This window comes from Streptomyces marokkonensis, from assembly GCF_039539045.1.
Classification (GTDB): Bacteria; Actinomycetota; Actinomycetes; order Streptomycetales; family Streptomycetaceae; genus Streptomyces; species Streptomyces marokkonensis.
Genome location: NZ_BAABCQ010000041.1, coordinates 1 through 49,539, shown reverse-complemented (window position 1 = coordinate 49,539; position 49,539 = coordinate 1). Strand labels below are relative to the sequence as shown.

41 protein-coding genes and 2 tRNA genes are annotated in these 49,539 nt (G+C 71.5%); 27 read left to right on the top strand and 16 right to left on the bottom strand.

Going from position 1 to position 49,539, the window contains the following annotated elements; all coding sequences use genetic code 11:
• Positions 1-253: 253 nt before the first annotated feature.
• Genes ABEA26_RS13240 through ABEA26_RS13230 form a run of 3 tightly spaced genes read right to left on the bottom strand, consistent with a single transcriptional unit; the run spans position 254 to position 2,849 of the window.
• Positions 254-1,615, bottom strand: coding sequence for an FtsX-like permease family protein (locus ABEA26_RS13240; protein ID WP_345592183.1), 1,362 nt, complete (start codon positions 1,613-1,615; stop codon positions 254-256).
• Positions 1,612-2,319: an ABC transporter ATP-binding protein gene (locus ABEA26_RS13235; protein WP_345592181.1), complete on the bottom strand. Its 708-nt coding sequence runs from the start codon at positions 2,317-2,319 to the stop codon at positions 1,612-1,614. The genes ABEA26_RS13240 and ABEA26_RS13235 overlap by 4 nt, the downstream gene beginning before the upstream one ends.
• Positions 2,316-2,849: a PadR family transcriptional regulator gene (locus ABEA26_RS13230; RefSeq protein ID WP_345592179.1), complete on the bottom strand. Its 534-nt coding sequence runs from the start codon at positions 2,847-2,849 to the stop codon at positions 2,316-2,318. The genes ABEA26_RS13235 and ABEA26_RS13230 overlap by 4 nt, the downstream gene beginning before the upstream one ends.
• A gap of 336 nt (positions 2,850-3,185) precedes the next feature.
• Here ABEA26_RS13230 and ABEA26_RS13225 point away from each other — a divergent pair, with 336 nt between their 5' ends.
• From ABEA26_RS13225 to ABEA26_RS13215, 3 genes are all read left to right on the top strand, one after another.
• On the top strand, positions 3,186-3,491 hold the full coding sequence (locus ABEA26_RS13225) for a hypothetical protein (protein WP_345592177.1): 306 nt from the start codon (positions 3,186-3,188) through the stop codon (positions 3,489-3,491).
• Positions 3,492-3,500: 9 nt separating this feature from the next.
• Positions 3,501-5,603, top strand: coding sequence for a 4-alpha-glucanotransferase (gene malQ / locus ABEA26_RS13220; RefSeq protein ID WP_345592175.1), 2,103 nt, complete (start codon positions 3,501-3,503; stop codon positions 5,601-5,603).
• Positions 5,604-5,718: 115 nt separating this feature from the next.
• Positions 5,719-6,000 carry a hypothetical protein gene (locus ABEA26_RS13215; RefSeq protein ID WP_345592173.1) on the top strand — a complete coding sequence of 94 codons (282 nt, stop codon included), beginning with the start codon at positions 5,719-5,721 and terminating at the stop codon, positions 5,998-6,000.
• A gap of 99 nt (positions 6,001-6,099) precedes the next feature.
• Here the strand turns inward: ABEA26_RS13215 and ABEA26_RS13210 are convergent, their stop codons facing one another.
• A complete protein-coding gene (locus ABEA26_RS13210; RefSeq protein WP_345592172.1) occupies positions 6,100-6,621 on the bottom strand; it encodes a MarR family winged helix-turn-helix transcriptional regulator in 522 nt (173 codons plus the stop codon).
• A gap of 128 nt (positions 6,622-6,749) precedes the next feature.
• On the opposite strand from ABEA26_RS13210, the gene ABEA26_RS13205 reads away from it, so the two are divergent.
• From ABEA26_RS13205 to ABEA26_RS13195, 3 genes are read left to right on the top strand one after another with little or no spacing between them, the layout of a single operon-like run.
• Positions 6,750-7,700 (top strand): EamA family transporter, encoded by a 951-nt coding sequence (locus tag ABEA26_RS13205; protein ID WP_345592170.1) that lies wholly within the window; start codon positions 6,750-6,752, stop codon positions 7,698-7,700.
• A 44-nt stretch (positions 7,701-7,744) separates the two neighbouring features.
• Positions 7,745-8,695 carry a DMT family transporter gene (locus ABEA26_RS13200; protein WP_425587829.1) on the top strand — a complete coding sequence of 317 codons (951 nt, stop codon included), beginning with the start codon at positions 7,745-7,747 and terminating at the stop codon, positions 8,693-8,695.
• 29 nt (positions 8,696-8,724) lie between these two features.
• Complete coding sequence (locus tag ABEA26_RS13195) at positions 8,725-9,681, top strand: LysR family transcriptional regulator (protein ID WP_345592169.1); 957 nt, start codon at positions 8,725-8,727, stop codon at positions 9,679-9,681.
• 207 nt (positions 9,682-9,888) lie between these two features.
• Here ABEA26_RS13195 and pepN (ABEA26_RS13190) read toward each other — a convergent pair whose 3' ends face one another.
• A complete protein-coding gene (pepN, locus tag ABEA26_RS13190) occupies positions 9,889-12,474 on the bottom strand; it encodes an aminopeptidase N (RefSeq protein WP_345592168.1) in 2,586 nt (861 codons plus the stop codon).
• A 112-nt stretch (positions 12,475-12,586) separates the two neighbouring features.
• Here pepN (ABEA26_RS13190) and ABEA26_RS13185 point away from each other — a divergent pair, with 112 nt between their 5' ends.
• A complete protein-coding gene (locus ABEA26_RS13185; protein ID WP_345592166.1) occupies positions 12,587-13,063 on the top strand; it encodes a DUF1203 domain-containing protein in 477 nt (158 codons plus the stop codon).
• A gap of 7 nt (positions 13,064-13,070) precedes the next feature.
• Here ABEA26_RS13185 and ABEA26_RS13180 read toward each other — a convergent pair whose 3' ends face one another.
• Entirely contained in the window at positions 13,071-14,087 is a 1,017-nt protein-coding gene (locus ABEA26_RS13180) for an aspartate-semialdehyde dehydrogenase (protein ID WP_345592164.1), read from the bottom strand.
• 351 nt (positions 14,088-14,438) lie between these two features.
• Here ABEA26_RS13180 and ABEA26_RS13175 point away from each other — a divergent pair, with 351 nt between their 5' ends.
• Complete coding sequence (locus ABEA26_RS13175; RefSeq protein WP_345592193.1) at positions 14,439-14,975, top strand: RNA polymerase sigma factor; 537 nt, start codon at positions 14,439-14,441, stop codon at positions 14,973-14,975.
• A gap of 1 nt (position 14,976) precedes the next feature.
• Positions 14,977-15,753 carry a hypothetical protein gene (locus ABEA26_RS13170; RefSeq protein WP_345592163.1) on the top strand — a complete coding sequence of 259 codons (777 nt, stop codon included), beginning with the start codon at positions 14,977-14,979 and terminating at the stop codon, positions 15,751-15,753.
• Positions 15,754-15,818: 65 nt separating this feature from the next.
• On the opposite strand, the gene ABEA26_RS13165 is transcribed toward ABEA26_RS13170, so the two are convergent.
• Entirely contained in the window at positions 15,819-19,127 is a 3,309-nt protein-coding gene (locus ABEA26_RS13165; protein ID WP_345592162.1) for a S8 family serine peptidase, read from the bottom strand.
• A gap of 425 nt (positions 19,128-19,552) precedes the next feature.
• Here ABEA26_RS13165 and ABEA26_RS13160 point away from each other — a divergent pair, with 425 nt between their 5' ends.
• Positions 19,553-20,698 carry a serine hydrolase domain-containing protein gene (locus ABEA26_RS13160; protein WP_345592160.1) on the top strand — a complete coding sequence of 382 codons (1,146 nt, stop codon included), beginning with the start codon at positions 19,553-19,555 and terminating at the stop codon, positions 20,696-20,698.
• Between the two features lie 87 nt (positions 20,699-20,785).
• Here the strand turns inward: ABEA26_RS13160 and ABEA26_RS13155 are convergent, their stop codons facing one another.
• Positions 20,786-21,910 carry a hypothetical protein gene (locus tag ABEA26_RS13155; protein WP_345592158.1) on the bottom strand — a complete coding sequence of 375 codons (1,125 nt, stop codon included), beginning with the start codon at positions 21,908-21,910 and terminating at the stop codon, positions 20,786-20,788.
• Between the two features lie 215 nt (positions 21,911-22,125).
• Complete coding sequence (gene pepN / locus ABEA26_RS13150; protein ID WP_345592156.1) at positions 22,126-24,711, bottom strand: aminopeptidase N; 2,586 nt, start codon at positions 24,709-24,711, stop codon at positions 22,126-22,128.
• Positions 24,712-24,897: 186 nt separating this feature from the next.
• Here pepN (ABEA26_RS13150) and ABEA26_RS13145 point away from each other — a divergent pair, with 186 nt between their 5' ends.
• On the top strand, positions 24,898-25,536 hold the full coding sequence (locus ABEA26_RS13145; protein WP_345592154.1) for a mycothiol-dependent nitroreductase Rv2466c family protein: 639 nt from the start codon (positions 24,898-24,900) through the stop codon (positions 25,534-25,536).
• A 72-nt stretch (positions 25,537-25,608) separates the two neighbouring features.
• Here ABEA26_RS13145 and ABEA26_RS13140 read toward each other — a convergent pair whose 3' ends face one another.
• The 3 genes from ABEA26_RS13140 to ABEA26_RS13130 all read right to left on the bottom strand — a co-directional run bounded on the left by ABEA26_RS13140 (position 25,609) and on the right by ABEA26_RS13130 (position 28,320).
• The gene (locus ABEA26_RS13140; RefSeq protein WP_345592152.1) at positions 25,609-25,836 is read right to left on the bottom strand and encodes a hypothetical protein; all 228 of its coding nucleotides are present in this window, start codon (positions 25,834-25,836) and stop codon (positions 25,609-25,611) included.
• A gap of 261 nt (positions 25,837-26,097) precedes the next feature.
• The gene (locus ABEA26_RS13135) at positions 26,098-26,739 is read right to left on the bottom strand and encodes a superoxide dismutase (protein WP_345592150.1); all 642 of its coding nucleotides are present in this window, start codon (positions 26,737-26,739) and stop codon (positions 26,098-26,100) included.
• A 198-nt stretch (positions 26,740-26,937) separates the two neighbouring features.
• Positions 26,938-28,320: an amino acid permease gene (locus ABEA26_RS13130; RefSeq protein WP_345592149.1), complete on the bottom strand. Its 1,383-nt coding sequence runs from the start codon at positions 28,318-28,320 to the stop codon at positions 26,938-26,940.
• A 332-nt stretch (positions 28,321-28,652) separates the two neighbouring features.
• Here ABEA26_RS13130 and ABEA26_RS13125 point away from each other — a divergent pair, with 332 nt between their 5' ends.
• The 3 genes from ABEA26_RS13125 (at position 28,653) to ABEA26_RS13115 (ending at position 30,899) form a co-directional block, all read left to right on the top strand.
• Positions 28,653-29,237: a biotin transporter BioY gene (locus ABEA26_RS13125; RefSeq protein WP_345592147.1), complete on the top strand. Its 585-nt coding sequence runs from the start codon at positions 28,653-28,655 to the stop codon at positions 29,235-29,237.
• 136 nt (positions 29,238-29,373) lie between these two features.
• A complete protein-coding gene (locus tag ABEA26_RS13120; protein WP_345592145.1) occupies positions 29,374-29,859 on the top strand; it encodes a ribose-5-phosphate isomerase in 486 nt (161 codons plus the stop codon).
• A gap of 140 nt (positions 29,860-29,999) precedes the next feature.
• Complete coding sequence (locus ABEA26_RS13115; RefSeq protein ID WP_345592143.1) at positions 30,000-30,899, top strand: Fpg/Nei family DNA glycosylase; 900 nt, start codon at positions 30,000-30,002, stop codon at positions 30,897-30,899.
• Positions 30,900-30,909: 10 nt separating this feature from the next.
• Here the strand turns inward: ABEA26_RS13115 and ABEA26_RS13110 are convergent, their stop codons facing one another.
• On the bottom strand, positions 30,910-32,139 hold the full coding sequence (locus ABEA26_RS13110; RefSeq protein ID WP_345592191.1) for a GNAT family N-acetyltransferase: 1,230 nt from the start codon (positions 32,137-32,139) through the stop codon (positions 30,910-30,912).
• A gap of 212 nt (positions 32,140-32,351) precedes the next feature.
• On the opposite strand from ABEA26_RS13110, the gene ABEA26_RS13105 reads away from it, so the two are divergent.
• Positions 32,352-33,539 carry a SpoIIE family protein phosphatase gene (locus tag ABEA26_RS13105; RefSeq protein ID WP_345592141.1) on the top strand — a complete coding sequence of 396 codons (1,188 nt, stop codon included), beginning with the start codon at positions 32,352-32,354 and terminating at the stop codon, positions 33,537-33,539.
• Between the two features lie 94 nt (positions 33,540-33,633).
• Positions 33,634-34,071, top strand: a complete 438-nt coding sequence (locus ABEA26_RS13100; protein WP_345592189.1) for an HD domain-containing protein — start codon at positions 33,634-33,636, stop codon at positions 34,069-34,071.
• Between the two features lie 48 nt (positions 34,072-34,119).
• Here the strand turns inward: ABEA26_RS13100 and ABEA26_RS13095 are convergent, their stop codons facing one another.
• On the bottom strand, positions 34,120-35,331 hold the full coding sequence (locus ABEA26_RS13095; protein ID WP_345592139.1) for an acyltransferase family protein: 1,212 nt from the start codon (positions 35,329-35,331) through the stop codon (positions 34,120-34,122).
• A gap of 663 nt (positions 35,332-35,994) precedes the next feature.
• On the opposite strand from ABEA26_RS13095, the gene ABEA26_RS13090 reads away from it, so the two are divergent.
• The gene (locus ABEA26_RS13090; protein ID WP_217169938.1) at positions 35,995-36,189 is read left to right on the top strand and encodes a hypothetical protein; all 195 of its coding nucleotides are present in this window, start codon (positions 35,995-35,997) and stop codon (positions 36,187-36,189) included.
• Positions 36,190-36,260: 71 nt separating this feature from the next.
• Here the strand turns inward: ABEA26_RS13090 and ABEA26_RS13085 are convergent.
• A tRNA-Gly gene (locus ABEA26_RS13085) sits at positions 36,261-36,331 on the bottom strand.
• A gap of 162 nt (positions 36,332-36,493) precedes the next feature.
• Between ABEA26_RS13085 and ABEA26_RS13080 the strand changes: the two genes are divergently transcribed.
• The 5 genes from ABEA26_RS13080 to clpX all read left to right on the top strand — a co-directional run bounded on the left by ABEA26_RS13080 (position 36,494) and on the right by clpX (position 41,623).
• Positions 36,494-36,570: transfer RNA gene (locus tag ABEA26_RS13080), tRNA-Pro, on the top strand.
• Between the two features lie 281 nt (positions 36,571-36,851).
• Positions 36,852-38,288: a trigger factor gene (gene tig, locus ABEA26_RS13075; RefSeq protein ID WP_345592136.1), complete on the top strand. Its 1,437-nt coding sequence runs from the start codon at positions 36,852-36,854 to the stop codon at positions 38,286-38,288.
• Positions 38,289-38,745: 457 nt separating this feature from the next.
• Positions 38,746-39,351 (top strand): ATP-dependent Clp protease proteolytic subunit, encoded by a 606-nt coding sequence (locus tag ABEA26_RS13070; protein ID WP_031040345.1) that lies wholly within the window; start codon positions 38,746-38,748, stop codon positions 39,349-39,351.
• Between the two features lie 123 nt (positions 39,352-39,474).
• Positions 39,475-40,155: an ATP-dependent Clp protease proteolytic subunit gene (locus ABEA26_RS13065; protein ID WP_345592135.1), complete on the top strand. Its 681-nt coding sequence runs from the start codon at positions 39,475-39,477 to the stop codon at positions 40,153-40,155.
• A 181-nt stretch (positions 40,156-40,336) separates the two neighbouring features.
• Positions 40,337-41,623 (top strand): ATP-dependent Clp protease ATP-binding subunit ClpX, encoded by a 1,287-nt coding sequence (gene clpX / locus ABEA26_RS13060; protein WP_345592133.1) that lies wholly within the window; start codon positions 40,337-40,339, stop codon positions 41,621-41,623.
• Between the two features lie 78 nt (positions 41,624-41,701).
• Here clpX and ABEA26_RS13055 read toward each other — a convergent pair whose 3' ends face one another.
• Complete coding sequence (locus ABEA26_RS13055) at positions 41,702-42,691, bottom strand: hypothetical protein (protein ID WP_345592131.1); 990 nt, start codon at positions 42,689-42,691, stop codon at positions 41,702-41,704.
• 136 nt (positions 42,692-42,827) lie between these two features.
• Between ABEA26_RS13055 and ABEA26_RS13050 the strand changes: the two genes are divergently transcribed.
• The 5 genes from ABEA26_RS13050 (at position 42,828) to ABEA26_RS13030 (ending at position 49,474) form a co-directional block, all read left to right on the top strand.
• Positions 42,828-45,452: a valine--tRNA ligase gene (locus tag ABEA26_RS13050; RefSeq protein ID WP_345592130.1), complete on the top strand. Its 2,625-nt coding sequence runs from the start codon at positions 42,828-42,830 to the stop codon at positions 45,450-45,452.
• A gap of 217 nt (positions 45,453-45,669) precedes the next feature.
• Positions 45,670-47,190, top strand: coding sequence for a bifunctional tetrahydrofolate synthase/dihydrofolate synthase (folC, locus tag ABEA26_RS13045; protein WP_345592128.1), 1,521 nt, complete (start codon positions 45,670-45,672; stop codon positions 47,188-47,190).
• Positions 47,191-47,195: 5 nt separating this feature from the next.
• Complete coding sequence (locus ABEA26_RS13040; protein WP_345592126.1) at positions 47,196-47,552, top strand: DUF4233 domain-containing protein; 357 nt, start codon at positions 47,196-47,198, stop codon at positions 47,550-47,552.
• A gap of 169 nt (positions 47,553-47,721) precedes the next feature.
• Positions 47,722-48,135: a nucleoside-diphosphate kinase gene (gene ndk / locus ABEA26_RS13035; protein WP_164251073.1), complete on the top strand. Its 414-nt coding sequence runs from the start codon at positions 47,722-47,724 to the stop codon at positions 48,133-48,135.
• A 319-nt stretch (positions 48,136-48,454) separates the two neighbouring features.
• Entirely contained in the window at positions 48,455-49,474 is a 1,020-nt protein-coding gene (locus tag ABEA26_RS13030; RefSeq protein ID WP_087809356.1) for a rod shape-determining protein, read from the top strand.
• The last annotated feature ends 65 nt before the right edge of the window (positions 49,475-49,539 follow it).

The window sequence follows — 49,539 nt, the reverse complement described above, 5'->3', positions numbered from 1 at the left end:
AAAGAACCGCAGATCAGCAGGTCGTGTGACCTGCGAGGTTAAACGCCAAGCTCAGAGCCGGGTCGAGTTGACCGAGGTACCCACCTCCCCAGAGACTCGCCGCATCGAGTCGTTGGCCGGCCGGTTGCACGACGCGGGGCAGGCACGTCCTCCGCCCCGCGTGGATCCGGGCCGGGGCGGTGGCGCAGAGGGCGGTGCGGCTGCCGGTACCCGGTCGGGAGTGGTCAGCCGGGCAGGTCAGCCACAGCCACCGTTACGCGTACCGGAGCTCCCCAGGCCGGACCGAGCGTCCCAGCAGCGGCAGTGACGTCGCCGCCGCCAGCAGGCAGGACGCGTACACGGTGGGCGCTACCAGGAGGGCGGTCCAGGGGAGCGAACCGTCGCCGGCGAGGGTTGAGTACCAGGTGCCGATCGCCAGGCCCCCGATGCCGGCCAGCAGCAGGGCGGGTGCGAGCGGGACGGCGGTCTCCAGCAGCAGCGCCCGGTTCAGGACCGTACGCGGGACACCCGCGGCGACCTGGGCGGCCAGGGCCCGACGGCGGGTGGTCAGGGACTCGGCGGTGCCCACGGCGAGGCCGGAGAGCGTGATGGCGAGGGCGACGAGGACGGCGGCGCCGGTCAGATCGAGGCCGGTGGTGTAGTACTCCATGTCGGCGGCGAGCCGGTCCCGCCCAGTGGCGCGCAGGTCGATGAGCATCGCGTGCCGGACGCACAGGAACGCCGTGCCGGCGACCGTCACCAGCAGCACCGCGGCGTGCGTGCGGGCCGGGGCCCACGGGTCGTCGCGCAGCCGCTCCGCCGCGATGAGCGGCGCGGCCGTCCGGGCTCGGGGGGCGAGCAGCCGCCCGGTGGTGCGGGCCGTGGCCCCGGACAGCCACACCACACCGGCGGCAAGGGCGACGACGAGGCAGAAGACGGTCAGCGGCGTCCGCCAGTCGAACCGGTTGCCCGAGACGTGGCCGCCGCCCATCGCGAGCGGTGCCGCCCCGGCCAGGATGACCAGCGCACCCAGGAACAACAGCCCCGGCCCCCGGCCCGTCGCCGGCCGTACCCGGCGCACCCGGCCCAGCGGCGAGGCCACCACCCGGCGCAGCGCCAGTGCGCCCGCCACCGCGCCCAGCCCCGGTACGCCGACGGCGACCAGAGCGAAGCCGGTCCAGGTCAGTGCGGTCGGCCCGCTCCACAGGCGCAGCAGGAACAGGCCGGAGAAGACGGTCACCACCGCCGAGCCCGCCAGACACGCCAACCCGGTCTCCAGCGCGGCGATCCGCCGCACCTGCCAGGGCGTCGCCCCGGCCAGCCGCAGTCCGGCCAGCCGCCGGTCGCGGTGCACGGCACCGATCCGGGCGCACTGGCCGAGGAAGGCCAGCACCGGCACCAGCAACAGCAGCAGACCGCTGATCACGCCGCCGCGGGTGCCGGCTCCGCTCAGCAGGCCGTGGAAGACGGACACGCTGTAACCGTCCGGGACCGACACGAGGGTGACGGCCGCCAGCGCGAGACCCGTCGCCAGCCCCGCGCCCACCGCCGTGAGCATGATCCGCCACCACTCCCGCCGGTCCGACCCGCGCACCAGCTGCCGGGCCAGCCGAACGTCCGAAACCACCGTTCTCACGCCGTCACCCCCAGCGGTGCCACGGCGCCGTCCCGCAGTCGCACCTCGCGGTCCGCGTACGCCGCCACCTGGGCGTCGTGCGTGACCAGCAGCACCGCGGTGCCCGACTCCCGGGCGGTGTGCGCCAGCGCCGTCATCACCTGCTCGCTCGCCAGCGCGTCCAGCGCCCCGGTCGGCTCGTCCGCGAAGACCGCCTTCGGCCCGGTGACCAGCGCCCGGGCGAGTGCCGCCCGTTGTGCCTGCCCGCCGCTCATCTCGCCCGGCCGCAACTCCTCCTGCCCGCGCACCCCGAACCGCTCCAGCCACTCCCCGGCCCGCACCCGCGCCTCGATGCGGCCGGTTCCGGCGAGCATCAGCGGCAGCGCCACGTTGTCCGTCGCCGTCAGCTCCGGGATCAGCTGCCCGAACTGGAAGACCACACCGAAGTCGGTGCGGCGCAGCTCGCTCAGCCGCTTCTCCGGCAGTTCCTCCAGCCGCTGACCGGCGTACGTCACCGAACCGGCGTCCGGCCGGACGATCCCGGCCAGGCAGTGCAGCAGCGTCGACTTCCCGCTGCCGCTGGCCCCGGTGACGGCGAGGATCTCGCCGGCCCGCAGTTCGACACACGCGCCGCGCAGGGCCTTCGTCCTGCCGTGCGCCTTCACCAGGTCGCGGGCCGCGAGCAGCGGCCCGGTCGTGGTCCCGGACGTGTCCCCGTTTCTCATGCTGTGCGGACCTCCGCGGTCAGGGTGGTGAGCCGGGCCGCCGTGGTGGTCATCCAACGGAGGTCGGCGTCGAGGTGATTGAGGGCGTAGTCGGCCGACAGCACGGTCGTCAGGTCCGTGCCCGGGGCCGTCTTGACCGCCGTGAGCTCCCGCATCCGTCCCATGTGGGCGGCGCGCTGGGCCAGCAGGTAGGCGCCCGCGTCGCCGCCGGTGAGGATCGAGACGACGACCTTGGCGAAGATCTCGTTCGTCACGAACGGCGCGGGCGGTGCGATCTCGGCCGCCCACCGGGCCAGTTCACGCGTGCCCTCGTTCGTCGCGCGGTACGCGGTCCGTTCCGGGCCGCCGTCCGACGCGGTGCCGTCGACCTCCGCGAGACCGTCCCGGACCAGACGCTGCAGCGTCGTGTAGACCTGCCCGTAGGCCAGTGGACGGGCCTCGGGGAAGCGTGCGTCATGGCGTCGCTTCAGGTCGTAGCCATGGCTCGGCCCCGAGGCGAGCAGTCCCAACAGGATGTGACGGGTGCTCATGGCGAGCAGTATTCACCGAGTGCATGTACTGAGTGAATAGTCGGCCGGGAAGTTGTCGGGAAACCGCCGGTGCCGTCGTCCACCTGATTCTCGCGAGGAGGCCCCGGCGTCGACGAAGCTCGCCCGCGTGACCGGTTTGCGTGATCTCCGAATGGGTTAGGTGACTGTTCTGTCCGCATTCGAAGCGAGTTCACCGGGATGGAGTGTGACCAGCGGCACGTTGTCGGTGCTGAGGCGTCTGACCTTGCGCGGACTGGGTAGGGGCTGCCGTAACCCGCCAAAAGCGTGCTCGACAGAAGTCGACGAATCTCGACGAAGTTCTATGAAGGAGACCCCGTGGTTGCACTGGCACCGCTTCTGCTCCCGGCCCCGTCCAAACCCGTGGCGGAGCCGTCCAGCCCATGGGCGGAGCCCTCCGCCGCCTCCGACACCCCGCACTACTGCGTCTTCGGCGCCACCGGCAGCTGCGCCGAGACCCCGCTCACCAGCGAACCGCCGCTGCCCGACGCCGAGCCCCTCACCAGCGAGTCGCCGTTCGCCGACGCCGTACCGCTGACCAGCGAGTCCTCGCCCGAACTCACGGCGGACGTGCCGGAGCAGGGCGGCCCCTCCTTCGCCGTCCCGGAATCCCCGATGTCGTAGAGGTCACAGATGCCAGCAGCCAGGCCGGACGAGCCCCCCACCGAGGACCTTCCCGAGGATCTGACCCGGCTCGCCGCCCTGCACGGCGTCGCCACCTCCTACAGCCCGTCCCCGGACCGCACCGTCGCGGCCTCGGCCACCGCCGTCACCCTGGCCCTGGCCGCCCTCGGCGTGGACACGAGCACGCCGCAGGCCGTACGCGCCGCGCTCGCCGCCCGTGAGAGCGAGCTGCGCGAACGCCTGCTGCCGCCCACCGTGGTCGCCCGGCCCGACGGCGGGCCGCCGGCCGCCCTGGCCGCGCTCCCCGAGGGCACCCGGGTGCGCGTCGACACGGAGCGGGGCGAGACCTGTGACGGCACCGGACCGCTGCCGCCCGGCGTCCACCGTCTGACCGCCACGGCGCCCGACGGCCGGACCGCCCGCGCCCACCTGATCGTCGCGCCCGCCGGGCTGCCCGTCCCGGCCGCACGCTCCTACGGACTCCTCGTCCAGCTCTACTCCCTCCTCTCCCGCCGCTCCTGGGGCATGGGCGACCTCGGCGACCTCGGTGAACTGGCAGCCTGGGCGGGGCGCGCCCTCGGCGCCGGTTTCCTCCAGGTCAACCCGCTGCACGCGGCCGTGCCAGGCGCACCCACCGATCCCTCCCCGTACCGGCCCTCCTCCCGCCGCTTCCCCGACCCCGTGCACCTGCGGATCGAGGACGTGCCCGAGTTCGCGTACGTCACCGACCAGGCGCGCGCCCGGTCCCTCGAGGAGCGGGCCGGGCGGCTGCGCGAGGGCGTACTGGAGAAGGACGCCCTGATCGACCGGGACGCCGTGTGGGAGCTCAAGCGCGAGGCCCTCGAACTGCTCGCCGAGGTCCCCCTCGGACCCGGCCGCCGCGCCGCCTACTGCGACTACCTCGCCGAACAGGGCACCGCGCTGGAGGACCACGCCACCTGGTGCGCACTCGCCGAGGTCCACGGCTCCGACTGGCACCAGTGGCCCGAGGGTCTGCGTGACCCCCGTTCGGCCGACACCGAACGCGCCCGCACCGAGCTGATGGACCGCGTCGACTTCCACTCCCGCCTGACCTGGCTCACCGACACCCAGCTCACCGCCGCACAGCGCGCCGCCCGTGAGGCCGGCATGCCGGTCGGCATCGTCCACGACCTCGCCGTGGGCGTGCATCCGCGAGGCGCCGACTCCTGGGCGCAGCAGGAGTACTTCGCCGCCGGTATGTCGGTGGGCGCGCCACCCGACGCCTTCAACGCCCGCGGCCAGGACTGGGGCCTGCCGCCCTGGCGCCCCGACCGCCTGGCCGCCTTCGGCTACGCGCCCTTCCGAAGTCTGCTGCGGGGCCTGTTCCGCTACGCCGGAGCCCTGCGCATCGACCACGTCATGGGCCTGTTCCGCCTGTGGTGGGTCCCGGAGGGCCACCCGCCCACCGAGGGCACCTACGTCCGCTACGACGCCGAGGCCATGCTCGCCGTACTCGTCCTGGAAGCGACCCGGGCCGGCGCCGTGGTCATCGGTGAGGACCTGGGTACCGTGGAGCCCGGCGTGCGCGAGGCGCTGCGCGAACGCGGGGTGCTCGGCACCTCGGTGCTCTGGTTCGAGCGCGACTGGACGGGCGACGGCCGCCCCCTGCCGCCCGAGCGGTGGCGCGCCGACTGCCTGGCCACCGCCACCACCCACGACCTGCCGTCCACCGCGGCACGCCTCACCGGCGAACACGTCGAACTCCGCGACCGCCTCGGCCTGCTCGCCCGCCCGCTGGAGGAGGAGCGGGCCGAGGCGTCGGCGGACACGGCCGAGTGGCTGGACGTACTGGCCCGCCTCGGCCTGCTGCACGGCACCGGCGGCGACACCGGCGTCCCCTCAGAGGAGGCCGGCATCCAGGCCGTCCACCGCTTCCTGCTGCGCACCCCCGCCCGCATGGCCGGCATCTGGCTGCCGGACGCCGTCGGCGACCGCCGCCCGCAGAACATCCCCGGCACCTGGGACCAGTACCCGAACTGGCGCCTGCCCGTCGCCGACGCCGAAGGCCGCCCGGTGACCTTGGAGGACCTGGCCCTCTCGCCCCGGCTGCACGCCCTGATCGATGCCGTACGCAACCGCGCCGACGGCTGAGCGGCACGCTCCGGGGCCGCCCGAAACAGCCCGGAGGCCGCCCGCGGGCCGCGTCCGGGCCCCCGTACGGCACCCCGGGCGCGCGCCCGTTCCGGCCGTTCGCTAACTTTGCACCGTGGACAAGAAGAACGCCCTGCGCGCCGGCGCCCTGGCAGCCGGTACGACGCTGATGATGCTGCTCATGTCGTCCCCCGCGCTCGCGCTGACCCGCGACGACGGCGACGACCCCGGTACCGGTCTCAGCGTCATCGAGACGGTGGGCCTCTACGTCGTGGCCCCGATCGCGTTGTTCGTGGTCATCACGGCCCTGGTCATGGTCCTGGACAAGTCCAAGGAGGAGCACCGCGTGACCTCCCGCAACGTCAGGACCAAGGCGAAGGCCGACGCCAAGGCCTGACGGCCCGCCTCAGCTTCACCGAGGGCGCCGGTCCCACCGCACGTACGCGCGTCAGCGCGTGTACATGCGGGGGACCGGCGCCCTCGGCGCGTCTCCCGCCTACTTCTCGGTGCCGGCGAGGAGATCCCGCAGCAGGACGGCCAGTTGGCCCGCCCGTTCGTCGTCGAGGACGGACAGGGCCTCCGTCTGGACGGCCAGTCCCGCGCCGACCGCCTCGTCGATCAGCTCCAGCCCCCGGTCGGTGAGCGTGACCTGAAGTCCCCGCCGGTCGTGCGGGTCCGGGGAACGGCGCAGTAGCCCGGCCCGTTCGAGCTTGTCCAGCCGGCCGGTCATGCCGCCCGTGGTGAGCATCAGCGTGGCCGAGAGCTGCCGGGGGGAGAGCGTGTAGGGCTCGCCGGAGCGGCGCAGGGTGGCCAGGGCGTCGAACTCCCCGCGGGAGATCCCGAAGCGCGTGTACGCCTTCTCCATCCGGTCGCCCATCGCGCGCGCGAGCCGGAAGACGCGGCCGAACACCTCCATTGCGGCCGTATCCAGGTCGGGCCGCACCTCCGCCCACTGGTCGATGATCGCGTCGACGGGGTCGTTGCGCGGCTCGGGGCGCCGTCCGGGGCGTTCAGTCATGGCACGAGTATCGAGGCCGATCAGGCTCGGTCGCAAGAAAGTAGCTTGACGGAAACTTGCTTAGAGCTAAGCTACTGGCTGCCGAGCTTCCCGACTTCGCTTCTCCGACTCCCGGAAGAGAGCCCGCCATGGCCGTCGGCCGCCCCGCCCTCATCGCGCTCACCGCCCTGGCGCCCATCTCCTGGGGCACCACCTACGCCGTGACGACCGGGTTCCTGCCGCCCGACCGGCCTCTGTTCACCGGGCTGACGCGCGCCCTGCCCGCCGGTCTGCTGCTGCTCGCCCTCGCCCGGGTGCTGCCGCGCGGCGCCTGGTGGTGCAAGGCGGCGGTGCTGGGCGCGCTCAACATCGGGGCCTTCTTTCCGCTGCTGTTCCTCTCGGCCTACCGGCTGCCGGGCGGGACGGCGGCCGCGGTCGGCTCGGCCGGTCCGCTGTTCGTCGTCGGGCTCTCGGCGCTGCTGCTCGGACAGCGGCCCACCGTCCGGTCCGTGCTCGCCGGCGTCGTCGCCGCGTTCGGTGTCAGCCTGGTGGTGCTGAAGGCGGCCGGGGCGCTGGACGCGCTCGGTGTGGCGGCGGCCCTCGCGTCCACCGCCTCCATGTCGGCGGGCACCGTGCTCACCAAGCGGTGGGGCCGCCCCGACGGCGTCGGCCCGCTCGCGCTCACCGGCTGGCAGCTGACCGCCGGCGGCCTGCTCATCGCGCCCCTCGCCCTCCTGGTGGAGGGCGCCCCGCCCGCCCTGGACGCCCCGGCGGTCGGCGGCTACCTCTACCTCGCCCTGGCCAACACGGCGTTGGCGTACTGGCTCTGGTTCCGCGGCATCGGCCGGCTCTCCGCCACCCAGGTCACCTTCCTCGGCCCGCTCTCCCCGCTGACCGCCGCCGTCGTCGGCTGGGCGATGCTCGGCGAGACGCTGACACCGGTGCAGCTGGTTGGCATGGCGCTGGCGTTCGGGGCGACGGCCGCGGGGCAGCTCGTGTCACGGGCTCGGATGGCCGAGCCTTCCGGATCTTTCAGTTCTCCTTCAAGGAACGGTCGAAAAGATTCGATGGACCTGACGGGTCCGGCACTGCGACGGTAGGTCGGTAGGCACATCGTGATCGTCGCCCCGCCGAGAGGACCTCCGTGGCCGTAGCCGACCGCCGGACCACCACCCCCGCACCCACTCCCGCCGTCGGCCCGGCCACCACCGGCGGCCCCGCTGCCCCCGTCGCCCTCGGGATCGGGCTCGCCGTACTGGCCACCCTCGTCTGGTCCGGCAGCTTCGTCACCTCCCGCGCCCTCGGTGACAGCGTGCCCCCCGTCCAGCACGCCTTCTGGCGCTGGGTGGTGGCGCTCGCCGTCGTCGCCCCCTTCGGCGCCCGGCGGGCCTGGCGGCAACGCGCGCTGATCCGGCGTCACCTCGGCTTCGTCCTCCTCGCCTCCCTGCTCGGCGTGACCGTCTACAACACCCTGGTCAACCAGGCCGGCGTCACCACCCCCGCCGCCAACATGGGCATGATCATGGCGGCCTCCCCGGTGCTGATGGCGGTCTTCGAACGGGCGGGCGGCGTACGGCTCGGCGCCCGCCGGGTCGCCGGGCTGCTCGTCGCCTGCGCGGGTGTGCTGCTGCTGATCGGCGGCGGGGCGTCGTTCGCGGCCGGTGACCTGTGGATGGTCGCCGCCGCCTGCTGCTTCGGGTCGTACAGCGCGCTGCTGCGCCGCAGGCCCGCCGGCCTGGACGGAGCGGGGTTCCTCTTCACCACGTTCCTGTTCGGCACCGTCCTGCTGCTGCCCGCCCAGGGCGTCAGCCTCGCCGTCCAGGGCGGTTTCAGCCCGGACCCGGGCAATGTCCTGCCGCTCCTCTACGTCGGCGTCGCCTCCTCCGCGGTCGCCTTCTTCGCCTGGAACAAGGCGATCTCCCTGATCGGCCCCTCCCGCGCCGGGGTCGTCTACTACCTCCAGCCGGTGTGCGTGGCCCTGCTCTCCTGGGCCCTGCTGTCCGAGCCGACCGGCTGGGCGCAGGCCGGGTGCATGGCGCTGATCCTCGGCGGCGTCGTCCTCGGCGCCGCCTCGGGGGCCGGGCCGCGTCGGTGAGGAGGGCGACCCGCGGATAGGTTGCCGCCATGGCCGACTGGGACATCCGCAAGCTGCAGATCCTGCGGACGCTGCGGGAACGGGGCACGGTGACCGCGACGGCCGAGGCGCTGCGCATGACGCCGTCCGCCGTGTCGCAACAGCTGACGAACCTCTCCAGGCAGCTCGGGGTGGAGCTGCTCCAAGCCCAGGGCAGACGGGTCCGGCTGACGGACGCGGCCCGCCTGGTGCTGCGGCACGCCGAGGCGGTGTTCGAGCAACTGGAACGGGCCGACGCCGAACTGGCGGCCTACGTCCACGGGGACGCCGGCGAGGTGCGGGTCGGCGCCTTCTCCACCGCCGTGCCCGCCCTCGTCGTACCGGCCGTGACCGCGTTGCGGGTGACGCACCCCAGGGTCGCGGTGCGGGTACGGGAGGCCGAGGCGCAGGAGGCGTACGAGCTGCTGGCCGCCGGGGAGGTGGACCTCGCCCTGTCGCTGGCCGCGCAGGCGCCGAGCGCCGTCGACCCGCGCTTCACCCGCGTCCCGCTCCTCGCCGACCCGCTGGACGTCGCCCTGCCCGGCGACCATCCGCTGGCCCGCGCGGACGGGCTGCGGCTGGCCGACCTCGCCGCCGAACCGTGGATCTTCGGGGGCAGCGGGCCCTGGTCCGACATCACGCGCGGTGCCTGCGAGACGGCCGGGTTCCGGCCCCACCAGGGTCACGCGGCGGCCGGCTGGACCGCGATCCTCGCGATGGTCGAGGCGGGCATGGGCGTGGCCCTGGTGCCGCGCATGGCGGCCGTGCCGAGGGACGGAGTGGTGATGCGCGAGCTGTGCGCGGACCGTCCCGTGCGGCACGTGGTCGCGGCGGTGCGCAAGGGGGCACAGGAGAGCGCGGCGGTGGGGCGGGTACTGGACGCCCTGCGAACGGCCGCGACCACCCCCACCTCCGGCGGCCGCCAGGCGTCCTCCGGTGGTCCCCGGGTGGCCTCGGAGGCCCTGTAGGCGGCTTGCCGGCGGCCCGTAGGTGGTCTCCGGTGGTCCTCGGGCGGCCTGCCGGCGGCCCGTAGCCGCCCCCGACGCCCCGCGGGCAGCCCCCGACGCCCCGCAGGCCGCCCCGCCCGCCGGACAGGCCCGGCCTGACCCCCTGCCGGAGAAACGGGAAGGGGCGCCCGGTGCGACGAGCACCGGACGCCCCCAGAGACGTAGCGCCTACTCGCCGGAGGCCGCCGCGTCCGCCGCCTGCGCCCTCAGCGCCCGCTCGACGCCCGAGCGGGACTCCGAGACCAGCCGCCGCAGGGCCGCGTTCGGCTCGGCGGAGGACAGCCAGGCGTCCGTGCGGTCCAGGGTCTCCTGGGACACCTGCACCGCCGGGTACAGGCCGACCGCGATCTGCTGGGCCATCTCGTGCGAACGGGACTCCCAGGCGCCCTTGAGCGCCTCGAAGTACCGCTCCGTGTACGGCGCGAGCAGCTCGCGCTGGTCGGTCTGGACGAAGCCGGCGATGACCGCCTCCTGCACGGCGTTCGGCAGCTTGTCGGACTCCACGACCGACTCCCACGCCTCCGCCTTGGCCGCCTCGGTCGGACGGGCGGCCCGCGCGGTGGCGGCGTGCCGCTCACCGGCGGCGGTCCTGTCCCGCTCGTACTCGCCCGCGATCTCCGACCCGCCGAACCGGCCCACGGCCGCGAGCCGCTGCACGAACGTCCAGCGCAGCTCGGTGTCGACGGCCAGGCCCTCGATCGTCGTCGTGCCGTCCAGCAGCGCGTCCAGCAGGTCCAGCTGCTCCGGCGTCCTGGCCGTCGCCGCGAACGCCCGCGCCCACGCCAGCTGGTGGTCGCTGCCCGCCTCGGCGGCCCGCAGATGGGCCAGCGTGGCCTCCGTCCAGCGGGTGAGCAGCGCCTCGCGGGCGGTCGGGGCGGAGTACTGGTCGATGGCCAGCTTCACCTGGCGGTGCAGCGACTGCACCACGCCGATGTCGGACTCCTTGCCGATGCCGGACAGCACCAGGGCGAGGTAGTCGCGGGTCGCGAGCTCCGCGTCCCGGGTCATGTCCCAGGCCGACGCCCAGCACAGGGCGCGCGGCAGCGACTCGGTGAAGTCGCCCAGGTGCTCGGTGACGACGGCCAGGGACCGCTCGTCCAGGCGGACCTTGGCGTACGACAGGTCGTCGTCGTTGAGCAGTACGACCGCCGGGCGGCGCTTGCCGACCAGCTGCGGTACGGCCGTCAGCTCGCCGTCGACGTCCAGCTCGACGCGCTCGCCGCGCACCAGCTTGCCGCCGGCGTCGAGGTCGTAGGCGCCGATCGCGATGCGGTGCGGGCGCAGGGTGGGCTCACCCTTGGCGCCGACGGGCAGGACGGGGGCCTCCTGGCGGATCGCGAAGGCCGTGATGACCCCGTCCGCGTCCGTCTCGATCTCCGGGCGCAGCACGTTGATGCCGGCCGTCTCCAGCCACGCCTTCGACCAGGTCCTCAGGTCGCGGCCGGAGGTCTCCTCCAGGGCGCCCAGCAGGTCGGACAGGCGCGTGTTGCCGAACGCGTGCCGCTTGAAGTAGGCCTGCACGCCCTTGAAGAACGCGTCCTCACCGACGTACGCCACGAGCTGCTTGAGCACCGATGCGCCCTTGGCGTACGTGATGCCGTCGAAGTTGACGAGCACGTCGTCCAGGTCGCTGATGTCCGCCATGATCGGGTGCGTGGACGGCAGCTGGTCCTGCCGGTACGCCCAGGTCTTCATCTGGTTGGCGAACGTCGTCCACGAGTGCGGCCACTTCGAGCCGGGCGCGTCGGCCTGGCAGGCGGCCTCGGCGTAGGTGGCGAACGACTCGTTCAGCCACAGGTCGTTCCACCACTCCATGGTGACCAGGTCGCCGAACCACATGTGCGCCAGCTCGTGCAGGATCGTGGCGGCCCGCACCTCGTACGCGGCGTCCGTCACCTTCGAACGGAACACGTACTGGTCACGGATGGTCACCGCGCCCGCGTTCTCCATCGCGCCCGCGTTGAACTCGGGCACGAAGAGCTGGTCGTACTTCGCGAAGGGGTACTGGTAGTCGAACTTCTCCTGGAACCACTCGAAGCCCTGCCGGGTCACCTCGAAGATGGCGTCCGAGTCGAGGTGCTCGGCCAGCGAGGGCCGGCAGTAGATGCCGAGCGGGACGGACTGGCCGTCCTTCTCGTACACGCTGTGCACGGAGTGGTACGGGCCGACGATCAGCGCCGTGATGTACGACGAGATGCGCGGGGTCGGCTCGAAGACCCAGACGTTGTCCTGGGGCTCCGGGGTGGGCGAGTTGGAGATGACCGTCCAGCCCTCGGGCGCCTTCACGGTGAACTGGAAGGTCGCCTTCAGGTCCGGCTGCTCGAAGGACGCGAAGACGCGGCGCGCGTCCGGCACCTCGAACTGCGTGTACAGGTAGGCCTGGTCGTCGACCGGGTCGACGAACCGGTGCAGGCCCTCGCCGGTGTTGGTGTACGCGCAGTCGGCGACCACGCGCAGGATGTTGCGCCCCGGCAGCAACCCCGGCAGGGCGATGCGGGAGTCCTGGAACACCTCGGCGGCGTCGAGGGAGTCGCCGTTCAGCGTCACCTCGTGGACCGTCGGCGCGACCAGGTCGATGAAGGACTCGCCGCGCTCGTCGCCGGTCTCCGCGACGTCGAAGCGCACCGTGGTCACGGACCGGTAGGTGCCGCCCTCCTGCGCGCCGGTGAGGTCGAGATCGATCTCGTACGAGTCAACGGTCAGCAGCGTCGCCCGCTGCCGCGCTTCTTCGCGGGTCAGGTTTGTGCCAGGCACGCGGTCATCTCCTCGTTATGTGTGGGTTGCGCCATCCTTCCACGTGGCCCGTACCCAACGCGATGTCCATTTCCCGCCGGTGCGCGGGCCGGGCGGGCGCGAGCCTGGATCCATGCAGCACTACACCGCACGGCCGATCCCGCCGGCCGCCCTGAGGGAACTGCGCACCACCGACGACGCGGGCCGCGTGCCCGCCCCGTTCACCGACGACGAGGGTGGCGCGCCCCTGCGCTGCTGCCTGCGCCGCAGCCGCCCGGGGGAGAGGATCACCCTCGTCTCCTACGCCCCGCTGCGGCGCCGGGCCGCCCGGGCGGGTACCGACCCGGGCGCGTACGACGAGCGGGGGCCGGTCTTCGTCCACGCCGAACAGTGCGCGGGACCGGAGGCGGACGGCCTCGCCTTCACGAACGCGCACCGCGTCCTGCGCCGCTACTCGGCCGACGGGCGCATCCTGGGCGGGCGACTGGTCGAGGGCGCCGACGCCTTCGCACCCGCCCTTCGGAAAGCGTTCGACGACCCGGCCGTGGCGTTCGTCCACGTCCGGGCCGTCGAGTACGGCTGCTTCCTCTACGAGGTCCGCAGAGGCTAGCTCCTGGTTAGCCCTTCAGCTCCGCCGCCACCAGCTCCGCGATCTGCACCGCGTTCAGGGCCGCGCCCTTGCGCAGGTTGTCGTTGGAGACGAACAGGGCGAGGCCGTTGTCCACGGTCTCGTCCTGGCGGATACGGCCCACGTACGACGGGTCCTGGCCGGCCGCCTCCAGCGGGGTCGGCACCTCGGTGAGCGCGACGCCGGGTGCGCCGGCCAGCAGCTCCTTGGCGCGCTCCACACTGATCGGGCGGGCGAAGCGGGCGTTGATCTGGAGGGAGTGGCCGCTGAAGACGGGCACGCGCACGCAGGTGCCGGACACCTTCAGCTCCGGGACCTCCAGGATCTTGCGGGACTCGTGGCGGAGCTTCTGCTCCTCGTCCGTCTCGTGCAGCCCGTCGTCCACGATGGAACCGGCCAGCGGGAGCACGTTGTACGCGATCGGCGCCACGTACTTCTCCGGCTTCGGGAACTCTACCGCCGCACCGTCGTGGGCGAGCTTGGGCGCGTCCGCGCCGGCCTTCTGGACCTGCTCGAACAGCTCGTCCACGCCGGCCACGCCGGAACCGGACACGGCCTGGTAGGTGGCGACGACCAGCGCTTCGAGACCCGCCTCGGCGTGCAGCGGACGCAGGACCGGCATCGCGGCCATCGTCGTGCAGTTCGGGTTGGCGATGATGCCCTTGGGGCGGTCGGCGATCGCGTGCGGGTTCACCTCGGAGACGACCAGCGGGACCTCGGGGTCGCGGCGCCAGGCGGAGGAGTTGTCGATCACGACCGGGCCCTGGGAGGCGACCTTCTCGGCCAGCGCCTTCGAGGTGGCACCGCCCGCGGAGAACAGCACGATGTCCAGGCCCGAGTAGTCGGCGGTGGCCGCGTCCTCCACCGTCACGCCGTCCAGCTCCTTGCCGGCGCTGCGGGCCGAGGCGAACAGACGCAGCTCGGTGACCGGGAAGTCGCGTTCCGTGAGGATCCCGCGCATGACCGTGCCGACCTGACCGGTGGCTCCGACGATTCCGACCCTCACGGGGACTCCTTCTCCGTTTGTGCGCGTGTCTTCACGCGCGCTTTGCTCGGCCGAGACTTTTCCATCATGGGGCGAAGTCCGGCCCGCCTGTCCAGTTCTTTGCGCGGGGTGGCCGCACCGTGGGACGCGGCGACTCGGACAGCAGACGCGGTCCTTCGGCAAAAATCCCTGCTGAGCTGCAGAAATTCACCTCCGGCGGGCCCCGCGCCGCAAGCTGTGCTGTTCCGGCCCCTGCCCATCCCCGCCCGCCCCACACGACGATGTGACGTACGCCTCGCACCGCGGGGCCGCCGGCCGGGCGAACGTTTCGGGCCCCGCCGGCGTCGTAGGGGAAACGTGGCTGGGGGAGGGGTGGCCGTGCTGCGCAGAAGGGCCCGCCGCGGGCAGGGGGACGGCGTACTCGACGACCCTCTGGACGCGGCCCAGGAACGCCGGGTGCGGGCGGTGCTCGCGCTGGGCGGGGTGCCGCAGGCGGACCTGCCGGACGGGGTGCAGCAGGTCCGCCTGCGGCTGCTGGAGCGGACGGCGAGCGGCCGGGAGGCGCCGCGCGACGTGTCCGCGTGGGCGGCGGTCGTCGCCTCCAACCTGGCCATGGACTGGCACCGGGCCAGGCGCCGCCAGGACCGGCTCGGCGAGCGCCTGGCCGCGCTGCGCCAGTCCGAGCAGCCCTCCGGCGAGGAGACCAGCCTGCTCTCCCTCGCCGTGGCCCAGGGCCTGGACGAGCTGCCCGACGCCCAGCGCCAGGTCCTCGTCCTGCGCTTTTTCGCCGACCTGCCGGTGCGCGGCATCGCCGAGGAACTCGGCGTTCCCGAGGGCACGGTCAAGAGCAGGCTGCACACGGCGGTACGGGCACTGCGGGCCCGCCTGCACGAGGACGAGGTGGTGTGAGATGGCCGCCGAACAGCAGCCCGGTGCGCACGACGCGCTGATGGCCGCGATCACGGGCGAGCCGCTGCCCCCCGGGGCGGGCGCGGGCAGGGACACCGATGCCCATGCCCATGCCCATGCCCATGCCGATGCCGATGCCGAGTACCGGTCGGCGGTGGCCGACGTGGCGCTGCTGCGGGAGCAGCTGGGGATCATCGGGCGGTCGCTGGGCGAGCCGCTTCCCGGCCCTGAGGTCTTCCCGGCCGGGGAGACCCCGCGCCGCCCCCGGCGCCGTCCGCTCGCCGTCGCCTTCGGCGTCCTCGCGGTGGCGTGCGCCGGCGTGGTGGCGACGGGGCTCGGCTGGCTGGTGGTGCAGGGAGGGAACGGAGCCGAGGACGCGGCGGGCGGCAAGGCCGCGGCGAGCGACGGGCAGGCGGACTCCGCCGATTCCGGTGGTGTCGCCTTCGGCAGCCCCCGCTACCTCGCCTGCGCCCGTCTGGTGGCCGAGGGCACGGTGGCCGGCGCGGAACCGGTGCCGGGGACCGGGCGGCACCGGATCACCCTGGACGTGACCCGCTCCTACAAGCCGCGGGAACGGCCGGGGAGGACGGGCGAGCGGATCACGTTCGTCCTGGACGACACCACCGCCCGGCTCGTCGAGGGCGACCGCGCGCTGATCGGCATCCCCCGGCACGGCGACAGCCCGGACGCCGTGATCACCGGCGCGGAGGCCGTCGCCGCCGAACGCGCCTGGATCACCGCGTCCCTGCCCGAGTCCCGCACCCTCACCTGCGATTGACCCCCGGCATGCGGAAGGGGCGGGAGCCCCGCGGAGCGCCCGCCCCTCCCGAGTGCCGCACCGGACTACGGCACGACCGTGCCGATCCGTACGCTGCCGAGGCCCGCGGCCGTGCCGTGGGCGTTGACCAGCTGGACCTGCCCGAAGAACTCCCGGCCCTCCGGAGCGGCGGCCAGCGCCGTGACGCTGCCCGAGACCGTCGCGGAGTCGCCCGTGCCGAGCTCGATGGGAGCCGAGCCGTCCACGGTGACCGAGCCGAGGGACGCGGCGAAGTACACGTCCCGGTAGTCGTACTCCGTGGTGCCCGACGGCACCGAGTAGCCCACGACCTCGACGGTGTAGGTACCGGCGGCCGGCTTCGGCACGGAGACCGACTCCTCCGAGTCGCCGTCGGCGGACTGGCCGACGATGTTGCCGTCCTTGTCGTAGACCGTCAGGTCCAGGTCGGAGGCCGCGTCGGAGACGCCCCCGATGGCCACGTCGAGCGACGTGGCGCCCTCGGGCACCTCGACCGTGGACGTGGCCGTCGCGCCCTGCTCGATCGACGGGCGGGACGTCTCGGCCGAGCCGAGCGGGCCGCCGACCAGCTTGCCCTCGATCGGGCCGTACTGGTTCGTCACCTTCCAGGAGGCGGAGGCCGGGGTTCCCACCTCGGCCTCGGGCACCGTCACGACCTCCGGGTCGAAGGCGGCGCCGAGCACGGTGACGTCCAGCTTGTACGGGTTGTCCAGCAGCGGTGAGGTGCGCCGCGACTCGACCTCGATCTCCCAGACGCCGGGCTGCGGGTCGGCGTACGCGCGCACGTCGGGCCGGCAGCCGTTGCCGTCGAGGTAGTTGTTGTAGCAGTACGGCGTGGACGTGTTGTCGACCGGGACCCCGTACGGGTGGATGGCGATGAACCGGGTCTGGCTCCCGTCCTTCAGCCCGCTCATCGCCACCTCGAGCGCCTTCGCGCCCTCGGGGACGGTCACGAAGTACGACTCGGTGTCGTTGCGCTGCACGGAGTTCTTCGCGGAGAAGTCGTACTCCAGCGGGGCCGAGGCCACGACCGTGGTCAGGACCAGCTTGTCGGTGCCCTCGGTGCGCGGGTCGTCGACCTCGAGGACCGCGCTCTTGATGCCCTCGGAACGCGGCTTCGCCTGCACCTTGACGGTCACCGGCTCGTTCAGCGGCAGCCTCACCTCGTCGGAGCCGACGATCCGGAAGGTGCGCCCGGCGTTGTTCTCGAAGTGCAGCTCGTGCCGGATCGCGCGGTCCTCGCCGGAGGTGCGGGTGAGCGTGATCTCGTACGTCTTCTTCTCCCCGGCCTTCAGTCCGCCCTCGCGGTCGTAGAGGCCGGTGCCCTGGCCCGGAGTCTCCAGGAACTGGTCGATCGCGGTGTCGACCGGCGCCTTCACCGTGTACTCGTGGGCCGTGGCGCCCTTGCGGATCGACCGCCAGGCGTCGGGGATGTTGATCAGGCCGGCGCCCTCCTCGTACGCCTGCACGCCCTTGATGTGGTCGGCGGTCGAGGTCAGCGCCGTCCGCAGCTTCGCCGGGGTCAGGTCGATGTCCGCCTGCTTCGCCGCGGACAGCAGCAGCGCGGAGGCGCCGGCGGCCTGGGGGGAGGCCATCGAGGTGCCCTGGAGCATGCCGTAGCCGGCCGGGAGGTCGTAGCCCGCCTCCGGGACCGGGGCGCCGGGCGCCCAGGTCTGGATGGTGTTGACCGCCGCGCCGGGCGCGGTCAGCGTCGGCGTGAAGCCGCCGTCCTCACGCGGGCCGCGCGAGGAGAACGGCATCATCTGGTACTTCTTCTTCACCGCGGAGCCGTAGTTGGCGGCCCAGGTCTCGCGGGAGACGGACGCACCGACCGAGATCACCTTGTCCGCGAGGGACGGGTCGCCGATGGTGTTGGCGCCGGGGCCGGAGTTGCCCGCCGAGATCACCAGCTGGACGCCGTAGGTGTCGATGAGCCGCGTGTACAGCTCGGCGCGCGCGTTGTTGCCGTCGTTGAGGGCGGGCAGGCCGCCGATCGACATGTTGACGATGTCGACGCCGCGGTTGACGACGAGGTCGATCATGCCCTCGGTGAGCGCGATGTTGGTGCAGCCGCCGCTCCAGGTGCAGGCGCGGGACGAGACGATCTTCGCGCCGGGCGCCGCGCCGTCCATCCGGCCGCCGAACAGGCCGTTGGCGGCGGCGAGTCCGGCCACGTGCGAGCCGTGCGAGCCCTCGATGACGCCGATGTTGACGAAGTCGGCCTTCGCGCCGGCCGCGTTGTACACGACGTCCTCGCGGATCTCGACGACGAACGGCTGGCGCTCGGCCACGTCCGTCTTCGGGTCGTCCGTGCCGAAGTACCCGATCTGGAAGCCGTCCTTGTAGGGCTTCATCGGGGTGTCGTCGGCGAAGTCGTGGTTGTCGTTCAGGTCGACGCGGACCGTGCCGGCCTTCGCGTCGTAGAGGACGCCCCAGGAGTCGGTGGTGTCGCCGTCCCGGTTGGCGTCGCCGCCGGCGTCGCCGCCGGTGGTGTACGACTCCAGGAAGGTGCTGACCTGGTACGAGCCGGCGGGCGCCGTCCACGTCTCGCCGCCGTAGGTGAAGGTGGGCCCCGAGACGGAGGTGGTCATCGGGCGCCAGGTCCGGTCGCCGTCGACGACCGGGTCGGTGGCGGTGACCCAGTCGACGATCTTGCGCTCGCCGGTGGTGGTCTTCTGCAGCGCCGGGTGGGCGAGGTCGACGCCCGAGTCGAGGACGCCGATGGTGACGCCGCGGCCGTCCGCCTTCGGGTACTTCTTCACGAAGTCGACGGCGCCCGTCTCGAAGGACGGGTTGTACGGGTTCTCGGCCGGGGTGCGGCGGTCCGGCGCGGGGTAGGCGCGGCCCTTGTGGTGCGTGGCGCCCTTCGCCCGGTCCGCGCCCGGCGTCGGGTCGTCCAGCGGGATCTCGTCGCGCAGGTCGATGCCGTGCACGGAGGAGAGCTTCGCGGCGGCGGCGATGGCCGAGTCGGCCTCGTCGGTGGGGACGGTGGCGCGGACGTAGCCGAGCTCGTCGTAGATCCGGCCGACGGAGCCGCCGCCGACCGCGTCCAGCTTCTTCGCCACCTGCTCGGTCTCGCCCGGCGCGGTGGCGACCATCATCGTGACGTTCTTCGTGCCGTCGGCCTTCGCCTCGGCGAGCAGGTCGGCGTCGTGTGAACCGAGCTTGTCGTCGGCGGACTTGACGGAGGCGTCGGCCGGGGCGTCGACGGGGGGATTCGTTCCCGGGCCGTCGGCGGCGAGGGCCACGGGTATCGGCCCGACCGCGCAGAGCGCGGCGGCGAGGCCCGTGGCCACGGCGATGCGGGCCGCGCGTCTCGCGCCCGGTATCGGTTCACGCTGGGGGCTGTGGGTCATCGGCATCCCTTGTAGGTGAGGGAACGTGCGAGAACGACCGGGTCCGATCGGTCCCGGCCGGAGCAGTCCGGAATCCGATCCCGGACGACCGCTCAGCTTTACGCAAGGGTTCACTGTTTGGGGAGAGTTGTCCGGGACGGGATGGAGCCATGGCGTACTTCCGCCATACGCCATCGGGGACACAAGGTGCGGGCTGTGACAATCCTGTGAGACGCGCCCCGCGCCCAGCGCCCCCGCCCCCGCGCCCCGCGCCCCCGCCCCCGCGCCCCCGCGCCCAGCGCCCGCGCCCCGCACCACGGGACGCCTCCGGGCCGAGGAGGGCCGAATCGCGCCCAACCATCCCAGGACGGCTCAACCTTCACGCCACCGGCCCGGTCCCTCTCCGCGACCGAGCAGGACGCAGCACACACACGATGGGGGAAGACATGACCGCACGCGTACGAACCACGCTGGTGGCGGCCACCGCCGTGGCCCTTTCGGTGGCGCTGGCCGCCCCGGCCGTCGCGGCACCCGGCACCGGCGGCCACGACGCCACCCGCCGCGCCATGGAAGCCGCGGTGGCGGACGGCGTGCCCGGCGTGACCGCGGCCGCCCGGGACGGCCACCGACCCTGGTCGGAGGCGGTCGGAGCGGGCGACCTCAGGACCGGCGAGCCGCGTTCGGAGCGGGACCGCTACCGCGTCGGCAGCATCACCAAGACCTTCGTGGCCACCGTCCTGCTCCAGCTGGAGGCCGAGGGCCGGCTCTCGCTGGACGACACGGTGGACACGTGGCTGCCCGGAGTGGTCGAGGGCAACGGCAACGACGGCGGCCGTATCACCTTGCGTCAACTCCTCAACCACACCAGCGGCCTCTACGACTACACGGCCGACGAGGAGTTCGGCCGCGCCCACTTCACCGAGGACGGCTTCTTCGAGCACCGCTACGACACGGTGACGCCGCGGGAACTGGTGGAGATCGCCACGGCCCACGAACCGGACTTCGCACCGGGCACCGACTGGAACTACTCCAACACCAACTACATCCTGGCCGGCATGGTGATCGAGGAGGTCACCGGGCGCCCGTACGGCGACGAGGTGCGCAGCCGCGTCATCGAGCCGCTGAAGCTGCGCGCCACGTCGGTGCCGGGCACCAGGGTTTCCATGCCGCGGCCCAGCAGCCGTGCCTACTCCAAGCTGGCCGGGACGGAGGCGGGCCCGACGTACGACGTCACGCGGCTCAACCCGTCCATCGCCGGTTCGGCGGGCGAGATGATCTCCAGCTCCGCCGATCTGAACCGCTTCTACACCGCCCTGCTCCGCGGCAGGCTGCTGCCCGCCGAGCAGATGGCCGAGATGACGACCACGGTCCCGGCGGAGAAGGTGGAGAAGGGGGCCGGCTACGGCCTCGGCCTGATCAAGCGGGAACTCGACTGCGGAGTGACCGTCTGGGGCCACGGTGGCGGCATCCACGGCTCCTCGTCGGAGGCGGTGGTGACGAAGGACGGCCGGCACGCGCTCGCCCTCAACTTCAACGGCGACTGGTCGGGCGACGGTAAAGCGGTGATCGAGGCGGAGTTCTGCCCCGAGTAGACCTGCCGTGCACGAGGAGGGGGCCGCCCGGCGGTCCTGCCCGGCGGCCCTCTCCGCTCCCCTCCTGTCGGCCGCCCCGGCCGGTCACTACCGGGGCAGCACCACGACGTACGCGGCGGGTTCCCGGTCCCCGGCCGCCATCAACGCCGTACGGACGACGGTCGCCTGGTGTTCCGGACAGTCCCGCAGCTTGCGCGGGGTGAGGTGCACGACCGTGATGCCCAGCCGTTCCAGGTGCTCGCGCTTGCGGGCGTACTCCGCCCAGAGCGCGTCGTCCTCACGCTGCCGGTGGGCGCGGGTGTCCAGCTCCAGCGCCACCGAGTGCTCGGGCCAGAAGGCGTCGACACCACCGAGGCAGGGTCCGCCGGGCAGGCGCAGATCGACGTTCCAGACCGGTTCCGGCAGGCCGTGCTCGCGCACCATCCGGTACAGGCGCTGCTCGGCCAGCGCCCGCCCCTCGGCGACCAGCGAGTCCACGGCGTCCACCACGTGCGGGCGGCTGAGCAGCCGGGCCCGGTTCAGCTCCCGTACCACGGAGGCCGGTTCGCAGTGCCCGCCGCGCACCGCCTCCGTCAGCAGCCGGCGGACGACGCCCGCGTCCGCCAACGCCGCCACCGCGTCGGCCAGGGCCCGCGCCACCGGAGCCACCGGAACGCCGGCGACCTGCACGGCGGTGGGCAGCGCGGTCGTGCGGACGATCCGCGCGCAGCCCGTCGTACGCAGCCGGCGCAGTCCGGGGACCAGGACGTCGATGACGTCCAGGGACGGCAGCGGGGGAGCGGCGGCGAAGCCGTGCAGCGTCAGCGCGGCCAGGCCCGTGATCACCGCCTCCGCGTAGGCGGGGACGGGCGGCGTCTCCTCGGGGCCCGGCTGGGCCGGTACCGAGGCGACACCGACCGGGACACCGGCGGCCGCACCGTCGTTCGCACCACCGATACCGCCGCCGTTCCCGCCGCCGTTCCCGCCGCCGTTCCGCGCCCGCGCCGCGTACAGCAGCACCGCGTGCAGGCGCTCGTCACTGGTCGGCGGGCCCGGGTGGAGCAGGACGACGTTCGGGAGGAGCTGCTGCCAGGGCCCCCCGGGTCGGCACCGCTCGCCGGTCTCGGCGGCGGAGACACCGTGCGCCCGCAACTGGGCGGCCGTCATCAGCCGGCGCCGGCCGACGGCCGGGTGGGGAAGCTGGCGGGGGGAGAGCGGCGTGTTGTGCGTCATGAACGGGGACTTTCCCGCATCCGATCCGCCCTTTAACCCCTGTTACAAGTCCATCGCCAAACCCGGACAAGGCCGCCCTAAAGGACGGGTGTTCGGATGCCGAAAACCCCTGGTCCGCCGCGTGCGGGCCAGGGGTTGCGGCTGTTATTGACTGAATTCCGTAACGGTGACGGAACGCCCAATCATTGGCCAGAGGCTGGGGTGTGGGGGAGGGGCTAGCGTCCGGCGGCCGCCGCCGCGTCGCACGCCTGACCGCGCAGCGCCCGCGCCAGGTCGTCCCGTGCCTCCAGTACCAGCCGGCGCAGCGCGGGCGCGGCGTCCTCGTGCGCGGACAGCCACGCGTCCGTCGCGTCGAGCGTGTCCTGGGAGTCCCGCAGGGACGGGAACAGCCCCCGGACCACCTCCATCCCGATCTGGATCGACCGCTCGGACCACACCCGCTCGATCGCCGCGAAGTACTTCTGGGCGTAAGGGGCGATCAGCTCCCGCTGCGAGGCCTGCTCGAAGCCCGCGATCGTCGCCTCCACCAGGGCGTTCGACAGCGCGTCCGACTCCACTACCTGCGCCCAGGCCTGCGCCTTCACCGCCGCCGACGGGCGGGCCGCCAGGCAGCGCACCTGGTGGCGCTTGCCGGAGGCCGTGTCGTCGCGGGCCAGCTCGGCGGCCAGCATGCCCTCGTCGGCCGCGCCGTGCGCGGTGAGCGGCTCCAGGAACGCCCAGCGCAGCTCCTGGTCCACGTCCAGGCCGTCGATCTTCTCGGTGCCCTCCAGCAGCCCGCGCAGCAGCCGCAGGCCGGCCCCTTCGGAGGCCACCGCCGCGAAGAACCTCGCCCACGCCAGCTGCTGCTCGCTGCCCGGCACCGCGTCGCGTAGCTCCCGCAGCGCGCCCTCACCGAGCAGCCGGCCGCCGGCCTGGCGCCAGTCCGGGGCCGCGTAGTGGGTGAGCGCCGAGTTCGCCCAGGCGTGCAGCATCTGGAGCACGCCGATGTCCGACTCGCGCCCCGCGAACCGCAGCACCAGGCCGACGAAGTCCCGCGCCGGGAGCAGCGCGTCCCTGGTCATGTTCCACAGCGCCGACCAGCACAGCGCACGGGCCAGCGGGTCGGTCAGCGCACCCAGGTGGTCGCGCAGCGTCGCCAGCGACGTCTCGTCGAAGCGGGTCTTGCAGTACGTCAGGTCGTCGTCGTTGACGAGGACCAGCTCGGGTGCCTCGGCGCCGGCCAGCTCCGCCACCACCGTGCGCGGCCCGTCGACGTCCACCTCGGCGCGCGCGTACCGCTCCAGGGAGCCCTCGCCCGTACGCCGGTACAGGCCGATCGCGACCCGGTGCGGACGCAGCTCCGGATGAGACTCCGCGGCCTCCTGCACCACCGCGAGCTCGTCGACGCGGCCCTCGGCGCTCAGGAGCACCTGCGGGGTGAGCGAGTTGACGCCCGCCGTCTGGAGCCAGGACCGCGCCCAGGCCGCCATGTCCCGCCCGCTGGTCTCCTCCAGGACCGACAGCAGGTCACCTAGGCGCGTGTTGCCGTACGCGTGCCGCTTGAAGTAGCGCCGCGCGCCCTCCAGGAACGCGTCCTGGCCGACGTACGCCACCAGCTGCTTCAGTACGGAGGCGCCCTTGGCGTACGTGATGCCGTCGAAGTTGAGCTTCGCGTCCTGGAGGTCGCGGATGTCGGCCGTGACCGGGTGCGTGGAGGGCAGCTGGTCCGCGCGGTAGGCCCACGCCTTGCGGCGGTTGGCGAAGGTGATCCAGCCGTCGGTGAAGCGGGTCGCGCCGACCAGCGAGAAGGCACCCATGAAGTCGGCGAACGACTCCTTCAGCCACAGGTCGTCCCACCACTCCATGGTGACCAGGTCGCCGAACCACATGTGCGCCATCTCGTGCAGGATGACGTTGGCGCGGCCCTCGTAGGACGCCCGCGTCACCTTGCCCCGGAAGATGAACTCCTCCCGGAAGGTCACCAGTCCCGGGTTCTCCATCGCGCCGAGGTTGTACTCGGGCACGAACGCCTGGTCGTACTTCCCGAAGGGGTACGGATGGTCGAAGTGGTCGTGGAAGAAGTCCAGGCCCTGCTTGGTGACCAGGAAGACGTCGTCGGCGTCGAAGTGCGGGGCCAGCCCCTTGCGGCACATCGCGCCGAGCGGGATCTCCAGCCGCGTACCGTCCTCGAACACGCGCTCGTAGGAGTCCGTCACGTAGTGGTACGGACCGGCGACGACACACGTGATGTACGTCGAGATCGGCTTCGTCTCCGCGAACCGCCACACCCCGTCGGCGCGTTCGCCGGCGCCGTTGCTCCACACCGTCCAGTCCTCGGGCGCCCGCACCTCGAAGCGGAAGGGCGCCTTGAGGTCCGGCTGCTCGAAGCCCGCGAAGACCCGGCGGGAGTCGGCCGGCTCGTACTGCGTGTACAGGTACACCTCGCCGTCCTCGGGGTCGACGAAGCGGTGCAGGCCCTCGCCGGTGCGGGAGTAGGCGCACTGGGCGTCGACGACCAGCTCGTTGTCGCCGGCCAGGTCCTCCAGGGCGATCCGGGAGCCGTCGAAGACCTCGCTCGGATCGAGGTCGCGGCCGTTGAGGGAGACGGCGGTGACGCTCGGTGCGATCAGGTCGGCGAAGCTGCTCGCGCCGGGTTCGTTGCAGCGGAAGCGGATCGTGGTGACGGATCGGAAGGTACGCGGGCCGTCGCCCTGGGCGTCACCGGTGGCCGAGCGCACGTCGAGGGACACGTCGTACCCGTCGACGGACAGCAGGGCGGCCCGCTCCCGGGCCTCGTCGCGGGACAGATTCTCACCGGGCACGGGCGGCACTCCCTCGGGTGGTGTTCAGTATGCGGACAGCACCGATCCTGCCACGTGCCCCTGACGTGCGGCAGCCGGGAAGGGCCGGGAAGAAGCGGCAAGAGCCGGGGCGGGTCGGGAATGGCCGAAGGGACCGGCCGGTTGGCTGGAGAAACGCTCGGTTGCGCCGCCTCATCGAGGAGAGACATGTCGGAGAAGACCCCCGTCGACTTCTGGTTCGACCCGCTGTGCCCCTGGGCATGGATGACGTCCCGCTGGGTCCTGGAAGTGGAGAAGGTCCGGGACATCGAGGTCCGCTGGCACGTGATGAGCCTCGCCGTCCTCAACGAGGACAAGCTCGACGAGCTGCCCGAGGAGTACCGCGAGCTGCTCGAGACCAAGGCCTGGGGTCCGGTCCGGGTGGTCATCGCGGCCCGGGAGGAGCATGGCGCCGAGGTCCTCGGCGACCTCTACACGGCGCTCGGCACCCGCTTCCACAACCAGGGCGAGGGCTCGGAGAAGGAGACGGTCGCCGCCGCTCTGAAGGACGTCGGCCTGCCCGAGTCGCTCATGGACCACTGGGACTCCACCCCGTACGAGCCGCAGCTGCGCGCCTCCCACAAGGAGGGCATCGACAAGGTCGGCCAGGAGGTCGGCACCCCGGTCATCGCCGTCCCCGGCGCCGACGGCGAGCAGCTCGCCTTCTTCGGCCCGGTCGTCACCCCGGCCCCCAAGGGCGAGGACGCCGCCAGGCTCTGGGACGGCACCCTCGCGGTCGCCTCGGTCCCCGGCTTCTACGAGATCAAGCGCACCCGTACCAAGGGCCCGGACTTCAGCAACCTGTAGCGGCCACTGAGGGTCGGCGAGGGGCGCCGGGGATCAGCGAGGGCCGACGAGATCAGCGAGAGCCGGCGAGGGTCACGTCTCCCCGTCGGCGGCCGGCCTCCGAAACCTCTCCGGAAGCAGGCCGCCGTCGCGCTGCTTGTCCCAACGCTGGAACCGCAGGCAGCCGGCGACGTCGCAGCGCCAGTAGTCGTGCACGTACGGGATCTCCAGCTGTTCCTTCACAACCGCCCGCTCGGCGTCGTCGAGCGGGCGGAAGTCCTGCATCCCGCCACAGGTGGGGCAGGCCAGACTCTTCCTCATCGCATCCTCCGCAGTGCCCGTGGGACCGGGACGGCAGTACAGCGGGTGGCCCGCGCGCAGCGCCAGAGGCGCGACAGGGGGGAACGGGGGGAACCGGAGCCCGTACGGCGCGCGCGGCGGGCCCGCGCGCCGGTGAACAGGCCGGTGTACACGGAAAAGCCCCCGCGAGTCACGTCCTCGCGGGGGCTTCCCTTCTTCCGCCTGCCGCCGTGAAGGGTGAGAAGACGATCACGAGGCAGGACGACCGGGGTGCTCAGTCGGTCACGGCGCCAGCAGCAGCGTGTTGGTACGGGACTTCGCCGCCTCGTAACGCCTCGCCACGTCCTGCCAGTTGACGACGGCCCACATGGCGTCGATGAAATCGACCTTCTGGTTCCTGTACTGGAGGTAGAAGGCGTGCTCCCAGGCGTCGAAGACCAGGATCGGGGTGGCGCCCTGACCGACATTGCCCTGGTGGTCGTAGACCTGCTCGACGATCAGCCGCCCGCTCAGGGGCTCGTACGCCAGCACACCCCAGCCGGAGCCCTGCGTGGTCGCGGCGGCCTTGGTGAGCTGCGCCCTGAAGCCGGCGAAGGAGCCGAAGGACTCCGCGATCGCGTCGGCGAGGTCACCCACACCGTCGGCGGCCAGCGGCTCGCCGCCGCCGTCGCCGGTCATGTTGTGCCAGTAGATCGAGTGCAGGATGTGCCCGGAGAGGTGGAAGGCCAGGTTCTTCTCCAGGCCGTTGATCGAGCCCCACGTCTCCTTGTCCCGCGCCTCGGCGAGCTGCTCCAGCGTGTCGTTGGCGCCCTTCACGTACGCGGCGTGGTGCTTGTCGTGGTGCAGCTCGATGATTTCGGGGCTGATCACGGGGGCCAGCGCGGAGTAGTCGTACGGCAGTTCAGGAAGCGTGTAGACGGACATGGCGGATCCCCTCCGGCCTCTTATTGCAACAGGCTTGCAAGTGCACGCTAGCAGCAGTAAGCGGCCGGGGGTGCGAGGAGGGACGGACGGGCGTGCCGGGTCGCGAGGGCATGCGAAAGGGCCCCCGTACGGATCCGGATCCGATCCGGATCCGATCCGGCTCCGTACGAGGGCCCTCGGGGTGTTCGTGGCTGGTGGTCAGCCGCGCGCCCGTCGCCGCTGCCGGGCGTAGCCGACGGCCGCCAGGGCCAGCGTCATCCCGCCCGTCGAGTACAGCTGCACCCGGGTGTCCGGCTCGCGGGCCATCAGCACGAAGACCGTGGCCATGGCCGCCAGCGCGACCCACGTCAGCCACGGGAAGCCCCACATGCGCACGACCAGCTTCTCGGGCGCCTCCCGCTCCAGCCGACGCCGCAGCCGCAGCTGGGAGACGGCGATGAAGATCCAGACGACCAGGATGACCGCGCCGATCATGTTCAGCAGCCAGGAGAAGACGTCGTCCGGCCGCCAGTAGCTGAGCAGCACGCAGCCGAAGCCGAAGAGGGAGGAGACGAGCACCGCGATCCGCGGCACCCCGCCCGACACCCGGCCCAGCGCCTTCGGACCCTGGCCGCGCTCGACCAGCGAGTAGCCGATGCGCGAGGCGCCGTAGATGTTGGCGTTCATCGCGCTCAGCAGTGCGACCAGCACGACGACGTTCATCAGCTCGCCGGCGCCCGGGATGCCGAGTTCGTCGAGGGCGGCGACGTACGGGCCCTTCTCCACGACCTCCGGGGAGTCCCAGGGCACCAGGGTGACGATGACCGCCATCGAGCCGATGTAGAACAGCGCGATCCGCCACATCGCCGTCCGCACGGCGCTCGCCACGCCCTTGACCGGGTTCTCCGACTCGGCCGCCGCGATGGTCACCGTCTCCAGGCCGCCGTAGGCGAACACCGAGGCGAGCAGGCCGATGATCAGACCGTTGCCGCCGTTCGGCAGGAAGTCACTCAGGTGCGAGGTGCCGGGGGAGTCGGTGCCCGGCAGGACGCCGGTGATCGCCAGCACGCCGAGCACCAGGAACAGCGAGATCGCGCCGACCTTGAGGGCGGCGAACCAGAACTCGAACTCGCCGAAGTTCTTCACGGCGGCCAGGTTCGTCCCGCAGAACACCACCATGAACAGCGCCACCCACGCCCACTCCGGCGTACCCGGCAGCCAGCCGCTGACGATCTGCGCGGCACCGATGCCCTCCAGGCCGACGGCCGTGCACAGCAGCACCCAGAAGGCCCAGCCCGCGGTGAAACCGGCCCAGGGGCCGATCGCCCGCTCGGCGTGCGCGGAGAAGGAACCCGACGACGGATACGCGGCCGACATCTCGCCCAGCATCCGCATCACCAGCATCACGAGGAGACCGGAGAGGGTGTAGGCGACGACGATCGACGGCCCGGCGGCGGCGATACCGGCCCCGGAACCGACGAACAGCCCGGCGCCGATCACACCGCCGAGGGCGATCATCGACAGGTGGCGCTGCTTGAGACCGTGGGAGAGGGAGGCGTCGTCCGACTGCGGCGGCTTACCGGTGGTGGTGCTGTTGGACATGGAGCGACTCGTCCGATACGTGGGGGGCGGGGGGCAGGGCAAAAACGCCCACAGTCTCCGGCGTCGCGCGGGTCGGCGACAGCGGCTGCCCACGATACGGACGACGCCGATACGGAACGTGATCGTCCGAATGCGCGATTCCGCTTCCGGGTGACGCCCGCCTCCCCACCTCGGTGACCGGTGTCACGCGCGATCACGTGTATCCGGTGCCCTTTGACGGGGGCCCACCAAGCCGCCGATCGCCCCTTTGTCGAGCGCTGCTGGTGATCGGGGCCGACCCGCTGGGATAGCGTCGCGGTGTCCCGACATGTCCATACCACCGCGGAGTCCCCATGAGCACCGCTGCCGTCCCCGCCCGCCGCTCCGGGCAGGTCCTCGCCGACCTCATCCCCTCCTCCCGAGTCCGGGACGTCGCGCTGGTGGCCGGCGGTGCCGTACTCACCGGCGTCGCGGCCCAGATCGCGCTGCCCGTGCCCGGCTCCCCGGTGCCGGTCACCGGCCAGACCTTCGCGGCACTGCTCGTCGGCACCTCGCTCGGCGCCCGCCGCGGCCTGCTCTCGCTCGCGCTCTACGCGCTGGTCGGCATGGCGGGCGTGCCGTGGTTCGCGGAGGGCGGCTCCGGCACCGGCGCCCCGTCGCTGGGCTACGTCTTCGGCATGCTGCTCGCCGTCACCGTCGTGGGCGCCCTGGCCCGCCGCGGCGCCGACCGCTCGATGCTGCGCACGGCCGGCACGATCCTGCTGGGCGAGGCGGTCATCTACGCCGTCGGCGTCCCGTACCTGGCCCTCGCCGCCGACATGTCCCTCACCGCAGCGATCGCGGCCGGCCTCACCCCGTTCCTGATCGGCGACGCGCTGAAGGCCGCCCTGGCGATGGGCGTACTGCCCACGGCCTGGAAGCTGGCCGACAAGCGGTAGCACCGCGCTGGTGTCACCGAAAGAGGCCCGCCGGGCCGCAGCGGCGTCCCGGCGGGCCTCTTTCGCGTCCCGGCGGCAGCCGTACGAGGACAGGGCCGACGCTGCCGCCCCGTGACCCGCGTGTCACACTCGACCCATGCGCGTGTATCTCGGCTCCGACCATGCGGGCTACGAACTCAAGAACCACCTCGTCGAGTGGCTCAAGACGGCGGGCCACGAGCCCGTCGACTGCGGCCCGCACCTCTACGACGCCCAGGACGACTACCCGCCCTTCTGCCTCCGCGCCGCCGAGCGCACGGCCGCGGACCCCGACGCCCTCGGCATCGTGATCGGCGGCTCGGGCAACGGCGAGCAGATCGCGGCGAACAAGGTGAAGGGCGTGCGCGCGGCGCTGGCCTGGAGCGAGGAGACGGCGTCCCTCGGCCGGCAGCACAACGACGCCAACGTCGTCGCCGTAGGCGCCCGCATGCACACGCAGGAGGAGGCGACGAAGTTCGTCGAGACCTTCCTCGCCACCCCGTTCTCCGGCGACGAACGCCACATCCGCCGCATCGACATGCTCACGTCCTACGAGACGACGGGCGACCTCCCCCCCATTCCGCCGCACCACCCGCAGCAGTAGGCCTGCCACCTGGCGCTTCCCTCCCCTCCCCGGTGCGCGAGCGCTGGGGAGGGCGAGAGACGACACCCGGGGGCGCGGCGTTGTGGCCTCGGAGGGCCGGCCGGGCCGGGCGGGTGCCAGAACGCAGGAAGGACGACCCCGTGCCAGAAGGGCACACGATCCACAGACTGGCCAAGGACTACGCCGCCGCCTTCGCCGGCGGGCCGACGCTCGCGTCCAGTCCCCAGGGCAAGTTCTCCGACGCCGCCGCCCTCCTCACCGGCACCTCCCTCATCCGCACCGAGGCGCACGGCAAACACCTCTTCCTCGGCTTCGGCGCCGCCGAGCCCGAGCCGGACGTGACCGCCGAGCCCGCCGAGTCCGAGCCGGCCGCACCGGACGTGACCGCCGGTCCCCCCGAGCCCGCCGACTGGATCCACATCCACCTCGGCCTCTTCGGCAAGGTCACCTTCGGAGACACCCCCGCACCGCCCCCCACGGACACCGTCCGCCTCCGCCTCGTCAACGAGACGGCCTACGTCGACCTTCGCGGCCCCACCACCTGCACTCTGATCACGGACCCCGAGAAGCAGGCGGTACACGACCGCCTCGGCCCCGACCCCCTGCGCCCGGACGCCGACCCGCGGGCCGCCTACCGCCGTGTCTCCCGCAGCCGCAGCACCATCGCCGCCCTGCTCATGGACCAGAAGGTCATCGCCGGCGTCGGCAACGTCTACCGCGCCGAGGTCCTCTTCCGCCACGGCATCGACCCGTACCGCCCCGGCAGGGACGTCACCCCCGCCGAGTGGGACGCGATCTGGCGGGACCTCACAGAACTGATGCGCGAGGGCGTCCGGCACAACCGCATCGACACCGTCCGCCCCGAACACACCCCCGAGGCCATGGGCCGCCCGCCCCGCGTCGACGACCACGGCGGCGAGGTGTACGTCTACCGCCGGGCCGACCAGCCCTGCCACCTCTGCGGCGAGACCGTCCGCACCGCCGACCTCGCCGCCCGCAACCTCTTCTGGTGCCCGTCCTGCCAGCGCGGGCGGCCGTAGGCGGGGGCCGTCAGAAGCCGTGCGGCAACCACGGCGCGACGTCCGACCCGAACCCCACCGACGCCTCCGCCAGCGCCCCGTGCCGCACCTCCCGCACCCGCCCGGCCGCGCCCAGCGAAGCCAGGCTCACGCCCCCGAGATACGCCGCTCCCAACTCCCGCACGGACAGGGCGAGATCCGCCGCGTCGGTCGTACGCTCGCAGGACGCCCCCTTCGCGTCCCCGGTCAACCGCCAACGCCCCGCGTTCCAGGGGCAGAAGGCGTCCTCCACCTCGAACACCACGTCCACCGGCGCCTGGTAGGTCCGCGCCGCGAGCGCGTCCCCCACGTCCACCAGCCGTACGTACAGCCCGTCTCGCAGCCCCGGCCGGCACCGCCGGATGTCCGACACCTGGTGCTGCCACGCCTCGTCGACCGGCCGCCCGCGCACGGCCAGCGTCGTCGTCAGGTCGACGCCGAACAGGAAGCGCCACAGCGCCGCGTCGGTCGCCGGGTCCAGCCCGGCCAGATCCTCCAGCACCACCGTGCCGGACGGCCCCTCGGGCGCCCAGCCCGGCCGCACCCGGAACCGCGCGTACCCCGTGACCTCACCGTCCCGCCGGGCGACCACGCACTGCAGCGGCGAGGCCCCCTCCCGCTTGCTCTCCGGATCCAGCAGCCCCACCCGCTCCCAGCCGGGCCGCCGGGCCAGCATCCCGGGCCGGCCGGGCACCAGCCGCGCGTACACGGCCTCGCACGCGTCGAGCACGTCCGCGGGCTCCGCGTACCGCAGCCGTACGTCATCCGTGCCGTCCGGCACCGACAGACGGACCCGGTCCGTATCGATCTCCGCGTTGACCTGGAAGGTCGCGGCGCCGTACCCGAACCTGCCGTAGATCGCCGGTTCGGAGGCCGTCAGCACGGCCAACGGCTCACCCCAGGACCGTACGTCGTCCAACTGCCGCCGCATCATCGACGTCAGCACCCCCCGACGCCGGTGAGTACCGGTGACGGACACCATCGTCACGCCCGCCGCGGGCACCTCCGCACCACCCGGCACGGTCATCCGGAAACCGAACGCCCCGGCCGTACCGACGCACTCGTCGCCCTCCCAGACACCGAGTGAGCGGTCGACCTCGGTCAGAGCGTTGTACAGCTCCAACTCCTCGGCCGACTCCGGAACCCCGCTGAAGGCACGGATCAGTGTCGCGTACCACTTGCTCCACTCGTCCCGCGTCAGCACCCGCAGCTCGGTTCCCATACCGCCGTTGCCGTCTCCGTCGCCGCCGTCACCCATGCCAATACCCATGGGCCATGCGTACCAGGGCTCCGCGGAGCGGGCGAGGGAATTTCCGGCGGGTGGCGGCGCGACGGCCGTTCGTGAAGTTCACTGTGAAGTCATGGGCCTCGGACGGGGGACAAGTAGGACCTCCCGTGCCAAGCGCCCGGTCCGATGGATAGGGTCCCGAACTAATGGCAGCAGAACGACAGCGGCGCGCGGAAGCCGACACGTTCACGGCCCGGTGGAAGAAGCAATGGCACCGGGCCCGCGTCGGCGTGCGCAGATCCGCCGTCGACTACTTCCGCGGCGACGGCTCGGACTGGATCGCCCTGGCCGGACTGCTGCTGATGATCCCCGTCATCGCGGCCACCACGATGGCGAACTCCGTGTGGTGCTCACCGGCCGCACTGGTCCTCCCGATCGTCGCGGGCGGCCTGCTGCTGCGCCCCGCGAGCCTGCTCGGCCTGTACGCGGCGGCGGCCACGGCACTGATCGTGGAGTCGGTGCAACTGGGCCCCTACACGGAGGGCCCCTCCCGGGTCACCCCCGGCGTGGTCCTGGTCGTCGCGGCCTGCGGCTTCTTCGGACTGCTGGTCGCCCAGTTCCGCAGCCGGGTCGGCGTGCCCTGGCGGCGCGGCGGCACCATGCTCTTCGACCTGCGCGAACGCATCCGCGTCCAGAGCAAGCTGCCGGGCCTGCCGCCGGGCTGGCACCGGGAGATGGCGCTGCGCCCGGCCGGCGGACAGTCCTTCTCGGGGGACTTCGTCGTCGCCGCCCGTACCAACGGCGGCCGGACGCTAGAGGTGGTCCTCACCGACGTCTCCGGCAAGGGTATGGACGCGGGCTCGCGCGCCCTGCTGCTGTCGGGCGCGTTCGGTGGCCTGCTGGGCAGCCTGCCCCCGCACGCGTTCCTGCCGGCGGCCAACGGCTACCTGCTCCGCCAGGACTGGGACGAGGGCTTCGCCACCTCCATCCACCTCGTCCTGGAACTCGACTCCGGTGACTACGAGCTGTACTCCGCCGGACATCCGCCGGGCCTCCAGCTCAGCGCGGGTACGGGCCGTTGGGAGGAGAAGTCGGCCGAGGGACCGCTGCTGGGTGTGTACGACGGGGCGCAGTTCGACCCGGTGAAGGGCTCACTCCGCCCCGGGGACGTGCTGATGCTGTTCACGGACGGCCTGGTGGAGACCTCCGAGCGCGACATCACCGAGGGCATCGACCGCCTCACCGGCGAGGCCGACCGCTACGTCGCCGGCGGTTTCCACGGCGCCGCCTGGCATCTGATCGAGGCGGTGGCCAAGGACGTCAACGACGACCGGGCGCTCCTGCTGATCTGCCGGGAGGGCCCGACGGCCCAGTCCCCGACGGCGGCGGACTGACACACTGGGCCGCGTGTCCCAGACCCCTTCCCGTACTCCGGAGCCCGCTGCCGACTCCGCCACCGAGCCCGCCCGGCGGCTCTCCCTCGCCGAGGTGGAGGCCACCGCCCGTGCCGCCCACGCCGGACAGACCGACAAGGCGGGCCGGCCGTACGCCGAGCATCTGCGGGCGGTCGCCGAGGGCGTGCGAGGGCGTGGCGGGGACGACGAGCAGATCGCGGCAGCCTGGCTGCACGACGCGGTCGAGGACGACGCGCTGTCCGAGCGGTGGCTGCGGGAGGCCGCGCTGAGTCCCCGTACCAAGGACATCGTCCTCGCCCTCACCAAGCGGGCCGGGGAGCCGCCCGAGGCGTACGCCGCACGCATCCTCGAGACGCCCGGCGCGCCGCTGGTCAAGGAGGCCGACCTGGCGCACAACGCCGATCCGGCCCGACTCGCGGTCCTGGACGGGGCCACCCGCACACGACTGACCGAGAAGTACGCGCGGATGCGCGCACTCCTCGGCCTGGTCGCTCCGGCGACTGACGGCTGAGCGAAGGAACCGAGCCGCGGCAAGAGACGGGGACGGACCCCGGACGGACTAGACGGAGACCTTGTCGCCCGTCTCGCTCGGCGCCGGTGCCTCGCGCGCCCCGGCCTTGTCCCGCCGCTCGCGGCCCCGGGCGGCCTCACCCGGATCCCGCTTGAAGGCCCAGTCCATCCTCGGCTCCACCACGCACCGCAGGACCCGCTGGACGGGCTTGGTGCACAGCACGGTGATCACGGCGGCCGCGAGGGCGGTCAGCACGACCGCACCGAGCGGCTCGTCCCACGCGGGGCCGTGGAACCAGCCCGCGAAGGTGGCTTCCTTCGACAGGAAGCCGTGCAGCAGGTAGCCGCAGATCGTGCCCGCGCCGAGCGCGGTGAACCACATGCGCCGGCCCGGCACCCAGGCGAAGAAGCACGCGCTCAGCACCAGCGAGCAGCCGAAGAGCGCGAGCGTCACGACCGGCCCGGACCACCAGGGGGCGCCCGTGTCCTGCACGGCGGCGTTGCGGTAGAACCAGCCGGTCTCCATGCGCGGCACGGACCACCAGCCGATGACCACGGCGGCCGCCACCACCGGCACGGACAGGATCCGCACCGAACGGCGCCGCACCAGCTGGAAGTGTTCGGGGCGCAGTACCAGGCCCAGCACGAAGCACGGCAGGAACTGCAGCACCCGCTGCATGTTCAGGTCGTTTCCGATCGTGGGTGTCACGGAGGCCAGCGCGGCGATGGCCAGGGCGATCGGCAGCGGCCAGCGGACGGTCTGCCAGATGGGGGTGGTCAGCCGCCAGATGAACAGCGCGCACAGGAACCAGAGAAGGTAGGTGGGGTCCAGCAGGCTGATGTCGTTGGACGGGTCCTCGCTGACGCGGCGGTGCAGCGCGTAGGCGACCTCGAAGACGACGTACGGGACGGCGACGCTGGTGATCAGCCGCTTGACGCGCTTGGGGCTCATGTCGAAGCTGCGCGAGAAGTAGCCGGAGATGATGATGAAGGCCGGCATGTGGAACGTGTACAGGACCCGGTACAGGGTCTCCACGCTCCGGTTGCCGTCCAGGATCTGTCCCCAGGCGTGACCCACTCCGACCAGCACGATCGCCAGGTACTTGGCGTTGTCGAAGAACGCGTCGCGCTGCCGACTCGGCTGGGTCTGCCGACTCGGCCGTGTCTGCCGGCTGGACTGGGTCTGCTGGTCCGGTGCCGTCCGCTGGTCCGATGGGGACAGCGTTTTCCGGTCGCCGTGCGGTCGCAGCGAGTTCGTCATGCGCACCCCCGCCAAAAACTCGGCGAGACGTCGCAGGACCTCGCTGCTCTGGTGGGGGACGAGGCAGCGTAGAACATCTGAGGCACCCTAGCGTTCTCCGTGTGATTCCGTAAAACCTTCGAAGTCATTCCCGTATTCGGATCCAGAGTGCGTAGCGGGTACCCCGCATTTCCGGGAACTCGGCCTCTCCGGTCGCGTGACGGTCCCCACACTGTCCGCTGTGGCCGTGCACCATAACGGTCTCTGAGTCACCCGACGTGTCATGACTCGTCACGACTAAGCCGGGCATAAGACTGATGGGGGACTCCGATGGAATGTCCGCTTCAGCGCGCCCACGGTAACCTGTGGCATCCCTGAGATTTCCCTGTGCGGCGCCGGTCGATGCGCATCCCGCGGCAATTCGAATCATCTACGAACGTGTTGTGTGGGCATTGAAACGAAGCCCCAGTAATTCTCTGCGCGGGCGTCATCTCGAATATCAGTGCGGGGTGTGGTGGGCGGGTGGGTCCGCGTGTGCGGGAGAGGGCGCCACCCGGGATCCGGCCGGATGATGTGTCACCAGCCGCATGACGGGGCCCGGTTGGTGGCACGATGGTCCTGGCGGGGTGCGCGGCACGGCACCTCCGAGCCGGGAGAGCGGACCGATCGAGGGTGTGATCAGTTGTGGCCATTTCACTGTCAGTGGTGCTGCTGTTGGCAATCATCCTGGTGGTGCTGCTGCGAGGAGGCTCCATCAAGGCGGGCCCGGCGGTCGTCGCGGTCCTCTTCGGCTTCTTCCTGGCCTCGACCGGCATGGCCGACGACATCCAGCGGTTCCTGGACTCGATAGCGGAGACGCTCAACTCCATCCAGTTCTAGCCCGGGCCGTACGACCGTACGAAGGCCTCCGGCCCGGTCCCTTTGGCGGAACCGGGCCGGAGGCCTCTCGGAGCGGGCGACGGGAATCGAACCCGCGTAGCTAGTTTGGAAGACTAGGGCTCTACCATTGAGCTACGCCCGCACAGTGCGCGCCGCAGGTCGGTGACCTCGGCACTGCAGGCATCTTAGCGGGTCGTCCCCCCTCGCCGCACACCCCTTCCGGTCCGTGCCGCCCCTCCGGAGGCGCTCGGGTTACCCGGCGGCCCCGATGCCTGGCGGCATGTACCCTACGTGTCGCACCAGACGGGGTGTGGCGCAGCTTGGTAGCGCGTCCGCTTTGGGAGCGGAAGGCCGTGGGTTCAAATCCCGCCACCCCGACCAATCGCAGGCCACGCGGTCGCGGCTCAGCAGTCATCGCAGTCCCGGCCGCCCCGGTCGGGCGGCGGGCGACACCCGGCCCCGCCGGTCCGTCCGGCCGGTCACCTCGGGTGATCGACCGGTGGTTCCAGTGATCGCCTTTTGGGCCGTGTAGCCGCTGCCGTTACTATGCAAGCTGCACGCCCGTGCGTCATCAGGTCTGAAGTCTCCGGGCGGCGAAACCTGCCGGACGCCTCTCTGGCTCCGGCAGAACCCAAGAAGTCAGCCACCAAGGAGACCGAACCGTGAAGAGCGCCGTGGAGACCCTGAACCCGACCCGGGTTCGGCTCACTGTCGAGGTGCCCTTCGAGGAGCTCAAGGACAGCCTCGACGCGGCGTACAAGAAGATCAACCAGCAGGTCACGGTGAAGGGCTTCCGTAAGGGCAAGATCCCGGCCCGCGTCATCGACCAGCGGTTCGGCCGCGGTGCGGTCCTGGAGGAGGCGGTCAACGACGCGCTTCCGAAGTTCTACACCGACGCGGTCAACGAGGCCGAGCTGAACCCGCTCGGCCAGCCCGAGGTCGACATCACGGAGCTGAAGGACGGCGAGACGCTGAACTTCACCGCCGAGGTCGACATCCGCCCGGCCGTCGAGATCCCGGACTACTCCGGCATCGAGGTCGAGGTGGACGCCATCGAGGTCAGCGACGAGGACGTCGAGAAGGCCGTGGAGCAGCTGCGCGAGCGCTTCGCCTCCACCTCCCCGGTCGAGCGTGCCGCAGAGGAGGGTGACGTCGTCACCCTCGACCTGCAGGCCAAGGTCGACGGCGAGGTCCTCGAGGACGGCGTCGCCGACGGTGTTTCCTACACCATCGGCTCCGGTGAGCTGCTGGAGGGCATCGACGACGCCGTGAAGGGCGTGGAGGCCGGTGGCGAGGCCACCTTCACCTCCGAGCTCAAGGGCGGCTCGGCGGCCGGCAAGGAGGCCGAGGTCACCGTCAAGGTCACCCAGGTCGCCAAGCGTGAGCTGCCCGAGCTGGACGACGACTTCGCGCAGCTCGCGTCGGAGTTCGACACGCTGGAGGAGCTGCAGGCCGACAGCCGCAAGCGCCTGGCCAACACGAAGCAGTACGACCAGGCCACGCAGGCCCAGGAGCGCGTGCTCGACAAGCTCCTCGAGCTGGTCGACGTCCCCGTCCCCGAGAAGCTCCTCGAGGACGAGGTCAACACCCGCAAGCACAATCTGGAGCACCACCAGCTCGGCCAGATGGGCCTGGACCTCGAGAAGTACCTGGAGCTCCAGGGCAAGACCGCCGAGGAGTTCGAGACCGAGACCCGCGAGGCCGCGGTCAAGGGCATCAAGACCCAGTTCGTCCTCGACGAGCTGGTCAAGCAGGAGAAGCTCAACGTCAGCCAGGAGGAGCTCACCGAGCACCTCATGCGCCGCGCCGCCTCCTCCGGCATGTCCCCCGACCAGTTCGCCCAGGCCGTCGTCGAGCAGGGCCAGGTCCCGCTCCTCGTCGGCGAGGTCGCCCGCGGCAAGGCCCTGGCCGTCGTGGTCGAGAAGGCCACGGTCAAGGACACCAACGGCGAGGTCGTCGACCTGGAGGACGAGGAGGACGAGGCGGAGACCACGGAGGCCGCCGCCGAGCCCACCGACGCCGCCGAGGCCACCGAGTCCGGTGACGACAAGGCCGACGACAAGGCCGACGAGAAGGCCGACGAGAAGACCGAGGGCTGAGCCCCACGTCACCTGTGACGCCGTAACGACGGGCCCCGAGACGCGTTCGCTTCTCGGGGCCCGTCGGCATACGGCCGGGAAGGCCGTCGGGCCGCCTCCTCAGAAGGGCCGTCGGCCGGGACGCCCGAGAGGCCCGTCGCGGCAGCGCCCCAGGGGCGCCGCACCGAGCCGGCGCGCGGCTCCGCCGCCGTGGGCGCGCTCGGCCACGCAGGCACCTGGGCCGCCCACGACCGACGTCGCCACGACGCGCCGCACCCCGCTCACCCAGCGGAGCGACATGCGCTCACAGCGAACACCCGCGGAACCGGGATGGCACCGCAGGGCCTGCGCGTTAGGGTCCATGAATACGAGGGCAGGGGAGTCCCCGAAACCGGCCGGACGGCCCCGAGCCCCGGCAGAACACGTGAGACGGCCCGGCGCCGTCGTAAGACGAGCAGGTGGATACGTGACGAATCTGATGCCCTCCGCCGCCGGCGAGCCCTCCATCGGTGGTGGCCTCGGCGACCAGGTCTACAACCGGCTGCTCGGCGAGCGGATCATCTTCCTCGGCCAGCCGGTCGACGACGACATTGCCAACAAGATCACCGCACAGCTGCTGCTCCTTGCCGCCGACCCGGACAAGGACATCTTCCTGTACATCAACAGCCCCGGCGGTTCGATTACGGCCGGCATGGCGATCTACGACACCATGCAGTACATCAAGAACGACGTGGTGACGATCGCGATGGGCCTGGCGGCCTCGATGGGCCAGTTCCTGCTCAGCGCCGGCACCCCGGGCAAGCGCTTCGCGCTCCCGAACGCCGAGATCCTGATCCACCAGCCCTCCGCCGGCCTGGCCGGCTCCGCCTCGGACATCAAGATCCACGCCGAGCGGCTGCTGCACACCAAGAAGCGCATGGCGGAGCTCACGTCCCAGCACACCGGTCAGACGATCGAGCAGATCACCCGCGACTCGGACCGTGACCGCTGGTTCGACGCCTTCGAGGCCAAGGAGTACGGCCTCGTCGACGACGTCATCACCACGGCCGCCGGCATGCCGGGCGGCGGCGGCACGGGGGCCTGAGCCGCTCCCCGCGGGCCTCCGGGGTCTCCCGGGCCCCGCGGAGCCGAGCCCAGCCTCCGCGGGCCCAGCACGCCCGCCCAGCCGGCCCCGAGCCGACCGCCTCAGCTTCTTCCAGGAGACACTGTGAACGACTTCCCCGGCAGCGGCCTGAACGACCGCATGCGTGCCGAGTACACCGGCCCCTCCGCCGAGTCCCGCTACGTGATCCCGCGCTTCGTCGAGCGCACCTCCCAGGGCGTCCGCGAGTACGACCCCTACGCGAAGCTCTTCGAAGAGCGCGTGATCTTCCTGGGCGTCCAGATCGACGACGCCTCCGCCAACGACGTCATGGCGCAGCTGCTGTGCCTTGAGTCGATGGACCCGGACCGGGACATCTCGATCTACATCAACAGCCCCGGCGGCTCCTTCACGGCGCTCACGGCCATCTACGACACGATGCAGTTCGTGAAGCCGGACATCCAGACGGTCTGCATGGGCCAGGCGGCCTCCGCCGCCGCGATCCTGCTGGCCGCCGGCACGCCGGGCAAGCGCATGGCGCTGCCCAACGCCCGCGTCCTGATCCACCAGCCCTACAGTGAGACGGGCCGCGGTCAGGTCTCCGACCTGGAGATCGCCGCCAACGAGATCCTCCGGATGCGCGCGCAGCTCGAGGACATGCTGGCCAGGCACTCCACCACGCCGGTCGAGAAGATCCGCGAGGACATCGAGCGCGACAAGATCCTCACGGCCGAGGACGCGCTGGCCTACGGCCTGGTCGACCAGATCGTCTCCACCCGGAAGATGAACAACGAGTCGGTCAGCTGACACGGAGCGGGTATCGTCTGCTGCTCCTTGGCACGGTTCACGTCAAAGCGAACCGTGCCAAGGGGGGCCCGGACGGGGGGCCCGGCAAGGTACCGTCGGACATAAGGCAGCACCAGGAGTCCGCCGGCCGTCGACGTGACGTCGACGGCCGGGAGTCTCCCAGGCGAAGGGGAAGCACACCGTGGCACGCATCGGTGACGGCGGCGATCTGCTCAAGTGCTCGTTCTGCGGCAAGAGCCAGAAGCAGGTCAAGAAGCTCATCGCAGGGCCCGGTGTGTACATCTGCGACGAGTGCATCGACCTCTGCAACGAGATCATCGAGGAGGAGCTGGCGGAGTCCAGCGAGGTGCGCTGGGAGGAGCTTCCCAAGCCCCGCGAGATCTACGAGTTCCTCGACGGTTACGTCGTCGGCCAGGAAGCGGCCAAGAAGGCGCTCTCCGTGGCGGTGTACAACCACTACAAGCGGGTCCAGGCCGGTGAGAACGGCGGCGGCCAAAGCCGCGAGGACGCCATCGAGTTGGCGAAGTCCAACATCCTGCTGCTGGGCCCCACCGGCTCCGGCAAGACCCTCCTCGCCCAGACCCTGGCGCGCATGCTGAACGTCCCGTTCGCCATCGCCGACGCCACCGCCCTCACCGAGGCGGGGTACGTCGGCGAGGACGTCGAGAACATCCTGCTCAAGCTGATCCAGGCGGCCGACTACGACGTCAAGAAGGCCGAGACCGGGATCATCTACATCGACGAGATCGACAAGGTCGCGCGGAAGAGCGAGAACCCGTCGATCACGCGCGACGTCAGCGGCGAAGGCGTCCAGCAGGCCCTGCTGAAGATCCTCGAGGGCACCACGGCCTCGGTCCCGCCGCAGGGCGGCCGCAAGCACCCGCATCAGGAGTTCATCCAGATCGACACGACGAACGTGCTGTTCATCGTGGGCGGTGCCTTCTCGGGCCTGGAGAAGCTCATCGAGAGCCGGGCCGGCGCCAAGGGCATCGGCTTCGGCGCGACGATCCGGTCCAAGCGGGAGCTGGAGTCCACGGACCAGTTCCAGTCCGTCATGCCCGAGGACCTGGTCAAGTTCGGCATGATCCCCGAGTTCATCGGCCGGCTCCCCGTCATCACCTCGGTCCACAACCTCGACCGCGAGGCCCTGCTCCAGATCCTGGTCGAGCCGCGCAACGCGCTGGTCAAGCAGTACGAGCGCCTCTTCGAACTCGACGGCGTGGAGCTGGACTTCGAGCGCGAGGCCCTGGAGGCCATCGCCGACCAGGCCATCCTCCGCCAGACCGGCGCCCGCGGCCTGCGCGCCATCATGGAGGAAGTCCTCCAGGGCGTCATGTACGAGGTGCCCTCCCGCAAGGACGTCGCCCGCGTCGTCATCACCGCCGATGTCGTCCTCTCCAACGTCAACCCGACGCTGATCCCGCGCGATTCGCGAGGGCGGGGCCCGGGCGAGCAGAAGACGGCGTAGCCGCGGCCACCGTACGAAGCCGCACGCGGAAGGGGCCCGGTCGACCGACCGGGCCCCTTCCGCGTAGCCGTTCCGGCGTCAGGCCTTGACGCGGACCTCCTTGCGGAGCTTGGCGGTGATGTCGGCCGCCGCGGCCTGGTCGGTCTTCTTGCCGGCCGCGACGTCCAGGAGGCTCACCGGCATGGTGAAGCCCAGCGTGCTGTGATCGCCCCAGGCGCAGTACGTCATGGTCATCGACTTGGGCTCGTTCGGCCCGCCGTCGGAGTTGTCGACCTTGGCGTCCTGGCACTTGATGACGGCGCCGTCGAGGGAATCGGGCTTGTACTGCTTCGGCTCTCCGACGAAGCTCACGTCCTCGTCGCTGCCGCCCTCCTGGCTCTCCTTCTTCATGAACGCGAACATCTCGTCGAGGGCCTTCTCAGGGTCGTCGATCTCGCCGTAGACGCCGCCGAACATGAGCTGCTTACTCGCCAGCGGGTTCTCCTCGTTCTTCGCCGTGTACGTGGCGCTCACGTCCTTGGCGTCCTTCACCCCCCACTTCTCGGCGTCCTTCATGTCTCCGGCGCTCATGCTGCCGCTCTCGCTCTTGGACTTCTCGTACTCACCGAGCACCGTCGCCGGAGTCGTCAGCTTGTGCGGGCCGTCGTCGGCGATGTCCGATCCGGCGCCCCCGCTCCCGCCGCCGAACACGAAGTACGCGCCCACGCCGATCGCCGCCACGACGGCGACCGCGCCGATGATCAGACCCGTCTTCTTCTTGCCGCCACCCGGGACCGGGGGCTGAGGCATGCCGTAGGGGGGCTGGCCGGGCGGCTGCTGCCCGTACGGGGGCTGCTGGCCGTAGGGCGGCTGCGGCTGGCCGTACGGGGGAGTCTGCGGCGGGACGCCGCCCTGCTGCGGCTGCTGCGGGTAGCCGTAGCCCGGCTGCGCGGGCGGCGGCGTCTGCTGGGGGTAGCCATAGCCGGGCTGGGGAGCCTGCGGCGGCTGCTGGCCGTACGGCCCCGGCTGGCCGTACGGTCCGGGCTGCTGGGGCTGCCCGCCGTACGGGCCCGGCTGGTTGTGACTCATGACTGGTTCCCCTCCGGATGCTTACGTAGTGTTGACATCCTGACCCAGAGCTGGCGTGCGCAGGTCACCGGGGGCCGCACTGTTACGAAGGAAACGCGTTTCGGGACAGGGTCGTGACGGCCGTAAACTGACCCCCGTGACCGAGAACTCTCAGCAGCCGCAGCCCGCACCCACCACCGAACTGCCGACCCAGTACACGCCGGCCGAGGTAGAGGGGAAGCTGTACGAGCGCTGGGTGGAACGGGGCTACTTCGAGGCGGACGCCGACAGCGACAAGCCGCCGTACACCGTCGTCATCCCCCCGCCGAACGTCACCGGCAGCCTGCACCTCGGGCACGCCTTCGAGCACACGCTCATCGACGCCCTGACCCGCCGCAAGCGGATGCAGGGGTACGAGACGCTGTGGCAGCCCGGCATGGACCACGCCGGCATCGCCACGCAGAACGTCGTCGAGCGGGAAATGGCCAAGGAGGGCAAGTCCCGGCACGACCTCGGCCGGGAGGCGTTCGTCGAGCGGGTCTGGCAGTGGAAGGGCGAGTCCGGCGGGCAGATCGGCGGGCAGATGCGCCGCCTCGGCGACGGCGTCGCCTGGTCGCGTGAGCGCTTCACCATGGACGAGGGCCTCTCCCAGGCCGTCCAGACCATCTTCAAGCGGCTCTACGACGACGAGCTGATCTACCGCGCCGAGCGCATCATCAACTGGTGCCCCCGCTGCCTGACGGCCATCTCGGACATCGAGGTCGAGTACCAGGACGACGACGGCGAGCTCGTCTCCATGAAGTACGGCGACGGGGACGACACCATCGTCGTCGCCACCACCCGTGCCGAGACGATGCTCGGTGACACGGCCGTCGCCGTCCACCCCGACGACGAGCGGTACCGGCACCTGATCGGCAAGCTCATCAAGCTGCCGCTCACCGACCGTTCCATCCCGGTCGTCGCCGACACGCACGTCGACCCCGAGTTCGGCACCGGCGCCGTCAAGGTGACGCCCGCCCACGACCCGAACGACTTCGAGATCGGCCGGCGCCACGACCTGCCCGCCATCGCGGTCATGGACGAGCACGCCGTCATCACCGCCCACGGCCCCTTCCAGGGCCTGGACCGGCTGGAGGCCCGCTCCGCCATCGTCGCCGCGCTGCGCGCCGAGGGCCGGATCGTCGCCGAGAAGCGGCCCTACGTCCACTCCGTCGGCCACTGCTCGCGCTGCAAGACGACCGTCGAGCCGCGCCTGTCCATGCAGTGGTGGGTCAAGGTCGGCCCGCTGGCCAAGGCCGCCGGTGACGCCGTCCGTGACGGCCGCGTCAAGATCCACCCGCAGGAGATGGAGAAGCGGTACTTCGACTGGGTCGACAACCTCCACGACTGGTGCATCTCGCGCCAGCTCTGGTGGGGCCACCGCATCCCCGTCTGGTACGGCCCCGAGGGTGAGGTCGTCTGCGTCGGACCCGACGAGGAGCCGCCCGGCGGTGAGGGCTGGTACCAGGACTCCGACGTCCTGGACACCTGGTTCTCCTCCGGCCTGTGGCCGTTCTCCACGCTGGGCTGGCCCGAGCAGACCGACTCGCTCGCGAAGTTCTACCCGAACTCCGTCCTGGTCACCGGCTACGACATCCTCTTCTTCTGGGTCGCCCGGATGATGATGTTCGGCCTCTACGCGATGGACGGCACCCCGCCGTTCCACACCATCGCCCTGCACGGCATGGTCCGTGACCAGAACGGCAAGAAGATGTCCAAGTCGTTCGGGAACGTCGTGAACCCGCTGGACTGGATGGACAAGTACGGCTCCGACGCGCTCCGCTTCACCCTCGCGCGCGGCGCCAACCCCGGCGTCGACGTCCCGATCGGCGAGGACTGGGTCCAGGGCTCCCGGAACTTCACCAACAAGATCTGGAACGCCACCCGCTTCGCGCTGATGAACGGCGCGACGGTCGAGGGCCCGCTGCCGGACGCGTCGAGGATGTCCTCGACCGACCGCTGGATCCTCTCCCGGCTCAACTCGGTGGTCGCCGAGGTCGACGCGTACTACGAGGACTACCAGTTCGCGAAGCTTTCCGACGCCCTGTTCCACTTCGCCTGGGACGAGGTCTTCGACTGGTACGTCGAGCTGTCCAAGACGACGTTCCAGGCGGGCGGCGAGGCCGCCGAGGTCAGCAAGCGCGTCCTGGGCGAGGTCCTCGACGTGACGCTGAGGCTGCTGCACCCCATCGTCCCGTTCGTCACCGACACGCTGTGGACCACGCTCACCGGCGGTGAGTCGGTCGTCATCGCCCAGTGGCCGTCCGACTCGGGCTTCCGGGACGCGGGCGCCGAGCGGGAGATCGAGACCGTCCAGTCCGTCGTCACCGAGGTCCGCCGCTTCCGCCACGAACAGGGTCTGCAGCCCGGCCAGCGGGTCCCGGCCCGGCTGACCCTCGACGGCACGGCGCTGGCCGCGCACGAGGCGGCCGTCCGGCAGTTGCTGCGCCTCCAGCCGGAGGGCGACGCCTTCACGGCCACGGCGACCCTGCCGGTGGCGGGCGTCGAGGTCGCCCTGGACCTCTCCGGCGTGATCGACGTCGAGGCGGAGCGCAAGCGCCTCGCCAAGGACCTCGCCGCCGCCGAGAAGGAGAAGGTCCAGGCCACGGCCAAGCTGGGCAACGAGGCGTTCCTGGCCAAGGCGCCGGACAACGTGGTGGACAAGATCCGCGGCCGGCTGGCCAAGGCCGACGAGGACATCGCGCGACTCCGGGCCCAGCTGGAGAAGCTGCCGCAGGCGTAGACGCCGCTACGTGGACGAAGGCTCCCGGGGCTCTTTCGGCACCGGGAGCCATTCGGCACCGGGAGCCTTCGCACGCTCGGGAACGCGCCCGGCCACGAAGCTCCCGCGCCCGCCGGCGGAGCATCCGCGCTCGACGGCGGAGTCCTGGCATGCCCGTAGACGCCGGGCACCCCACTCCGTGGGCACACTGTCGGCGGCCGTCCGTAGACTGGTCCCCGTGAGTGAGCTCCCCCCGCACGACAGCAGCGAGCAGCCCGACCCCGGTGACCCCTTCGAGGAGATCGTCGCCGCCGAGACCGACCGCGACCCCGATCTCGCCGTGATCGAGGCCGGCAGCCGTACCCTCCGCACCCAGGGCGGCCCGCCGGAGGCCGACGTGCCCGCGCGGCCCGAGGATCCCGAGGTGGACAAGGCCCTGCGCGAGGTGGAGGCCGAGCTCTCCACCCGCTGGGGCGAGACCAAGCTCGAGCCGTCCGTCGCCCGGATCGCCGCGCTGATGGACGTGCTGGGCGAGCCGCAGCGGTCGTACCCCTCCATCCACATCACGGGGACCAACGGCAAGACCACCACCGCCCGCATGATCGAGGCCCTGCTGGGCGCCTTCGAGCTGCGCACCGGCCGGTACACCTCGCCGCACGTGCAGTCGGTCACCGAGCGGGTCAGCCTGGACGGGGCGCCGATCTCCGCCGAGCGCTTCATCGAGACGTACGAGGACGTCAAGCCGTACGTCGAGATGGTCGACGCCCAGCAGGAGTACCGACTGTCCTTCTTCGAGGTGCTGACCGGCATGGCGTACGCCGCCTTCGCCGACGCGCCCGTGGACGTGGCCGTCGTCGAGGTCGGGATGGGCGGCTCCTGGGACGCCACCAACGTCATCGACGGGGACGTCGCCGTCGTCACCCCCATCGACCTGGACCACACCGACCGGCTCGGCGCGACGCCCGGCGCGATCGCGACCGAGAAGGCCGGCATCGTCAAGCAGGACGCCACCGTGATCCTGGCCCAGCAGCCGGTGGACGCGGCACAGGTGCTGCTGAAGAAGGCCGTGGACGTGAACGCCACCGTGGCGCGCGAAGGGCTGGAGTTCGGCGTCGTCGCCCGGCAGGTCGCCGTCGGCGGACAGTTGATGACCCTGCGCGGGCTCGGCGGCGAGTACACCGAGGTCTACCTGCCGCTGCACGGCGCCCACCAGGCGCACAACGCGGCCGTCGCCCTCGCCGCCGTCGAGGCGTTCTTCGGCGTCGGGTCGCAGCGCCCGGAGCCGTTGGACGTCGACACCGTGCGCAAGGCCTTCGCCGCCGTCGCCTCGCCGGGACGGATGGAGGTGGTGCGGCGCTCGCCGACCGTGGTGCTGGACGCCGCCCACAATCCGGCCGGCGCGCGGGTCACCGCGGAGGCGGTCGGGGAGGCTTTCCAGTTCAGCCGGCTCATCGGCGTGGTCGGCGCGAGCGGCGACAAGGACGTACGGGGGCTGCTGGAGGCCTTCGAGCCGGTCTTCGCCGAGATCGTCGTCACCCAGAACTCCGGCCTGCGCGCGATGGACGCCGACGCGCTGGCGGGCATCGCCGTCGAGGTGTTCGGCGAGGACCGCGTCCAGGTCGAGCCGCGGCTGCCGGACGCCCTGGAGGCAGCGATCACGCTGGCCGAGGAGGAGGGCGAGTTCTCGGGCGGCGGGGTGCTCGTCACCGGCTCCATCTACACCGTCGGCGAGGCCCGACTGCTCCTCGGGAAGGGCTGAGAACCGTGCGTACGCTCTGTGCTTCTACTCTGATCGGCGAGGTCTTCGTGATCGGCTTCGCCGGTCTGGTCGCCATGAAGGACCCCGACCTGTCCATGGGGACGGTGTGGACGGTCAGCGGCATCGCGATGTTCCTGTGCGTGGCGCTGTGCGGCTTCGTGACCCGGCCCGGCGGCGTCGCCTTCGGCTGGGCCCTGCAGATCGCCCTGATCGCCTCCGGGTTCGTCGTGCCGACCATGTTCTTCCTGGGGGCGATCTTCGCCGCCCTCTGGTGGGCCTCCGTGCACTACGGGCGCAAGATCGACGAGGCGAAGGCGAGGTTCGCGGCCCAGGCGGACGCCTCCGCGCCCGAGGCAGCCTGACCCCGGCCGACGCTGCGTGCCAGGTGCTGCGACACGCCCGGTAACCTCAGTCATCACTTCGCACGACCGCACGTTCGTACCACCGCACGTTCGTACCACCGCACGTTCGTACCGCCGCATCACCGCACGTTCGTACAACAGCACACTCGTATATCCCAAGGAGCCCGTCGTGACACAGCGCAGCCTCGTCCTCCTCAAGCCCGACGCCGTCCGTCGTGGCCTGACCGGCGAGATCATCAGCCGTATCGAGCGCAAGGCCGGCTGGCAGATCACCGCGCTGGAACTGCGCACCCTGGACTCCGAGACGCTGGAGCAGCACTACGGCGAGCACAAGGGCAAGCCCTTCTACGAGCCGCTGGTCGAGTTCATGGCGTCCGGTCCGGTAGTCGCCATGGTCGTCGAGGGTGAGCGGGTCATCGAGGGCGTGCGCGCGCTGGCCGGTCCGACCGACCCGATCGCCGCTGCTCCCGGCTCCATCCGCGGGGACTTCGGCGTGATCGTCCGGGAGAACCTGATCCACGCCTCCGACTCCGAGGAGTCCGCCGAACGCGAGCTGAAGATCTTCTTCCCGGGCCGGGTCTGAGCCTCCTTCCGGACACGCCGGACACATCTTTTTTCTGACGTCGCGTCAGTCGAATGGCCCGCGGCGGACCGGGGCGGTCGCGTAAAAGCGACCGCCCTGTGGCATATGCGCGCCTGTTCGGGGGAACGGATGCCTCCGTTGGCCCGTCTCCACAAGCGGGGCGATGCGCCATCTGCTGACAATGGCGAAGACCCTCGCACAGTGTTCGCGAAAGCGCGTCTACGATGGAAGCCTCCACGCGCCACTGCGCCCACCTCGCCTACCTGAAAAGCCCTCAAAAGCTCCTGGGAAGGCCAGTCGAATCCTGATGGGGAACTCAATGTCGTTCATCGGCCGTGACATGGCTGTCGACCTCGGGACCGCCAACACGCTGGTGTACGTCAGGGGTCGCGGGATCGTACTCAACGAGCCGTCCGTCGTCGCGATCAACACCAACACCGGTGGCATCCTCGCGGTCGGCGCCGAAGCGAAGAAGATGATCGGGCGCACGCCCGGCAACATCGTTGCCGTGCGCCCGCTGAAGGACGGCGTCATCGCCGACTTCGAGATCACCGAGCGGATGCTCCGCTACTTCATTCTGAAGATCCACAAGCGGCGTTATCTGGCTCGTCCGCGGGTCGTCGTCTGTGTGCCCTCGGGCATCACCGGCGTCGAGCGCCGTGCCGTCATCGAGGCGTCGTCCCAGGCCGGCGCCCGTCAGGTGCACATCATCGAGGAGCCCATGGCCGCGGCCATCGGCTCCGGCCTGCCGGTCCACGAGGCCACGGGCAACATGGTGGTGGACATCGGCGGAGGCACCACGGAGGTCGCGGTCATCTCGCTCGGCGGCATCGTCACCGCCCAGTCCATCCGCGTCGCGGGTGACGAGCTGGACAACGCGATCATCCAGCACGTGAAGAAGGAGTACAGCCTTCTGCTGGGTGAGCGCACGGCCGAACAGATCAAGATCACGATCGGTTCGGCGTACGACCTCGACGCCGACGAGCACACCGAAATCCGTGGCCGGGACCTCGTCTCCGGGCTGCCCAAGACCGTCGTCATCTCCGCCGGCGAAGTGCGCAAGGCGATCGAGGAGCCGGTCAACGCGATCGTCGACGCGGTCAAGACGACCCTCGACAAGTGTCCGCCGGAGCTGTCCGGCGACATCATGGACCGGGGCATCGTCCTGACCGGCGGCGGCGCGCTGCTGCGCGGGCTCGACGAACGGCTGCGCCGGGAGACCGGAATGCCGATCCATATCGCCGAGGACCCGCTGGACAGCGTGGCGCTCGGCTCCGGCAAGTGCGTCGAGGAGTTCGAGGCGCTCCAGCAGGTGCTGGACGCCTCGCCCCGCAGATGACGTAACACTTCGGTTCCGCCGTACGAGACGATCTCCTCTCGTGCGGCGGATCGCTGATATAGAGA

Coding starts and splice junctions, on each gene's coding strand:
- ABEA26_RS13235 (WP_345592181.1), bottom strand. CDS start 2,319: ATGAGAAACGGGGACACGTCCGGGACCACGACCGGGCCGCTGCTCGCG.
- ABEA26_RS13230 (WP_345592179.1), bottom strand. CDS start 2,849: ATGAGCACCCGTCACATCCTGTTGGGACTGCTCGCCTCGGGGCCGAGC.
- malQ (WP_345592175.1), top strand. CDS start 3,501: ATGCCAGCAGCCAGGCCGGACGAGCCCCCCACCGAGGACCTTCCCGAG.
- ABEA26_RS13210 (WP_345592172.1), bottom strand. CDS start 6,621: ATGACTGAACGCCCCGGACGGCGCCCCGAGCCGCGCAACGACCCCGTC.
- ABEA26_RS13205 (WP_345592170.1), top strand. CDS start 6,750: ATGGCCGTCGGCCGCCCCGCCCTCATCGCGCTCACCGCCCTGGCGCCC.
- ABEA26_RS13195 (WP_345592169.1), top strand. CDS start 8,725: ATGGCCGACTGGGACATCCGCAAGCTGCAGATCCTGCGGACGCTGCGG.
- ABEA26_RS13185 (WP_345592166.1), top strand. CDS start 12,587: ATGCAGCACTACACCGCACGGCCGATCCCGCCGGCCGCCCTGAGGGAA.
- ABEA26_RS13170 (WP_345592163.1), top strand. CDS start 14,977: ATGGCCGCCGAACAGCAGCCCGGTGCGCACGACGCGCTGATGGCCGCG.
- ABEA26_RS13165 (WP_345592162.1), bottom strand. CDS start 19,127: ATGACCCACAGCCCCCAGCGTGAACCGATACCGGGCGCGAGACGCGCG.
- ABEA26_RS13160 (WP_345592160.1), top strand. CDS start 19,553: ATGACCGCACGCGTACGAACCACGCTGGTGGCGGCCACCGCCGTGGCC.
- ABEA26_RS13155 (WP_345592158.1), bottom strand. CDS start 21,910: ATGACGCACAACACGCCGCTCTCCCCCCGCCAGCTTCCCCACCCGGCC.
- ABEA26_RS13145 (WP_345592154.1), top strand. CDS start 24,898: ATGTCGGAGAAGACCCCCGTCGACTTCTGGTTCGACCCGCTGTGCCCC.
- ABEA26_RS13140 (WP_345592152.1), bottom strand. CDS start 25,836: ATGAGGAAGAGTCTGGCCTGCCCCACCTGTGGCGGGATGCAGGACTTC.
- ABEA26_RS13135 (WP_345592150.1), bottom strand. CDS start 26,739: ATGTCCGTCTACACGCTTCCTGAACTGCCGTACGACTACTCCGCGCTG.
- ABEA26_RS13130 (WP_345592149.1), bottom strand. CDS start 28,320: ATGTCCAACAGCACCACCACCGGTAAGCCGCCGCAGTCGGACGACGCC.
- ABEA26_RS13125 (WP_345592147.1), top strand. CDS start 28,653: ATGAGCACCGCTGCCGTCCCCGCCCGCCGCTCCGGGCAGGTCCTCGCC.
- ABEA26_RS13120 (WP_345592145.1), top strand. CDS start 29,374: ATGCGCGTGTATCTCGGCTCCGACCATGCGGGCTACGAACTCAAGAAC.
- ABEA26_RS13110 (WP_345592191.1), bottom strand. CDS start 32,139: ATGGGAACCGAGCTGCGGGTGCTGACGCGGGACGAGTGGAGCAAGTGG.
- ABEA26_RS13105 (WP_345592141.1), top strand. CDS start 32,352: ATGGCAGCAGAACGACAGCGGCGCGCGGAAGCCGACACGTTCACGGCC.
- ABEA26_RS13095 (WP_345592139.1), bottom strand. CDS start 35,331: ATGACGAACTCGCTGCGACCGCACGGCGACCGGAAAACGCTGTCCCCA.
- ABEA26_RS13070 (WP_031040345.1), top strand. CDS start 38,746: ATGCCCTCCGCCGCCGGCGAGCCCTCCATCGGTGGTGGCCTCGGCGAC.
- ABEA26_RS13055 (WP_345592131.1), bottom strand. CDS start 42,691: ATGAGTCACAACCAGCCGGGCCCGTACGGCGGGCAGCCCCAGCAGCCC.
- ABEA26_RS13030 (WP_087809356.1), top strand. CDS start 48,455: ATGTCGTTCATCGGCCGTGACATGGCTGTCGACCTCGGGACCGCCAAC.